The sequence below is a fragment of the Bradyrhizobium sp. USDA 4353 genome, from assembly GCF_054063215.1.
Window position 1 is genome coordinate 4,177,501 of the sequence record NZ_JBSSGB010000001.1, and the last position, 57,671, is coordinate 4,235,171.

At 65.2% G+C, this 57,671-nt stretch carries 46 protein-coding genes and 2 rRNA genes (2 of these 48 only partly in view); 36 read left to right on the forward strand and 12 right to left on the reverse strand.

The window, feature by feature from the left end:
* From ACVILH_RS18725 to ACVILH_RS18735, 3 genes are all read left to right on the forward strand, one after another.
* Positions 1-168, forward strand: a 23S ribosomal RNA gene (locus ACVILH_RS18725); it begins 2,674 nt to the left of the window's first position.
* Between the two features lie 97 nt (positions 169-265).
* A 5S ribosomal RNA gene (gene rrf / locus ACVILH_RS18730) occupies positions 266-380 on the forward strand.
* Between the two features lie 287 nt (positions 381-667).
* On the forward strand, positions 668-1,090 hold the full coding sequence (locus ACVILH_RS18735) for a DOPA 4,5-dioxygenase family protein (RefSeq protein WP_456714198.1): 423 nt from the start codon (positions 668-670) through the stop codon (positions 1,088-1,090).
* 191 nt (positions 1,091-1,281) lie between these two features.
* Here ACVILH_RS18735 and ACVILH_RS18740 read toward each other — a convergent pair whose 3' ends face one another.
* Positions 1,282-2,457 carry a polysaccharide biosynthesis/export family protein gene (locus ACVILH_RS18740; protein WP_456714199.1) on the reverse strand — a complete coding sequence of 392 codons (1,176 nt, stop codon included), beginning with the start codon at positions 2,455-2,457 and terminating at the stop codon, positions 1,282-1,284.
* A gap of 592 nt (positions 2,458-3,049) precedes the next feature.
* Between ACVILH_RS18740 and ACVILH_RS18745 the strand changes: the two genes are divergently transcribed.
* Both ACVILH_RS18745 and ACVILH_RS18750 read left to right on the forward strand, forming a co-directional pair.
* Positions 3,050-3,331 (forward strand): hypothetical protein, encoded by a 282-nt coding sequence (locus tag ACVILH_RS18745; protein ID WP_456714200.1) that lies wholly within the window; start codon positions 3,050-3,052, stop codon positions 3,329-3,331.
* A gap of 1,685 nt (positions 3,332-5,016) precedes the next feature.
* Entirely contained in the window at positions 5,017-5,400 is a 384-nt protein-coding gene (locus ACVILH_RS18750; RefSeq protein WP_456714201.1) for an H-NS histone family protein, read from the forward strand.
* Between the two features lie 157 nt (positions 5,401-5,557).
* Here the strand turns inward: ACVILH_RS18750 and ACVILH_RS18755 are convergent, their stop codons facing one another.
* Complete coding sequence (locus ACVILH_RS18755) at positions 5,558-7,033, reverse strand: undecaprenyl-phosphate glucose phosphotransferase (protein WP_456714202.1); 1,476 nt, start codon at positions 7,031-7,033, stop codon at positions 5,558-5,560.
* 471 nt (positions 7,034-7,504) lie between these two features.
* Between ACVILH_RS18755 and ACVILH_RS18760 the strand changes: the two genes are divergently transcribed.
* Both ACVILH_RS18760 and ACVILH_RS18765 read left to right on the forward strand, forming a co-directional pair.
* Complete coding sequence (locus ACVILH_RS18760) at positions 7,505-8,302, forward strand: sugar phosphate nucleotidyltransferase (RefSeq protein ID WP_456714203.1); 798 nt, start codon at positions 7,505-7,507, stop codon at positions 8,300-8,302.
* Positions 8,299-8,952, forward strand: a complete 654-nt coding sequence (locus tag ACVILH_RS18765) for a PIG-L deacetylase family protein (protein WP_456714204.1) — start codon at positions 8,299-8,301, stop codon at positions 8,950-8,952. The genes ACVILH_RS18760 and ACVILH_RS18765 overlap by 4 nt, the downstream gene beginning before the upstream one ends.
* 70 nt (positions 8,953-9,022) lie before the next feature.
* Here the strand turns inward: ACVILH_RS18765 and ACVILH_RS18770 are convergent, their stop codons facing one another.
* On the reverse strand, positions 9,023-10,123 hold the full coding sequence (locus ACVILH_RS18770) for a hypothetical protein (protein WP_456714205.1): 1,101 nt from the start codon (positions 10,121-10,123) through the stop codon (positions 9,023-9,025).
* A gap of 304 nt (positions 10,124-10,427) precedes the next feature.
* Here ACVILH_RS18770 and ACVILH_RS18775 point away from each other — a divergent pair, with 304 nt between their 5' ends.
* The 10 genes from ACVILH_RS18775 to asnB all read left to right on the forward strand — a co-directional run bounded on the left by ACVILH_RS18775 (position 10,428) and on the right by asnB (position 23,108).
* Positions 10,428-11,465, forward strand: coding sequence for an NAD-dependent epimerase/dehydratase family protein (locus ACVILH_RS18775; RefSeq protein WP_456714206.1), 1,038 nt, complete (start codon positions 10,428-10,430; stop codon positions 11,463-11,465).
* Positions 11,466-11,516: 51 nt separating this feature from the next.
* Positions 11,517-12,779, forward strand: a complete 1,263-nt coding sequence (locus tag ACVILH_RS18780; protein ID WP_456714207.1) for a methyltransferase domain-containing protein — start codon at positions 11,517-11,519, stop codon at positions 12,777-12,779.
* Between the two features lie 9 nt (positions 12,780-12,788).
* The gene (locus tag ACVILH_RS18785; protein ID WP_456714208.1) at positions 12,789-13,331 is read left to right on the forward strand and encodes a dTDP-4-dehydrorhamnose 3,5-epimerase family protein; all 543 of its coding nucleotides are present in this window, start codon (positions 12,789-12,791) and stop codon (positions 13,329-13,331) included.
* Positions 13,332-13,419: 88 nt separating this feature from the next.
* Entirely contained in the window at positions 13,420-14,748 is a 1,329-nt protein-coding gene (locus ACVILH_RS18790; protein ID WP_456714209.1) for a DUF4910 domain-containing protein, read from the forward strand.
* On the forward strand, positions 14,745-15,902 hold the full coding sequence (locus tag ACVILH_RS18795; RefSeq protein WP_456714210.1) for a glycosyltransferase family protein: 1,158 nt from the start codon (positions 14,745-14,747) through the stop codon (positions 15,900-15,902). The genes ACVILH_RS18790 and ACVILH_RS18795 overlap by 4 nt, the downstream gene beginning before the upstream one ends.
* 185 nt (positions 15,903-16,087) lie before the next feature.
* Positions 16,088-17,587: a lipopolysaccharide biosynthesis protein gene (locus ACVILH_RS18800; RefSeq protein ID WP_456714211.1), complete on the forward strand. Its 1,500-nt coding sequence runs from the start codon at positions 16,088-16,090 to the stop codon at positions 17,585-17,587.
* A gap of 102 nt (positions 17,588-17,689) precedes the next feature.
* Positions 17,690-19,015: a glycosyltransferase family 4 protein gene (locus tag ACVILH_RS18805; protein ID WP_456717023.1), complete on the forward strand. Its 1,326-nt coding sequence runs from the start codon at positions 17,690-17,692 to the stop codon at positions 19,013-19,015.
* Positions 19,015-20,073 carry a Gfo/Idh/MocA family protein gene (locus tag ACVILH_RS18810; protein WP_456714212.1) on the forward strand — a complete coding sequence of 353 codons (1,059 nt, stop codon included), beginning with the start codon at positions 19,015-19,017 and terminating at the stop codon, positions 20,071-20,073. Before ACVILH_RS18805 ends, ACVILH_RS18810 begins: the two co-directional genes overlap by 1 nt.
* Positions 20,070-21,113 carry an NAD-dependent epimerase/dehydratase family protein gene (locus tag ACVILH_RS18815; protein WP_456714213.1) on the forward strand — a complete coding sequence of 348 codons (1,044 nt, stop codon included), beginning with the start codon at positions 20,070-20,072 and terminating at the stop codon, positions 21,111-21,113. Before ACVILH_RS18810 ends, ACVILH_RS18815 begins: the two co-directional genes overlap by 4 nt.
* A gap of 54 nt (positions 21,114-21,167) precedes the next feature.
* Positions 21,168-23,108, forward strand: a complete 1,941-nt coding sequence (asnB, locus tag ACVILH_RS18820) for an asparagine synthase (glutamine-hydrolyzing) (protein WP_456714214.1) — start codon at positions 21,168-21,170, stop codon at positions 23,106-23,108.
* A gap of 12 nt (positions 23,109-23,120) precedes the next feature.
* Here asnB and ACVILH_RS18825 read toward each other — a convergent pair whose 3' ends face one another.
* Together ACVILH_RS18825 and ACVILH_RS18830 are read right to left on the reverse strand one after the other, a co-directional pair.
* Complete coding sequence (locus ACVILH_RS18825; protein ID WP_456714215.1) at positions 23,121-24,263, reverse strand: acyltransferase family protein; 1,143 nt, start codon at positions 24,261-24,263, stop codon at positions 23,121-23,123.
* A gap of 170 nt (positions 24,264-24,433) precedes the next feature.
* Positions 24,434-25,384: a glycosyltransferase family 2 protein gene (locus ACVILH_RS18830; RefSeq protein WP_456714216.1), complete on the reverse strand. Its 951-nt coding sequence runs from the start codon at positions 25,382-25,384 to the stop codon at positions 24,434-24,436.
* 173 nt (positions 25,385-25,557) lie between these two features.
* On the opposite strand from ACVILH_RS18830, the gene ACVILH_RS18835 reads away from it, so the two are divergent.
* The gene (locus ACVILH_RS18835) at positions 25,558-27,540 is read left to right on the forward strand and encodes a pectate lyase (protein WP_456714217.1); all 1,983 of its coding nucleotides are present in this window, start codon (positions 25,558-25,560) and stop codon (positions 27,538-27,540) included.
* 14 nt (positions 27,541-27,554) lie between these two features.
* On the opposite strand, the gene ACVILH_RS18840 is transcribed toward ACVILH_RS18835, so the two are convergent.
* Positions 27,555-28,949 carry an O-antigen ligase family protein gene (locus tag ACVILH_RS18840; RefSeq protein ID WP_456714218.1) on the reverse strand — a complete coding sequence of 465 codons (1,395 nt, stop codon included), beginning with the start codon at positions 28,947-28,949 and terminating at the stop codon, positions 27,555-27,557.
* A 195-nt stretch (positions 28,950-29,144) separates the two neighbouring features.
* Here ACVILH_RS18840 and ACVILH_RS18845 point away from each other — a divergent pair, with 195 nt between their 5' ends.
* From ACVILH_RS18845 to ACVILH_RS18855, 3 genes are all read left to right on the forward strand, one after another.
* On the forward strand, positions 29,145-30,449 hold the full coding sequence (locus tag ACVILH_RS18845; RefSeq protein ID WP_456714219.1) for a WecB/TagA/CpsF family glycosyltransferase: 1,305 nt from the start codon (positions 29,145-29,147) through the stop codon (positions 30,447-30,449).
* Positions 30,450-30,515: 66 nt separating this feature from the next.
* Positions 30,516-31,547, forward strand: coding sequence for an OpgC domain-containing protein (gene opgC, locus ACVILH_RS18850; protein WP_456714220.1), 1,032 nt, complete (start codon positions 30,516-30,518; stop codon positions 31,545-31,547).
* A 118-nt stretch (positions 31,548-31,665) separates the two neighbouring features.
* Positions 31,666-31,926 carry a hypothetical protein gene (locus tag ACVILH_RS18855; RefSeq protein WP_456714221.1) on the forward strand — a complete coding sequence of 87 codons (261 nt, stop codon included), beginning with the start codon at positions 31,666-31,668 and terminating at the stop codon, positions 31,924-31,926.
* A 40-nt stretch (positions 31,927-31,966) separates the two neighbouring features.
* On the opposite strand, the gene ACVILH_RS18860 is transcribed toward ACVILH_RS18855, so the two are convergent.
* The 4 genes from ACVILH_RS18860 to ACVILH_RS18875 all read right to left on the reverse strand — a co-directional run bounded on the left by ACVILH_RS18860 (position 31,967) and on the right by ACVILH_RS18875 (position 38,457).
* Positions 31,967-34,324, reverse strand: a complete 2,358-nt coding sequence (locus ACVILH_RS18860) for a polysaccharide biosynthesis tyrosine autokinase (RefSeq protein WP_456714222.1) — start codon at positions 34,322-34,324, stop codon at positions 31,967-31,969.
* Positions 34,325-35,278: 954 nt separating this feature from the next.
* Entirely contained in the window at positions 35,279-36,304 is a 1,026-nt protein-coding gene (locus ACVILH_RS18865; protein WP_456714223.1) for a class II aldolase/adducin family protein, read from the reverse strand.
* A 12-nt stretch (positions 36,305-36,316) separates the two neighbouring features.
* Positions 36,317-37,186 (reverse strand): TIGR01459 family HAD-type hydrolase, encoded by an 870-nt coding sequence (locus ACVILH_RS18870; RefSeq protein WP_456714224.1) that lies wholly within the window; start codon positions 37,184-37,186, stop codon positions 36,317-36,319.
* Positions 37,183-38,457: an FGGY-family carbohydrate kinase gene (locus tag ACVILH_RS18875; protein ID WP_456714225.1), complete on the reverse strand. Its 1,275-nt coding sequence runs from the start codon at positions 38,455-38,457 to the stop codon at positions 37,183-37,185. The genes ACVILH_RS18870 and ACVILH_RS18875 overlap by 4 nt, the downstream gene beginning before the upstream one ends.
* Positions 38,458-38,638: 181 nt before the next feature.
* Here ACVILH_RS18875 and ACVILH_RS18880 point away from each other — a divergent pair, with 181 nt between their 5' ends.
* The 10 genes from ACVILH_RS18880 to ACVILH_RS18925 all read left to right on the forward strand — a co-directional run bounded on the left by ACVILH_RS18880 (position 38,639) and on the right by ACVILH_RS18925 (position 50,180).
* On the forward strand, positions 38,639-39,628 hold the full coding sequence (locus ACVILH_RS18880; RefSeq protein ID WP_456714226.1) for a sugar-binding transcriptional regulator: 990 nt from the start codon (positions 38,639-38,641) through the stop codon (positions 39,626-39,628).
* Positions 39,629-39,664: 36 nt separating this feature from the next.
* On the forward strand, positions 39,665-41,104 hold the full coding sequence (locus ACVILH_RS18885; protein WP_456714227.1) for an extracellular solute-binding protein: 1,440 nt from the start codon (positions 39,665-39,667) through the stop codon (positions 41,102-41,104).
* 98 nt (positions 41,105-41,202) lie between these two features.
* Positions 41,203-42,135 carry a carbohydrate ABC transporter permease gene (locus tag ACVILH_RS18890; RefSeq protein ID WP_374940875.1) on the forward strand — a complete coding sequence of 311 codons (933 nt, stop codon included), beginning with the start codon at positions 41,203-41,205 and terminating at the stop codon, positions 42,133-42,135.
* 12 nt (positions 42,136-42,147) lie between these two features.
* Positions 42,148-43,005: a carbohydrate ABC transporter permease gene (locus ACVILH_RS18895; RefSeq protein WP_456714228.1), complete on the forward strand. Its 858-nt coding sequence runs from the start codon at positions 42,148-42,150 to the stop codon at positions 43,003-43,005.
* 6 nt (positions 43,006-43,011) lie between these two features.
* Positions 43,012-44,115 carry an ABC transporter ATP-binding protein gene (locus ACVILH_RS18900; protein WP_456714229.1) on the forward strand — a complete coding sequence of 368 codons (1,104 nt, stop codon included), beginning with the start codon at positions 43,012-43,014 and terminating at the stop codon, positions 44,113-44,115.
* A gap of 30 nt (positions 44,116-44,145) precedes the next feature.
* On the forward strand, positions 44,146-45,255 hold the full coding sequence (locus ACVILH_RS18905; RefSeq protein ID WP_456717024.1) for an ABC transporter ATP-binding protein: 1,110 nt from the start codon (positions 44,146-44,148) through the stop codon (positions 45,253-45,255).
* A 2-nt stretch (positions 45,256-45,257) separates the two neighbouring features.
* Positions 45,258-46,838, forward strand: a complete 1,581-nt coding sequence (locus ACVILH_RS18910) for an FGGY family carbohydrate kinase (RefSeq protein WP_456714230.1) — start codon at positions 45,258-45,260, stop codon at positions 46,836-46,838.
* Positions 46,831-47,871 carry a 2-hydroxyacid dehydrogenase gene (locus ACVILH_RS18915; protein WP_456714231.1) on the forward strand — a complete coding sequence of 347 codons (1,041 nt, stop codon included), beginning with the start codon at positions 46,831-46,833 and terminating at the stop codon, positions 47,869-47,871. Before ACVILH_RS18910 ends, ACVILH_RS18915 begins: the two co-directional genes overlap by 8 nt.
* A 15-nt stretch (positions 47,872-47,886) precedes the next feature.
* A complete protein-coding gene (locus ACVILH_RS18920; RefSeq protein WP_456714232.1) occupies positions 47,887-48,675 on the forward strand; it encodes a class II aldolase/adducin family protein in 789 nt (262 codons plus the stop codon).
* Positions 48,672-50,180 carry a glycerol-3-phosphate dehydrogenase gene (locus ACVILH_RS18925; RefSeq protein ID WP_456714233.1) on the forward strand — a complete coding sequence of 503 codons (1,509 nt, stop codon included), beginning with the start codon at positions 48,672-48,674 and terminating at the stop codon, positions 50,178-50,180. The genes ACVILH_RS18920 and ACVILH_RS18925 overlap by 4 nt, the downstream gene beginning before the upstream one ends.
* Before the next feature lie 48 nt (positions 50,181-50,228).
* On the opposite strand, the gene ACVILH_RS18930 is transcribed toward ACVILH_RS18925, so the two are convergent.
* Together ACVILH_RS18930 and ACVILH_RS18935 are read right to left on the reverse strand one after the other, a co-directional pair.
* The gene (locus ACVILH_RS18930; RefSeq protein WP_456714234.1) at positions 50,229-51,503 is read right to left on the reverse strand and encodes an NAD(P)/FAD-dependent oxidoreductase; all 1,275 of its coding nucleotides are present in this window, start codon (positions 51,501-51,503) and stop codon (positions 50,229-50,231) included.
* A 14-nt stretch (positions 51,504-51,517) separates the two neighbouring features.
* Complete coding sequence (locus ACVILH_RS18935; RefSeq protein ID WP_456714235.1) at positions 51,518-52,186, reverse strand: haloacid dehalogenase type II; 669 nt, start codon at positions 52,184-52,186, stop codon at positions 51,518-51,520.
* A 167-nt stretch (positions 52,187-52,353) separates the two neighbouring features.
* Between ACVILH_RS18935 and ACVILH_RS18940 the strand changes: the two genes are divergently transcribed.
* The 5 genes from ACVILH_RS18940 to ACVILH_RS18960 all read left to right on the forward strand — a co-directional run.
* Positions 52,354-53,220, forward strand: coding sequence for a GNAT family N-acetyltransferase (locus ACVILH_RS18940; RefSeq protein WP_456714236.1), 867 nt, complete (start codon positions 52,354-52,356; stop codon positions 53,218-53,220).
* Positions 53,221-53,233: 13 nt separating this feature from the next.
* Positions 53,234-54,610, forward strand: coding sequence for an aminotransferase class III-fold pyridoxal phosphate-dependent enzyme (locus ACVILH_RS18945; RefSeq protein ID WP_456714237.1), 1,377 nt, complete (start codon positions 53,234-53,236; stop codon positions 54,608-54,610).
* Between the two features lie 169 nt (positions 54,611-54,779).
* The gene (locus ACVILH_RS18950) at positions 54,780-55,499 is read left to right on the forward strand and encodes an HAD-IA family hydrolase (protein WP_456714238.1); all 720 of its coding nucleotides are present in this window, start codon (positions 54,780-54,782) and stop codon (positions 55,497-55,499) included.
* A 50-nt stretch (positions 55,500-55,549) separates the two neighbouring features.
* Entirely contained in the window at positions 55,550-57,157 is a 1,608-nt protein-coding gene (locus ACVILH_RS18955) for an ABC transporter substrate-binding protein (RefSeq protein ID WP_456714239.1), read from the forward strand.
* Between the two features lie 115 nt (positions 57,158-57,272).
* Positions 57,273-57,671: the beginning of an ABC transporter permease gene (locus tag ACVILH_RS18960; RefSeq protein ID WP_456714240.1), read on the forward strand. Its footprint extends 525 nt past the window's final position; only the first 399 of its 924 coding nucleotides appear in the window; it begins with the start codon at positions 57,273-57,275; its stop codon lies off the right edge, out of view.

Genomic DNA, 57,671 nt, shown 5'->3' on the forward strand with positions numbered 1-57,671 from the left:
TAGCTATGTACGGACGGGATAACCGCTGAAGGCATCTAAGCGGGAAACCCACCTCAAAACGAGCATTCCCTTGAGAACCGTGGAAGACGACCACGTTGATAGGCCGGGTGTGGAAGTGCAGCAATGCATGCAGCTTACCGGTACTAATCGTTCGATCGGCTTGATTGCTCTCATTTTCAGTGTCCATCACTGCAAATGATGACGAATAGACCTCACGAAGGCGACAGCCTTCGGCTTGCTTCTTATCCTCGATGTCCTTCGCCGGCCTGGTGGTCTTAGCGAGGAGCCTGAACCCGATCCCATCCCGAACTCGGCCGTTAAACTCCTCAGCGCCAATGGTACTATGGCTCAAGCCCTGGGAGAGTAGGTCGCTGCCAGGCCTGCAAAGGACATCATCTCTTCACACCCCCAAACGACAACGCCGCGCTGATATCCTCAGCGCGGCGTTGTCGTTTGGGGCGATGCTCCTGCACGCGTTTCGGCGCGCTGCGATTCGGCGCCCTCAGGTTGCCCTCTGATCCGCTAACCTGGCTTGTCGCTTCGGTGTCCATCGTCAGACGTCTAGCGGTGGCAAGAGCTCGCGCGTGCTGCTCGGCGACATCAACGGCATTGTGGTGCTATGCTTGGATCTGCTGCCGTCGCAAATCGCCAGAACAAAGGATGGAGCATGGGAGAGCCCGTTACGAGATCGGAGCCGCAACGTCTCGGCGAGATCGCGAGTTTCCACGCTCACATCTACTATGATCCGGAGACGCGCGCCGAGGCGGAGCGGCTCCGGCTTTGGATCGGCGAGCGCTTCGTCGTGACGCTCGGGCGTTGGCATGATGCGCTGGTCGGGCCGCATGAGCGCTCGATGTATCAGGTCGCATTCGCGATCGATGTGTTTCCGACGCTGGTGCCGTGGCTGATGCTCAATCACGGCCGGCTCAGCGTGCTGGTTCATCCGAACACCACGCAGCCGCTTGCCGATCATACGGAACATGCGTTGTGGCTCGGTCCGCCGCTCGGGATTCGTGGTGAGACGCTGCCGGAGACCGCCGAGGCCGAGCTGCCGCTCACGCCGAACACCACCCCGAGCCTCCCGGCCTGAGTTCGAGGCTGGCTGTCTGGGCCAAAGCCAGCGCGACATCGAACAGCATCAACGCCAAGGGAGCAGCAGGCGACCCGCGACGTGCCTTTGCCGCATCCGACGTGGCGCGGGCGCTCAGGTCCCTGTGTTGCCCGAGCCGTGATCAGACCGGCGCGTAAGCGAGCCGCATCCGAAAGCCGGGTCCGGGGCCGTCACCACCTCGTCTTCGTCGCCGTATTGACGTTGGTCACCGCTGCGGCCGTGTTGGACGTCGTCGCCGCCGTGTTGTTGATCAGGGTCAGCAGCTTGTAGTAGTCGACGACCTTGGCGTTCGCGACATACATCACGTCCTTGCTGCGCATCTGGAAGCCGGAGGCCAGCAGCATGCCGGAGGGATCGCGCAGGTTGATGTGATAGATGGTCGGGATGCGGTCATAGACGAAGCGGCTGGTGTCGACGCCGAGCTTCTGCAGCAGCGGCCGCTCCTCATAGCGATACAGGAAGACCTCGGCCGGATCGGATTGCTGGTCGTTCAGGCCACCGGCCTTGCCGATCGCCTGGGCCAAGGTCAGCGTTTCCGTGTCGAAGGAGATCTCCGAATTGAAGCCGAAGACGTTCTGATTGAGCGCGCCCAGCGCCGTGAAGGTCGGGGATTCCCTTGTGATATAGATGACGTCGTTCGGGCGGATGAAGATGTTCTCGCGCGGATCCTGCACGACGCGAGCGAGCAGCACGCGGACACGCCGGCCATCCCGCTGCAGGGTCACATAGCTCTCGATCGCCTCGTGCTTCGGCCCGCCGGCACGCGCGATCACGGCCAGCAGCCGCTCGCCGACGCTGTTCAGGGGCAGCACGCCGGGCGTGTTGACGTCGCCGAGAACGCTGGCCACGCTCGAATGCTGCTGGTTCAGGCTGACGACGACCTGCGGCTCGAGCGCGCGCTTCTGCAGGCGGAAGACGATCTCCTGCTCGATCTGGGGCAGGGTGCGGCCGGCCGCGGCGATCTCGCCGGCGTAGGGGACGCGGATGTTGCCCTGCTGATCGACGGCCTGCGCCGGCAGATCGACGAAATTGCCCGGACGGGCGCCGGCGGCGGTCGGCGGCGTGAATAATCCGCCGGGGGCTGCCTCGAAAATCGACACGTTCAGGACGTCGCCGACACCCGCGACCTGGACCGGCTTGGGACGCTTGTCCGGAAAGACGCCCTGGAACGTGACCAGGTTCGGCTGTGACAGGAAGCCGATCGTCTCCGAGCTGACATCGACCAGGGCATAGGGAAGGGCCGTTGTCGATCGGACGCTGGCAGTGGCGTTATCGCTGACCGCGTCGCTCGTCGGACCCGTTCCGGGGAGCCAGGAGCAGGCCGGCAGAAGCGCCAGACATGCCATCGCCGCTAAAACGTGGGAGCCGCTGCGCAGGCGGCGAAACCGACCCGGCGCCGCTGGTCCGGGGCGAACAAGGGATTCGGCGCCGCCGGTCGATCCGAACGACCCGAGCGAATGGATGAAGCTCGTCAAACGCATTTTCGGATACGACAAAAAATCACGTTGCCCCACGCCACTCCCTCCCCCAAGGAGGAAGATCGCCGTCCCTCTTGGTTCCAAACCTACCCGGCGCCCACCCCCGGCGAAAGCGCGCCACCGTTCGTCCCCACCCGCTTTTGCCGGATCGTGCTAATTAGGTCACAGTCTGCCCTCACCGGATTACCGTCGTCCCCCGCGCGCACCCCGGCCGTTCGGCCGCAGGGGAGGCCACTCCCGAGACCTCACCAAACCCATAGAAAATCTTGGCAGAAAGCCGTTGAGCAACGGTTATCTGAGTCGCTCGCGATCACTCAGGGGCATGTACGCAGCCCTGTCCGATCGAACGGCACGCAGAGCCCTGCCTCTCCCGCAGTCCGGTTGTCGATAGCCCTCATCCAAGTCTATTCTCAACACATCCATGATGAACTGCCCGCTATCGATCCACCTCTGAGGGAGCATGCCGTTGTCGAACGTGATCCGGGGGGCCGCCGCGCTCGCGCTCATCTTCGTTGCGATGTCGGGCCCGGCGTCCGCGCGCGGGCTTTATCCGCTCACCGAGTGCGGCCCCGATCTCAGCCGCCTGTGCCGGCTCCGCGGCGCGTTCGAGGCCACGCCCTTTCACTACAATCTCGCGATCTATCCCGGCTGTATCAGGCGCGTCGCCGTGGAGACGCCCCATGGTTGGCAGCATCGGCGCGTCCTGGTCTGCGGAGCGCCGGAGCGGACGATGGTGAGGTGAGGCGGACAGCTTGCGGCGGACCGGACAGACTGGGGGCGCTCGGCGGCAGCGCGTCAGCGCGGGCGGCGGTGCTGACACATTAAATTCACCGGTTGTGTAACCTGTTGTCGACAATCTGAAATTAAATGTTTTCTCTCGCCATTCGACACGGCGCGACACGAAAAGGCGCGCTCCGAACAAACTAAAGCTTCAATTGTCACCGACCAAGTGTAGTTAATAAGTACTTTCGGGTGTGCGGTAATTTTGTACTCCAGGCCGCTTCCTCCCGGACGCATTTAATGTCTTGTCTTGCAGATGGTAAATTAACTTGTCGCGAGTGGTTAATTTAATTCCGGTCGTCGGAGCCGATCGTCGTCGCGATTGCATTTCGCCGGCGTGCGATAAAAATCTCTCAAATCTCGCCAACGAGTGGGGTCCGTCCTTGTGTGACGAGCTTGGTACAGCGTTGAGTGACGATGAGTTGGACGTTGGAAGCAGGGGCGCCCTCCAGGCCGTCCTGACATCATTGAACAAGATCCGGAGCGCGAAATCGCGCTTGCGACTGCGCTCGTCGGACAATTCGACGCCAGCCGCCCTGATGGCGCAAATCGAGCTCTGCAACACGCTCCTCGACGAAATCCAATCCATCAGCTGCAGCCTCGATAAGCGCGTCGAGCGCAGTAGCGCTGCTCCCTGCCGCCGTCCGGTGGCCGCCAGACGAAATCGCGGCACGGCTCACCTGATCGTGCCACGTCCCGCCGCGCCGGGCCGGACCAAGCAACAGCGATAAGCCTCGCGGGCCGTCCGCAGTGGTCATCAGGTTGCCTGAGCCGGCTCGCTGGGCCCGAGCGATTTTGCGGGCAAGCTGGGCAGCGGCGCCGTGCCCGCCGATTGGCGGGCCAAGCGCGGCGGGCTCGACATCTGTGCGGTGTCATCCTTTCGCAAACGCCGGTCGCCGGTGAGCCCGGCGGCGCCGGTCGTCTCCAGACAGCCGAAGAGGCGCTGCTGATGTCGTGCGGAACGTCGCGCAGCAGACGAGCCGACGATCAGCCGATATCGCGAGTCGTACCTTCTTGAATCCGTAACCGCCGGTTCCGATGGCTACCCGCGGCATCGTCGCGCCAGAGACGGGCTCAAGCGCTCCGCCGGTGAAGGAGGCTCCTCGTTCCCGATCACCGCCGTGCCGCTTCGGCGAATCGTTCAGTCGGTCCAGATGAATGGATCTCGACCGCTTTGCGGCATATTCCTGGTGCCGTGCGTAATTAAACCCCTATCTGGCATTTTGTGCAGATGCATAAATATCCCGATCCGGGTTATCGGTGAGGCCGCGCGAATAGGTTGTGCACCTCATCGGGCGTTGGCGGAAAATGCTCGCGCGCAAATGGTCCCAGGAACATTCCGCGTCGCGATGAGCGCGTCATTCCGGCGCGCTTCTGCCATAAAACGTGAAAATCCCTTGCCGATCGTGTCGATTTGGCGTTTTTTCACGTGGGGAATTCAAAGCACGCGATGTCGTCCGAATCGTGCGACACATTTATCGGAGTAGGGTTGCGGGTTGCTATTTTATCGAGCTACAACCAAATCGGATGCCGGAACGGATATACTCAAATATTCAGTTTTTCCGACAGCGAGCCACTTGCGGATCGAAATACCGAATTATATGACATTAATCCGGCAGGATAGAGATCACAGATAAAGGTCGCTGCATGTCCACCAAGAAGATCGATTTCGAGGCGATGTCTTTCGATGACCTCTGGTCTCTCCATGAGCAGATCAGCCAGATCCTCGCTGAAAGGATCACATCGGAAAAGCGCGAGCTCGAACGTCGTCTGGCGGTCCTGAATCGCAGCCGCGGTGTAATCGAAGGGACGAATGGCGAGGGCGCTCCGTCCTACAACGGCAATGGCAAAGCGCGTCGCAAATATCCGCGGGTCCTGCCGAAATACCGCAATCCGCAGACGTCCGAGACCTGGTCCGGCCGCGGCAAGCAGCCGCGCTGGCTGGTCGCTGCGATCAAGACGGGACGCCGGATCGAGGAGTTCGCGATCAACGGCAGCGGTGCGCCCAAAGGCCGTCGGCAGCGCGCCTGATTCGTTCGAGGCCTTCTTCTCCTCACGAGCATAGCTGTCGGGCTTTGAGGCTGCGCGCGCTGCTGCGGTTCGCATCAGTGCCTCGGCGTAAGCGCCCGATGCTGCCAATTGCCTAGGCTGGAGTTTAGGCCGGTCCGACGTCAGCTTTGGGTGTCCGCTAATAAGCGTTGTTTCCGCGGATCAGCTCGAGCGGCGTCCTCAGCAGGATCGCGATGTCCAGCGACAGGCTCCAATTGTCAATGTACCACAGATCGAACTCGACGCGCTGCTCGATGGATGCGCGCGTCGGTGTCGGTCCCCTGCAGCCATGCACCTGCGCCCATCCGGTCAGCCCGGGCTTGACGCGGCGCCGGAACGCGTAGTTGCGCACGAGCTTGTCGAACTCATTGTCATGGGCCAATGCGTGCGGCCGCGGCCCGACGAGGGACATGCTCCCGTTGAGCACGTTGAGCAGTTGCGGCAGCTCATCGATGCTGGTGCGGCGCAGCCACGCTCCGATGCGTGTGAACCTGCTGTCGCCCAGCCTGGCCTGAACGACCGAAGGGCCGTCCTCGAGCACGGACATCGTGCGGAACTTGAAGATCTGGAACGCCCGGCCGTTGAAGCCGCAGCGCTGCTGCCGGAACAGAACCGGCCCAGGCGAGTCGAGCCGGATGGCGATAGCGACCAGCAGCAGCAGCGGCGAGAGCAGTGTCAGCGCCAGTCCCGCCAGCAGCACGTCCATGAGCCGCTTGGTCGCGTGCTCGACCGGACTCATCAACCCCCGGTGCAGCTCGATGCAGACGGCGCTGCCGAGCTCGCGGCGTGGACGCTTGAACATCTCAGACGCGGTTCCGACCGGCACGAAGCTGACCGGGAAGGGAAGCACCCGCAATTCGGCGCCGAGCGTACGCAGATCCGACCAGGGATCAGGGTTGGCGCCGACCACGATCTCCTCGATGTCGGAGCCGCGAACAGAATCGATCACGCTGGCGACGATCCGTTGGCGCTGATCTGCACCGGCGCCGGGCTCGGGCAGCAGGAAGTGCCGCTTGACGCGGAACCCGGTGTCCGTGAGCACCTGGATCAGGCCGGCATTGTCCTTGCTCGCCTCGTCGGTGATCAGCACGATGTTTCGTCCTGAGAACCGTTTCTCTGCGAGCCCCTTCACCAGCAGATATTCCGTGATCCGGCGGTTGAGGATCAGCGCCGACAGCCCAAGCATCGCGAACACGATGCTCGTGCCGCGCGAGAACTCGCTGCCGATCTTCAACGCAAACAGGGCGCCGGCCAGCACGAGGAAGGCCGTGATCCAGGTCAGGCAGGTCGCTCGGATCTGGCGCGGCAGGACCAGCAGCTCGGCCGGGCGATACATGCCGCGGATCTTCATCAGCGATACGAACAGGGCCGAGACCAGGATCGCCAGCCCGACCGATTTGCTGACGTCGTTGGCGTCTGCGGCATCCTGCAAGTGATACAGAAAGCCCGAGAGCACGCTGGAGAGCGTGATCGTCGCAATGTCCGCGGCGATCGCGAAGGGCTCGACGGCGGCGTAATGCACCGGCCATTTGCGCTCCTGGACTTGCCGCTCCGCCAGGATGGCGGCCGGCAGGCCGTTGCGGTCGAGAGTCTCGGGCTGATCCACGTAATGCATGGGATAGGGTGTTCGAAACTCGGTTTAAATAGCGGTCTGGGCAGATTATATAATCGAATATTTAATTTAACAAATAAAATCCGCTGGCGCATTAATTCTTGGCGCCGAATGGTCTCGAAATACCGGAATGAGACGCGGAGTTGTCGCGACGACGATTTGGGCCCGGATTTTAGGGCCTGCAATGGTGTGCGCCGGAGCAGCGGCGACCACATCATGCGTGTGGCCGATTAATGTCCGTCGCGCGGATATTTCAATGCTGGGTCCAAAAAATGTCATTTAAAACTGAATTTAATAGAGGTATTAATTTTGGGGTGAAGGACGGCTTTATTGCATGCGGTTGATTTCATCGATCGGCCCATCGGGCATCGCTTCGATTGCGACGAGGCCACGCGTGGTCGCGCAAGCCGGCCCGCGAGGTCGAGGGATCGCGATGCTCATTTCCAGGATTATGCATCTGAAGGATGTCGAGCCATGAAGGTCGTATTGTTCTGCGGAGGACTCGGAACGCGGATCAGGGAATATTCCGAGAGCGTTCCGAAGCCGATGATTCCGATCGGCCATCAGCCGATCCTCTGGCATGTGATGCAGTATTACAGCCAGTATGGACACCGCGACTTCGTCCTGTGCCTCGGCTACAAGGCGAATGTGGTGAAGGATTATTTCCTGAACTACAACCAGGCTGCGACGACCGACTGCACGATCTCGCAGTTCGGCAAGAAGATCGAGCTGCTGGGCGAGCGCCCGGCGGATTGGCGGGTCTCGCTGGTCGACACCGGCATCTGGCGCAATATCGGCCAGCGTCTGCGGGCTGTCCGGCACCTGGTCGAGGGCGAGGAGATTTTCCTGGCCAATTACAGCGACGGCCTCACCGATGCGCCGCTGCCGGACATGATCGACCGCTTCAAGCGCAGCGGCATGATCGGCTGCTTCATCGCTATCCATCCGCCGATCAGTTTTCACCTCGCCGAGTTTGATGCCGACGGCAAGGTCGGCCGTATGGCGGCGAGCAACGATTCCGACATCTGGATCAACGGCGGCTATTTCATCTTCCGCAAGGAGATCTTCGACTATATCGAGGAAGGCGATGAACTCGTCGTGCAGCCGTTCAAGCGGTTGATCGATCGCGGTCTCCTGATGGCCTACCGCTACGAAGGGTTCTGGCGGGCGATGGACACGCTCAGGGATCGCCAAGTGCTCGAGGAGATGATCGAGCGCGGCGACACGCCCTGGCATCTCGGCGCCAACCTGCCGGCCGTGGTGAACGGATGAGGGCGCTGCAGCTCGCCGGTCGCGGGGACCGTCTGTCGGTGCTCTGCCTGGGCGCCCACTCCGACGACATCGAGATCGGTGCAGGGGGGACGCTGCTGACCTGGCTCGACCAGGGCGTGCGCCTCGACGTGCATTGGTGCGTGCTGAGCGGCAATGGCGAGCGAGAGGACGAGGCGAGGGCATCTGCAAATGATTTTCTCGCCGAGGCGGCCGGCCGTACAATCGAGATCAAGAATTTCCGCGACGGCTTCTTTCCGGAGCAGGGGGAAGCGATCAAGGCCTGGTTCGAGGAATTGAAGGGACGCATCGAGCCCGACATCATCCTCGCGCACCGGCGCGACGATGCGCATCAGGATCACCGCCAGGTCAACCGGCTGGTCTGGAATACATTCCGCGATCATCTCGTCCTCGAATACGAGATCCCGAAATGGGACGGCGATCTCGGGCGCCCGAACATCTACATGCCTGTCTCCGAGCGGGTGATGAAGCGGAAGGTCGCGCTGCTGATGTCGCATTTCGGCAGCCAGCGCTCAAAGCAGTGGTTCGACCCGGAGATTTTCATGGGTCTGGCCCGGCTCCGCGGCATGGAATGCCGCGCGGCCGAGCGCTATGCGGAGGCGTTCGTGGTCCGCAAGCTGGCCTTGGGCTGATCAGCGCAAAACGATCGACTGCGACGTCCGCGCGCCGCCGCCTCTTGTTCGAGACATAGGCGCGCGGCCGTCAGCCGGCGGCGCGCCTCGGGAGCTCGACCGTTTCCTCGGCCGGCGGGCGCTCGATGGCCGACGCCGGCACCTTCTCCAGCCAGACCTCACGCCACCAGGCAAAGATGCCGCGCGGACAGAACAAGCGATTCTCGCTGTAGCGTGATTGGCAGTAGACGCCGTCGAGGATCACCGCGGGCGTCTTCATTCTGCGGATGTAGCCGGTGCGCTCGTCGATGAATTTTTCCACCCGTGTGCGGACCCGAAAGACCTTGCCGCAATAGGGCACCATCTCGGCATCGAAGCCCATGCCGCGGTTGTTGGTCTGCTTGTCGATGGTCGCGAGGATCTCGTTGTGCGGCCGGACGCGGACGAGATCGCCCGGCTGCAGGCCGAGATGCGCGATCGGCGCGTCCTTGTCGGTCGCGAGGTCACCGCGCTTGCGCGGAAACGGCACGCCGCCCCACAGCGATTGGATGCGGTCGTAGATCCAGCGGGCCGGCCGGCCGAGCCGTGGACGGCGGGCCATGGTGGCGCCGACATAGGCGAAGTAGAGGAAGCCGCGGAACATCTTGCCCGCGGACACATTGCCGGACGCGATGTCCTCGGCATATTGCCGGGCGTCCCACCATTTCAGCGGCTGGGTGTAGTTCGGCAGCTCGGTGGCCTGGCAGGAATATCGGGGGCCTTTGCCGGCCACCTGATCGGGCGACTTGGTTGCGTCCCACACGGCGCGGGCGCTGCATCCGCCGGACGGCTCGAGAGCCGCGGTATGCGCCTGGTTGGACGCCATGGCCTGGGCCGGATCGACCGGAGACAGCCATGCCTCCTTCCAGAAGATCAGGCACGCGGCCTGGCAGCCGCCATAGGCTTCGCCGTCGCAACGCAAATCGAGATGCACTGCGTTGGGCAGGCGACGTCCGAGCCATTCGCCGGTGTTGTATCCGGTCACCGTATCGCAGGTTTTGTGGGCGCGCTTGTAGACCTGGAAGCGCTGGCCGCACCATTTGAACATCTGCGGCATGAACGGCAGGCCCTCGAGCCGCCCATTCGCATCGAGCGTGGCCAGGATCTCTTCCTTGCTGCGAATCTCGACCCAGTCGCCGGCGGATAGCGTCATGCCTTGTCTCTCAAATCTTCAACCAAAACGTCCGAATGAAACCTGCCGAGGTTTGCGGTTCTCGTTTGGCCGATTCATGGCATTTATTTAATTTGGTGCAACATAATTAAATCGCGCCGGTCCGTTCTGTCATCCGCCTTATGTCGCGAAACCGCTTTGTTCGACGGCTTTGCTGTGCTTTGGCATGACTTCGGGAGCCCGCAATGAAACGGGTGACGGATTTGCTGGACGCGGCGCGATATTATAATTTATAATTCGTCCGGTTATTTAAATCGTGCTTTGTTCGCGTAAAGGGGTAGCGGCTTTGCGAGTGCTCATCACCGGAAACATGGGCTATGTCGGTCCCGTGGTCGCCAGGCATCTGCGGACCCAGCGGCCGGAGGCCACGCTGCACGGCTTCGACAATGCCTATTTCGCGCACTGCCTGACCGGGGCGCCGGTTCTTCCCGAGCGATATCTCGACGAGCAGATCCATGGCGACGTCCGCGACATGTCGCTCGATCTGCGCGGCTACGATGCCGTGGTGCAGCTGGCCGCGATCTCGAATGATCCGATGGGCAACCGCTTCCAGGACGTCACGCTCGACATCAACCAGAACACCACCATCTCGCTCGCCAGGGCGGCCGCCGCTGCCGGCGTGAAGAACTTCGTGTTCGCCTCGAGCTGCAGCGTCTACGGCATTGCCGATGGCCCGCCGCGCAAGGAGAGCGATCCGCTCAACCCGATCACCGCCTACGCCAAGTCGAAGATCGGATCGGAGCAGGCGCTGGCATCGATCGACACCGGCATGACCATCACCTGCCTGCGCTTTGCCACCGCCTGCGGCATGTCGGATCGGCTGCGGCTCGACCTCGTGCTCAACGATTTCGTCGCCTGTGCACTGACGCGCCGGCAGATCAGCGTGCTGTCCGACGGCACCCCCTGGCGTCCGCTGATCGACGTCGCCGACATGGCGCGGGCGATCGATTGGGCGATCGACCGGCCGGCCGACAATGGCGGCCGCTTCCTCACCGTCAATGCCGGCTCTGATGACCGCAACTATCAGGTCAAGGATCTCGCCGACGCGGTGGCCTCGCGCGTGCCGGGCACGGCGGTGTCCATCAACACCTCCGCACCCGTCGACAGCCGCTCCTACAAGGTGGATTTCGGCCTTTACCGCTCGCTCGCGCCGGATCACCAGCCGCGGGTGACGCTGGATCAGTCGATCACCAATCTGGTCGACGGCCTGAAGCGGATGAATTTCAAGGATGCCGAATTTCGCTCGTCCGATCTGATCCGTCTCAAGGTCCTGCAGGACCACATGGAGACCGCGAGGATCAACGACAGGCTGCAATGGACCTGACGTGGCTGCCCTCCGAGCTATCGCTTCGCCAGACAGGACAGTGGAGACACCATGGAACTGAGCCTTCCCACCGCCGTGGGCACAGCGCCGAAATGCCGGCATTGCGGCGATGATCTCACCCTCAAGCTGATCGACCTCGGCGCTTCGCCGGTCGCGAACGACTATGTGGATCCCGCCAATTACATGCGGGCCGAGCCGTTCTATCCCCTCGAGACGTTCGTCTGCCGCGAGTGCCGCCTGGCACAGACCCGCGACCTGCTGGCGGCCTCGGACATCTTCCGCGCCGACTACGCCTATTTCTCCTCGCACTCGACCTCCTGGCTCGAGCACGCCCGCAGCTATGTCGAGGCCATGGTCGGGCGCTTCGGTCTTGGTCCGGCGTCGCGCCACGTCGAGATCGCGTCGAACGACGGCTACCTGCTGCAATACTCGCTCCAGAAGGGGATCAACTGCCTGGGAGTCGAGCCCTGCGAGAGCGTGGCGAAGGCCGCGCGTGCCAAGGGCATTGCGACGCGGATCGAATTCTTCGGCCGCGATTGCGCGACGGTTCTGCGGGAGGAGGGCTGGTCCGCCGATCTTCTGACGGCGAACAACGTGCTTGCCCATGTTCCCGATATCAACGATTTCGTTGGCGGCGTGAAGATCCTGCTGGCTCCCGAGGGCGTCGCGACCTTCGAGGTGCAGCACTTGCTGACGCTGATGCAGCGGCACCAGTTCGACACCATCTATCACGAGCACTTCTCGTATCTGTCCCTGATCGCCGGCCTGCGCATCTTTGCGCGTGCTGGTCTGCGCGTGTTCGATGTCGAGTTGCCTGAGACTCACGGCGGCTCGATCAGGTTCTTTGTCTGCCACGACGGCGCATCGCATGCGGAGAGCCCCAACGTGGCCGATGTGCTGGCGCGGGAGCGCGCCTATGGCTTGCACGACGACGCGATCTACGTGGCCTGGAACGAGCAGGTCAAGGAGACCAAGCGCGCTCTCCTCGAGCTGCTCACCGCGCTCAAGCGCGACAACCAGAAGATCGTCGCCTATGGTGCGCCGGCCAAGGGCGTCACGCTGCTGAACTACTGCGGCATCCGGACCGACTTTCTCGACTTCACCGTCGATCGCGCTCCCTCCAAGCAGGGCCGCTACATGCCGGGCGTCCGCATTCCGATCCTGCCGCCGGAAGCGATCTTCGAAGCGAAGCCGGACTACGTCCTGATCCTGCCCTGGAACATCAAGAACGAGATCAAGACACAGATGGCTGAGATCCGTCGGTGGGGCGGCCGCTTCATCGTGCCGGTGCCGAAGGCGACGATCGAGGACTAGGCGGACACGATGAGATTTGTCCAGCTGGGAGGATCGGATGCGCGCCTGATCGAGCTCACGGTTCGCGCCGACGAGCGTGGCAGCTTCACGCGGACCTGGTGCGCCAAGACCTTCGCGGACGCGGGCATCGCCTTCCAGCCGGTCCAGGGCAACAGCTCGGTCACGCGACTTCGCGGCAGCGTTCGCGGCATGCATTTCCAGCGCGCGCCGAAGCCCGACGCCAAGATCGTCCGCTGCACGGCAGGCCTGATCCACGACGTCATCGTCGACATCAGGCCGGACTCTCCGACGCGAGGCGAGGTCTATGCCTGCGAGCTCGGCCCGTCGACCGCGCGCATGCTCTACATTCCCGCCGGCTTCGCCCATGGGTTTCAGACGCTCACCGACGACGTGACGGTGGAGTACCTGATGGGCGTCGACTATGCGGAGGAGCTGTCAGACGGCTTTCGCCATGATGATCCGATGTTCGCCATCCGCTGGCCGCAACCGGTGACCGTGCTGTCGGCGAAGGATGCGTCCTGGCCGCCGATGGCGGAGCGGCGTCTGTGGTGAGCGTCATGAGACGGCATGTCGGACTGCGCAGACCGCGATGGTTGACCTGCTCGCCGACGTCGGTGCAACGGCCGGAAAGAGGCGCGTGATGCTGGAGAGGTTGACATCGCCGATGCCAGGGCGGACGCCGGAGATCGATCTCCACGATCTCGTGACGGAGCTGTTTCCGATCAACCGCAGCCTGACCGGCGCGGGCGTTCGCCAGACCCTCGAGATCGTCGGCCGGCATATCGATCTCACCGTCCACGACGTCGCCACCGGGACTCCGGTTCTCGATTGGCACGTGCCAGCGGAATGGACGATCCGCGGGGCGACCATTCGAACCATGGACGGCCGATGTCTCGTCGACTTCGCCGACAACAATCTTCATGTCATGGGCTACAGCAAGCCGGTACGCGCCGTGCTGAGCCGCGCCGAATTGGCCAAGCACGTTCACACGCTGCCTGAGCAGCCCGAGCTGATCCCGTACCGGACCGGCTACTATGCCGATGATTGGGGCTTCTGCCTGCCGGATCGTCTGTGGCGGGAGATGACGGACGACAGCTATCGCGTCAAGATCGACAGTGATCTGGCGCCGGGATCCCTGACCTATGGCGAGCTCTTCGTCGCCGGGCAGACGGACAAGGAGGTGCTGATCACCTGCCATATCTGTCACCCGAGCCTCGCCAACGACAATCTCTCCGGCATCTCGGTGATGACGGCGCTGGCGATGCGGCAGGCGCGGCTGAAGCCGCGGCTCGGCTATCGGTTTCTGTTTCTGCCGGCGACGATCGGGGCGCTGGCTTGGCTCGACCGCAACGAGAGCCGCCTGGGCGAGGTGGAGCATGGCCTCGTCCTGACCTGCCTCGGCGATACCAGCAGCTTCCACTACAAGCAGAGCCGCAAGGGCGCACCGATCGACCGCGCCGTCGCGCATGTCCTCAAGCACTCCGGTCTCGCTTACGAGATCATGCCCTTCAGCCCGTATGGCTATGACGAGCGGCAGTTCTGCTCGCCGGGATTCGACCTGCCGGTCGGCTGCCTGATGCGCGGCGTGCATGGGACGTTTCCGGAATACCACACCTCGGCTGATAATCTCGACTTCGTCAAGCCGCATTGCCTCGATCAGTCCTACGCCGTGATCGCGGACGTGCTCGACCTGCTCGAGCGCGACGGGATCTACGAGCGCGTGGATGGGCGCGGCGAGCCGCAGCTCGGACGGCGCGGGCTCTACCGGGCGATTGCGGGCCAGCGCGAAGCGGGCGGGGCGACGCAGATGGATCTTCTGTGGGTGCTCAACCTCGCCGACGGCAAGCACAGCCTGCTGGACATGGCCATCCGCGCCGACGTCCCGTTTGCCCGCATGGAGGCGGCGGCACGGCTGGCATTGGACGCCGACCTCATCCGACCGTTGCAAGGGGCAAGTGAGGCACCATGAGCTCGCCATCGGACAAGTCCCGCGTCCTGGTTTTCTCGCTTCGGAACATCTTTGGCAAAGCGCTCAATCGCGGCCCGCATGTCGAGCTTGAGGACGTCATCTGCGAGATCGACTCTGCCGAACTGCTCGCGCCCACGCTGGATCCGTTGAGCCGGCGGGCCAGCTTTGCGACCCGGCTGGGCTATCATGCGCCGGTGCTGCTCAACCCGGGCCTGCCGCGCATTCCGGCCGACCGGCAATATGATGTCCTGTTCGCGATCTGCGGCTTTCCGCAGGACCTCATCATGTTCGACGTGATCGAGGATCTGCGTGGTGCTTGCCGGACATCCGTGTGTCTGCTCGACGAGATGTGGGTCAAGGAGATCGCCAAGCACCGCCATTTCCTGAAGGTGCTCGCCAAGTTCGACATCGTGATGCCGTTCCAGATCGGCACGGTGAAGCCGCTCAGCGAGGAGATCGGGCACGCCTGTACGCATCTGCCGCTCGCGATCGATGCGATCAAGTTCTGTCCCTATCCCGATCCGCCGGAGCGGGTCATCGATGTCTTCAGCATGGGGCGCCGATCCCGTGTGATCCATCAGAAGCTGCTCGCCACGGCCCGCGACAGCGGCCTGTTCTATCTTCACGACACGATCAGCGGCAGCCAGGCGATCGACCTCGGAGAGCATCGGGCCCAGGTCGCCAACCTCGCCAAACGCAGCAGATATTTCCTCGTCAATCCCGGCAAGTTCGACGAGCCGGGCGAGACAGGACGGCAGGTGGAGTTCGGCTACCGCTATTTCGAAGGCGCGGCCGCGGGCGCCATCATGCTGGGCGAGCGCCCCGACAACGAGCTGTTTCCGAGACTGTTCGACTGGCCCGATGTGATGGTCCACGTGCCTCACACCTCCGATGAGATCGATCGAGTGATCACGGAGCTGGATCGCGATCGGGAGCGCCAGGAGACGATGCGGCGGACCGGCATGGTGCAGACGCTGTTGCGTCACGACTGGGTCTATCGATGGGAAACCATCCTGGCGGCGACGGGCCTGCAGCCGCTCCCGGGCGTCGCGGCCCGGAAGGAACGGCTCAGGGCGCTGGCCGAGATGGTCGATGGCCGTGGTCCGTCCACGATTCCAGATTTAAATCGCGAGGCGGTATTATTGGCGAAATGAGGATTTAAATCCTTTTCTCCGCCACAATGGACCGTCATCGCTGCTCCTGTATTGCTGCGTCTCTCACGGACGCGATGATTTCGAGCGAACACCGTTTGCTGCGGGACGCTCTGTGCTGGCGACCCGCTCGACCGACGACAGCGCAGTCGTTGGCGATCCCAGATAATTGAAGGTGATGACCTCATATGTCGGAAGCCGTCGCCGCCTATTTCGAAGAGCACAGGGAATCGCACGATCTCGGGCGCCGGGCCTTGCGCGGCGGCATCGTGTCCATCGTCATGCAGTACGGCAATGCCGCGCTCCAGATCATTGCCGCGATCGTCCTGGCCCGGCTGCTGGCGCCGGAGGATTTTGGGCTCGTCGCCATCGTCACGGTGCTGACGAGCTTCGCGCCGCTGCTGATCGACTTCGGCCTGCTCGACGCGACCGCGCAGCGGAGCCGGGTGACGCCCGCCCAGGTGAGCGGATTGTTCTGGGTCAGCGCCGGCATCGGCCTGGCGGTCGCGGTGATCGTCGCGGCATGTAGCCCGCTGATCGCCTGGATCTACGATGATCCACGGCTGCTGCCGATCTCGCTCTGCATCGCCGTCACCTTCGTGCTGGCGGGGCTGACCAATCAGCACATGGCGCTGCTGCGGCGGACGATGCAGTTCGGCCGCATCGGTCGGATTCAGCTGTTCAGCACCTTCGTCGGAACGATCGCAGCCATCGCGGCCGCGATGGCAGGCTACGGCTATTGGGCGCTGGTGCTGCGTCCCGTAACGAGCGCGATCTGCGTCGTGATCGGCACGTGGTCGGCCTGTCCATGGCGTCCGGGGACGCCCGTGTTTGACGACGAAGTGAAGTCGATGGTGCGGTTCGGGCTGCACGTCGTCGGCTTCACCGTCGCCTATACGCTGTCGCGCGCCGTGGACCGCATCGCGCTCGGTCTGCTCTACCGGCCGGATCAGGTCGGCTACTACCAGAACGCCATGAACCTGTACGACAATTCGATCTATGCGGCGCTCAATCAGACGCATGCGGTCGGAAGCTCGGCGCTGAGCAAGCTGCAGGCGAACCCCGCCGCGCTCCGCCAGAAATACGAGGCGGCGCTGTCGATCCTCGCATTCTTCCTGATGCCGTCGGCGGCGATCCTGTCCGTCACGGCCGAGGACCTGACCGTCGTCCTGCTCGGACAGAAATGGCGGGCGGCCGGTGCGCTGCTGAGCATCATCGCGCTCCGCGGCATCTCGCATGTCGTCGAAGGCTCGCAAGGCTGGCTGCATCTGTCGCTCGGACGGGCGGACCGCTGGCAGACCTGGGGGATCATTTCTCTTGTGGCGCAGGTCGTGGCGGTGCTGGCGGGGCTGCCCTTCGGGCCGGCCGGCGTCGCCTGGGGCGTCGTCATCGGCTATTCGGTCATCGCCTTGCCGTCGGTGATGTATGCCGGCCGGCCGATCGATATCGGCGCGGCGCTGGTGATCCGCGCGGTGGGTCCGCAGACGATCGGCGCCGTCGTAACCGTTGCTGCCGGCTGGTGGCTGCAGGCGACGCTGCTCGCCGGCGTCCCGTCACTCATGCGCATGGTGCTGTCGGGCTGCTTCTGCGTCTGTGTTGATCTGGTGATCGTCGTCGGTGTGTTCCGCCACGTCGAGCCGTTGCGGATCGCAGGTACGATCATCCAGGATCTGAAGAGGAAACGGTGACGGCCGGCCGAAGCGACGGCACAGGTGAGCGGCCCAAGATAATGGTCGCCTCGCATTAAATAAGATATATAATATAGCCGTGATTAAATATTTTAAATGATGATGGCCAGCGATACCCCAGCCCCGGACGTATTGGACCCCGCGCCGCCGGCGCGGGGCAATGGCCGACGTCCCCGGTCGGGAGTCGTGAACCCGCGGCGTCTCAACATCCTCAGCGTCTCACACATGCCCGCAAGCCCGCCGCGGTTCGGCGCGCAGGCGCGCATGCACGGGCTGATGACGCAGCTGGCGCGCCGCCACGATCTCACAGCCGTGACCTTGGTGGACGACGCGTTCGACATCGATGAATGTCAGCGCGCGATGCAGGCCTATTGCCGCGACGTCGTGCTGGTGCGCAACCCGCTTGGCCGTGACGGTCTGTCCAAGCGCCTGCTGCAATTGCGCTCGCTGGTGTCGCCATCGAGCTTCGACCGCCTGCGTGTCGCGCTGCCGGAGTTGCAGCGCGTGCTGAACAAGGTGCTGCATGCGACGCGGTTCGACATCGTCAATCTCGAGTTTCCCTATCTCGGCCACTGCCTGTTCCGGCAGGCGCCGGCGGGCGAGATGCCGCCGCGGCTGATCGTGGATTCGCATGAGATCGCCTACGATCTGGCCCGCCAGTTCGCGGCAACCGGGGCCAGTCTCGGCCGCCGGCTCTATGCCGGTGCGAACTGGCGCAAGCTCAGGTGCGAGGAGCTCGCAATCTACGGGCAGGCCGACGGCGTCTATCTCTGCAGCACCGACGACGAGGCGCGCCTGCGTCAGGATCTCCCGCAAATTCGCACCGCGGTGATCCCCAACGCCGCCGATATCGATTTCTATCAGCCGCGCAGCACGGACCCAAAGCCCGATGGACGCACCGTGGTGTATTTCGGGCTGCTGGCGACGGTGCCGAACATCGACGCCGTCACGCATTTCATCCAGGACGTCTGGCCTCTGATTGCTGCGAGACATCCCGACGCGCGCTGCAAAATCATCGGTGGCCGGCCGCCGCCATCGCTGCTCGCGCTTGCCGGCGCGCGGATCGCGTTCACCGGCTTCGTGCCGGATCTCCGGCCGCATCTCTCTGAGGCCGCGGCGGTGGTCGTGCCGCTGCGGCTCGGCGGCGGCACGCGGCTGAAGATCGTGGAAGCCATGGCGATGGGCAAGGCGATCGTTTCGACCAGCCTCGGCGCGGAGGGGATCGAGGCGGTCCCCGGCCGCGACATCCTGATCGAGAACGAGCCTGTCGCCTTCGCCGGCGCCGTGAGCCGGTTGCTCGCCGAGCCAGGGCTCGCGGCGCGCATTGGTCATGCGGCGCGGCAGGTGGCCGTTGAGAAATACGCCTGGAGCGCGGCGGCGCGCGCGCTGGAAGAGTTCTATCTCGAGATCCTGGAGACCACTGCGTGATGAAGGCCGCGCTCATCGGGGCCGGGCAGATTGCCCGCCAGCATCTTGCCTGTCTCAACACGCTCCCCGGCGTCCAGCTTGCTGCCATCTGCGATCTGTCGCCGGCGACGGCCGAGGCCGCGGCCGAGCGCTACGCCATTCCGTCCTGGTTCACCGATCACCGTACGATGCTGGAGACGGTGCGACCCGATGTCGTGCATGTCACGACGCCGCCGACCTCGCACTTCCGGCTGGCGATCGATGCGCTCCAAGCCGGCGCACATGTGATCGTCGAGAAGCCGGCGACCTCGACCTTCGAGGAGCTTCAGACCCTGGCGCTGCGGGCGAGGCAGGTCGGCCGCCACGTCGTCGAGGACTACAACTACCTCTTCAATAGTGCGCCGCAGGAGATCCTGCGCCGCATCGAGACCGGTGCGTTCGGAGCCGTCACCCATGTCGACGTTCTGATCTGTCTCGACATCCTCGGCCCCGATGGCTTTGCTGATCCAAATGCGCCACATCCGGCGCTCAATCTGGCCGGCGGCGCGATCGCCGATTTCCTGCCGCATCTCGCCTCGCTGGCGCACGCCTTTGTCGGCCCGCATCGCAGCGCGCAGACCGTCTGGAGCAAGCGCAAGCCGTCGCCGCTGCCGTTCGACGAGTTTCGCTGCGTGGTCGAGGCCGAACGCGGCACCGCGACGCTCGGCTTCAGCGCCAGCGCGCAACCGGATGCGTTCTGGCTGCGGGTCTATGGCGAGCGGATGCAGGCGACCGCCAATCTGTTCGAGACCCGGCTCACCTTCGACGGCCCGCGCAACGTGCCGAAGCCGCTGCGCCCGTTCTTCAGCGGGCTGGAGGAGGGCAGCGACATCCGCCGTGCCGCGCTGTCGACCCTGCTGCGCAAGTTCAAGGGGCCCGGCGCCTATGAGGGCCTGTGGGAGTTTCTCGCTCGCACCTATCAGGCGCTCGGCTCGCGGGCGCCGCTGCCGATCACCGCCGAGGACGTTCTCGCGGTCAATCGGATGGTTGAGGCGATGAAGCCCATAGAGCGGGTCGAGATGAAGGAGCTGGCGATATGAGGGCTCTCGTCACGGGCGCCAACGGCTTTCTCGGCCGTCACGTGGTGAACGCGCTGCTCGCGCGCGGCATCACGGTGCGCGCCATGGTGCGTCCCGCAACCCGTGTGGAGCCGCTGGGCTGGCCGGCCTCGGTCGATATCGTGAGGGCGGATCTCCGCACCTCGCGCGAGCTCGCCGGTGCCTTCGACAATGTCGACGTGCTGATTCATCTGGCCGCTGTGGTGTCCGGCGGAGAGGATGCCCAGTTCGCCGGCACGGTCGGCGGAACCGAGCGGCTGCTCGAGGCGATGGCGAGCAGTAGCTGTCGCCGGCTCGTGCTGTGCAGCAGCTTCTCCGTCTATGATTACACGGCAACGCGCGAGGTCCTCGATGAGACCGCGCCGTTGCAGCAGACGCCGGACGTCTACACGCGCGGCGGCTACACCGTCGCCAAATGGTGGCAGGAGCGGGTGACGCGCCGTCTTGCCGAGACGCATGGCTGGGACCTCACCGTGCTTCGCCCGGGCTTCATCTGGGGGCGGGATCACGGCTATCTCGCCGCGCTCGGCCAGCAGATCGGTCGGCATCACGTCGTGATCGGTCCGTTGACACGCATCCCGATGACCCATGTCGAGAATTGCGCCGATGTCTTCGCGCTGGCGGCGCTCGATCCGCGTGCGAAGGGGCAGACGCTGAATATCGTTGACGGCCCTGGCGAGCGCGTCTGGACCTATCTGTCCGACTACATCAGCGGCACTGGCACGCGCGGCTTTCGGCTGCCGATACCGCATTGGCTTGCCAGCGCGGCGGTGCGGCTGGCGTTCGCCACGGTGTTCAGGCGCGCAACGAAGGTGCCCGCGATCCTCACGCCCAAGAAGTTCGATGCGATGCTCAAGCCGCTGCGCTTCGACAATCGCAAGCTGAGGGAGACGCTCGGCTGGACGCCGCCGCTCGACTACCAGCAATGTCTCGCGCGTACCTATGGTCCTGCGCCGGTGCCGGCCGAGGCGCTGGCGTCGTGGTCGTCAGGCACCGCGGCTTCGACCTCAGCGCAGCGATGATCGTGCAAGCCGACAATCGTTCGTAACCTCGCATATGGCAGGTGGATTGCTCTGATGTGTGGCATTGCCGGGATCATCGGCCGCGTCGATGACGACAATCGCGCAGCGCTGCAGCGGATGAACGACGCCATGCTCCACCGCGGCCCGGATGCAGGGGGAACGTGGACCTCGGAGCCGGACGAGCGCGGCTGGGGCGCGCTGCTGGCGCACCGCCGGCTTGCGATCCTCGATCTGTCGCCCGCCGGCGTGCAGCCGATGACGGACTCCGTCACCGGTCACGTCATCGTCTTCAATGGCGAGATCTACAATTATGCTGATCTGCGGCAGCGGCTGATCGGAGAGGGGCAGCACTTCAGCTCGACCGGTGACACCGCGGTGATGTTGCGTGCGCTCGGCCTGCACGGGCCGGAGGCGGTGAGCTGGCTGCGCGGCATGTTCGCGTTCGCCTGCTGGGACCCCAATGCGCGCCAACTGCTGCTCGCCCGCGATCCCCTCGGCATCAAGCCGCTCTATGTGGCGCGTCCGGACACTCCGAATGCCGGCTGGTCGCTGGCTTTCGCCTCCGAGCTGCGCGCGTTGCTGGCCTCGGGCCTTCTCGGCAAGCCGCAGCTCGATCCGCAGGCGGTGGCGAGCGCTGTCTGGAACGGCTTTGTCGCCGGTCCCGGCACCGCCGTGAAGGGTGTCGCGCTGTTGTCGCCCGGCCGTCTGACGGCGTTCGACGGCGCCGGCAATGTTTTGCGCGATGAGGATTATTGGGCGATCCGCGGCCATGCGCCGGATCAGGTGATGGAGGAGGACGAGCTCGCCGCCGTGCTGGAGGAGACGCTGCGGCTGCATCTCGCCAGCGACGTGCCGCTGGCGGTCTTTATGTCCGGCGGCATCGATTCGTCGGTCATGGCCAATCTGGCGCAGCGTGCCGCGACACAGCCGATCCATACCTTCACGCTCGCTTTCGAGGAGCAGGAGCTCAATGAGGGGCCGATCGCGCGGCGCATTGCGGACGCCGTCGGCACCGCGCATCACGAGGTGGTGCTGACCGAGCAGCATTTCGTTGACAATCTCGAGGCTGCACTCGACAGCCTGGATCAGCCCACCTTCGACGGCCTGAACGCTTACTACATGTCGCATGCCATTCGCGGCGCTGGCTTCACGGTGGCGCTGTCAGGGACCGGCGGTGACGAGCTGTTCGGCGGCTACACGTCGTTCCGCGATCTGCCGGTCATGCGGCAATGGTCACAGCGGACGGCGACGGTGCCGGGGGGCTTGAAGGTCGCTGCGGCATCGCTGGCTGCGCGGATGCTGTCGCCCTCGCGTGGCGCGGTTGCGCCGCAGACGCGCTGGGCCAAGCTTCCGGAGATGGTCCGCCGCGGCGATGATCTGCTGGCGCTGTATCAGATGGCCTACGCGCTGTTCCTTCCCGACTTCCAGCGCGAGCTGCTCGCGCCGGACCTGGTCGCGACGCTGAACGACGGCCTGTCGGCGCCGATGCGGGCGAAGATCACGGCGGAGACCCGCGGGCGCACGCCGCTGTCGGCGATCAGCGTCATGGAGCAGCGCCTGTTCCTCGGCGAGCGGCTGCTGCGCGACAATGACGTGGCCAGCATGGCAGCCTCGCTGGAGCAGCGCGTGCCGCTGGTCGATCAGGTGCTGTTCGAAACCGTGGACCGGCTGCCCGACGAGGTGCGCTATCAGCCCCTGCGCAGCAAGGCGATGCTGAGGCGCATCGGCTTGCGTGGTCTCGATCTCACATTGTTCGACCGGCCGAAGAGCGGCTTCGTGCTGCCGATGGATCGCTGGATCCGTCGCGGCTTGCAGGAGGCCATGGACCGGACGCTGCGTGATTCCCAGGCGATCGCGCCGGTCGGCCTGAACCCGGCCACTGTCGCGCGGCTCTGGCAAGCCTTCCTCAACGGCGCGCCCGGCATCTATTGGTCGCGCGTGTGGTCGATCTATGTGTTCGTCCGCTGGTGTCACCGTCACCGCGTTTTTCGGTGACGGACCAAGACCTCACGCTTTAGCTTCCGCGACATTGCCAGCCGATGCGGCCGAGGCTCTCCGTTCGCTCCCCGCGGGCGAAGTCCCGGCGGATGCCGGCCTCAACCTATGCCTGAGCTGTCTGAAATACGGCTCGACGAACCGCTCGATCGCTGCCGCATAGACGATGGAGATCAGCAGAGCGAGCGGAAAGAGCAGGTAGGGCTTTGCTGCAATGGCGGGGAAGTTCTTGTCGAGGACCCGGATGACGACGTTGTGGATCAGGTAGATCGCGTAGGAATATGTGCCCAGCGTCATCAACCCCGGGCGATTGAGAGGACGAAACAGCGGCGCATCGGCGAACCGGACTGCGAAGTAGAACAGCGGCATCAGGGCGAGGCCCTGCAGGCTGTAGCGCGCCGTCTCTCGAAACGTCGGATCACGGTAGATCAGCGACACCAGCAGCACGGCGACAGCGCCCAGCAGTAGCAGCCATTGCGTGGCTAACATCGCGACCGCAGGCGCACGCTGACGCGCGGGGTTGATGACCAATGCGAGAATGCAGCCAAAGGCGATCGAATCGATGCGGGTGTCCGAGGCGTAATAGGTCCGGTCGGAGAAGAAGCCGGGAGCATGGACGAGATGGATGCGCCAGGCGAGAACCGCAAGGCAGACGCCGCCGAGCAGCATGCCGATGGTCCGCGGTCGCAGCGACGCGCCGAGCAGCGCGGTCATCAGTAGCGGATAGAAGATATAGAAATGCTCCTCGACCGCGAGCGACCACAGAATGCCGGTGCCGTCGGGAACGGTGTTGCCCGGGTCGAAGAACAGGCCGTAGTAGTTGGCGAAGTACAGCAACTGGGCGGCCAATCCCTTCCAGGTGATCCCGCCGTCGAGCAGGCCAGCATAGGTGAGGCCATAGGCGATCGCCAAGGTGATCAGCAAAGGTGGCATCAGCCTGAACGCACGGCGCGCGTAGAATTTCGAGATCGCCAGCGTGCCGGTCCGCTGATGCTCTGACATCATGAGGGTCGTGATCAGGAAGCCGCTCAGGAAGAAGAACACGGTGACGCCGAACCCGCCCGGAATCTGCGCCTGGAGACCGGAATGGCCGAGGACGACAATCAGCACTGATAATGCGCGGATGCCATCCAGCGACGGGATCGTGACAGACATGCCGGCCTGCGCCGGCGTAACGGTGCGCGCATCGCTGCTCTCGCGGGGCGAGGCAGAGGAAGCGGCAAGAGGATTCAATTCGAGAATATCGGCCATGATATCCGGAAAAGTTTGAGAAGGATCTCAGCTTCGCAATCGTCCAGGCGACATCGGCGCGATCGTCCGTCTGATCACCTGGTCTCGGACAGGGGATGCGTGGCCTGCCACAGCGCAGCGCGCTCGGCATTGATCCGCGCCGTGGCGGCCCGCTTGCCAAGACGCAGGCAGGCGCGCTGATAGGCGCGCAGGAAATGCCGGAACTCGAGATCGTCGTAGCGCGGCAGACCCTTCAGCCAGCTGCGGAAGTAGCCCCACAGCATCGCCATGCTGCCGATCAGGGCGGGATAGGCAGGCAGGTGATAGACGGCAACTGCGACATGGTAGAGCGGCGATGTGCCCATGAAATACTGGCCGAAGCCCTTGCGCAGCCGGCCGGTCCAGATGCCCTTGTGACTGGCGCCCTGGGGCCGCAGATGGACGAAGCGCAGCGCCTCGCTGTCGATGCTCTCGGCGATCCAGCCGAGCATGCGGCAGCGGTGGCAGTCGATGCCGTCCCACATCACCTGGCGTACGAAGCCGCCGATCTCCTGGAAGCAGGCGACGCGATAGAATTTGGTCATGCCGACCGACATCTCGTCGCCGCAGACCTCCGGCTCCAGCGCGCCGGTCTGCGGATGGACGAACCACGGCTTGCCCGAGGTGGTTCCGACCCGCGGGTCCGCCTCCATCCGCTCCATCAGCAGCTCGAAATAGCGCGCGGGCAGATCGAGGTCCATGTCGAGCTTGCAGACATAGTCGAAATCCTCGAGCCGCACCGTGTCGAGCCCGGCATAGAAGGCTTCGATCACGCCCGGCCCGACCTTGCGTCCGCCGCGATCGGCGCGGCGCACGACGCGCAGACAGGGCAGGCGCTGCGCATATTCGTCGAGGATTTGCGGCGTGTCGTCGCTGGAACCGTCGTCGACGACGATCCACAGTGCGGGCGGCACGGATTGCGCCGCCACGCTGTCGAGCGTCCGGCGAAGATAGTCTGCCTCGTCCCGGCACGGCGAGATCAGCAGGTAGCGGCGCGATGGCGTCACGTCTCAATCCCTCCGTCGAAAGCCAATGGCGACCGGCCGGCTTTCAATAAATTAAATAACGACTTAATATTATGTCGCCGCGCGTGTCAAAATCATGGTGATTTTAAATCGGCGCGGCCTCGGCGGACCACGCTGAGCCTGCTGACGCGGAGGAGGCTGGTGGCATGGGCGTCATGAACAGAACAGCTCTCGGCGCGGCGTTTCTGGCAGCGCTGGCGCTGTTCCAGCCGGCCGGCTGCAGGGCCGAAGCCTCGGAGCCGGTGACGCCATTGGGGTCAGCAGGATCGGCCGCGACATTGTTGCCGGCAGATCGCGTGGCCGTTTGGACGCCGGGCCTGATGTCAGCAGGTGGGATTCCGAACCGCACCACCATCTATCGAGCATTGTCGCCCAGCGGGGCCGACGACACCCCCGCGATTCAGGCGGCGCTCTATGCCGCGCCGATCGGGCAGGTGGTGATGCTCGGACCAGGCACGTTCGTTCTGAACGAGCCGTTATTGATCAGTCGTCCGGTCACGCTCCGCGGCTCGGGTGCTGGTGTGACCAAGCTCGTCAAGCCCAACGGTGCGAGAGCGAGAACGTCCGCGGTCATCGCCGGCACCAAGGGCATTCTGACGCCGGTCGATCCGAGCTCGTATGCCTATGATCCTAAGCCCGTCATCATCGTCGGTCCATCCCGGTGGAATAACGGCCCCGACAGCACCGCTTCGCGGAGCCTCGTGGCCGATGGCAGCCAGGGGGCGACGAGCATTACGTTGGCCAATGCCGCGCCGTTGCGGGCCGGCGACATCGTCCTGCTGGACGAAGTCTCAGGCGCCTCATGGCAGGCAACGCCATCCGGCTTTCCGTCGAACGCCAGGGTTTGGCAGGGCGATCGCGTCGCCTGGAACATGCACAATCCGGTGCAGCCGGGCGACGACAATGGCGCGGCGAATGCCGCGGGCCCCTATGATCAGACGCCCGGTGTGCTGCCGAAATCGATGTCGTGGTTCGCGCGGGTCGACCGGGCGACCTCCGAGATCAAGGAGATCGCATCCGTTTCAGGAGCCACGGTGACGTTCACCTCGCCGCTGACGATCAGCTACCGCACCAGCCATGACGCCCAGCTCACTCCGTACAGCACCGATCCGAACAGCGGCAGCCACGCGGCCAACAACCGTGACATCCATGTCGCCCATGTAGGCGTCGAGGATCTCAGCATCATCGGCGGCGCGGACGGGGCGCTGAGGTTCGAGACCGCCGCCTATTCGTGGGCGAAGGCGATCGAAGTCACGCAGTGGCTCGGCGAGGGCGTGGCGATCAACAATTCATTCCGGGTCGAGTTGCGCGACTCCTATATTCACGCCGGCTCCTGGCCGCAGCCCGGCGGAGCCGGCTATGCGCTCAGCCTGGCCTGGGGCTCGTCGGAGGTCCTGATCGAGAACAACATCCTCGTCGACGTCTGCAAGACCATGGTGTTCCGCTCGTCCGGGGCCGGTAGCGTCGTCGGCTACAACTATGCCGACGATTCCTTCGATTTCGACAATCCCGGCTGGGTCGAGGTCGGGATCAACGCGTCGCACATGGCGGGCTCGCATCATGTCCTGTTCGAGGGGAACCTGTCCCATAACGCCGACAGCGACTTCACGCATGGCAACGCCATCTATCTCACCTTCTTCCGCAATCATCTGACGGGCCAGCGCCAGCGCTTCGTCGACCGTTCAGGCCTGCGGACGATTGGGCTCGCCTATGGATCATGGTGGGATTCGTTTGTCGGCAATGTGTTGGGCCAATCCGGGCGCATGAGGGGCTGGAGCTATGATGATCCGTCGATGGCTGCCAATGCGGCCCGCTGGGGGCAGGGGGGAATGGGGAACATCTGGATGCTCGGCTATGATCCGGAGCGATGGACGATGGGGCCGGATCCGAAGACGTTGGCGACTGTGATCCGCGGCGGCAATTTCGATTATCTCACCAACACGGTTGTCTGGACGGAGGGCCTGCAGGCCCGGCCTCTGCCGGCCTCGTTGTATCTCAACGCCAAGCCGGCCTTCTTCGGCGATCTCTCCTGGCCCTGGGTCGATCCGGCCGGTGATCCCAAGCTGCACACGTTGCCGGCCAAGGCACGGCTCGATGCCGGCACTCCGTTCGCGCCAGCGCCGGCGACGACACGATAATCCGACAGACACGCTCAAGAGCGGACACCGAGCCGCGGCTTCCACATCGGGCGTGGCCGAGCGAAACCGGCAGAGCGCCGGCTTGCGCTCTGTCGGCTCGGCATCGTGAGCGGCGACCGGCGCCAATAGCGCGCGGCTTCGACGGCCACGAGCACGAAGACGACCCAGGACACATCGAAGGCGCGCAGCCAGAGCGTCTCGAGAAAGTTGTAGAACATGACGAACAAGGCGACCGACAGCAGGATCCATGCGCGCTTGTGATCGTGAGTCATCACGCGGCCGATGACATGAACGGTGGTCGCGAGGAACGCCAGCAGAAGGGCGAGGCCCACATAGCCGAGCTCCAGCATGGTGTCGTAGTAGCCGTTGTGCGAGTTCGGCATGGCTTTCACCCAACCGGGCGCGTCCGTGATGCTCGGCGCATCGGCGCCGACCAGCCAGAAGCTCTGATAGCCCCAGCCCAGCAGCGGCCGCTTTGCGATCTCCATTTCCGAGAAGGCCCATATCGTTGTCCGGCCGGTGAAGCTTGAATCCCCGGTCAGCAGATAGGCGATGCGGCTCGTGGTGAAGCCGGCGAGCCCGCCGAACACGACATAGCCCAGCAGCAGCACCGCAAGGATCAGGACCGGCGCGAGCCGCAACGTCCTGGAGACCGAGAGCGTCAATAAAGCGAGGACGGGGGCCAGGAGGGCAAGGCCGAGCGCCGTCTTGGAGCTGGAGAGGAAGATCAGGACCACGGCCGCGATCGCCACGACGAGGCCGAGCGCACGCCGAAAGCCGGGGTACAGCAGCTCGTGAACCGCTAACAGAAAGGCGATCGCGGCAAATTCGCCCAGCAGGTTCTTGTCTGAGAAATAGCCCTGGTAGCCGATATCGACCAGCGCGGAGCCATATTGCGCGTAGGTCGCATAGCCGCCGGGGATCAGCATGACATTGAGGATCACGCCGGTCGCCATGCAGAGGAAAACGCCGCGCAGGATGTCGGCGCGTGGATTCGACAACAGGGCAGGCAGCACGACGGCCGTGAGCACCATCGCCTCCTGCACGAAGCGGACGAAGGCGAATTCCGGCTTGAAGGCCCAGGCGATGCTGGCGCCGGCGAAAGCGAAATAGGCGCAGAGGCTGACGATGTTCGGCGGTGCGGTGAGACGGCCGCCGCGCGCCAACCGATGGGCCGCAACGATGATGGCGATGGCGGCAAGAGCCGGCCAGAAGATCCGGTTTTCGACGCGGCTTTCCAGCAGGCCTTGCAGCCCGGGCGACGGCGGAAAGCTGAAATAGATCAGCGGCTGAATGAGCGCGGAGTAGGAAAAGGCCAGGACCGGGAGCAGAGCGCAGGGATCGAAGCTCTTCCCGTGAGCGCGCGCGGCGGTGGCCGCCGTGAAGGTCATCGCTTGAACTCTGGGCATTCGCGCTCTGCTCAAAACTCGAAAACGGGCACGCCGCCGAACGGTGGCAGAATAATCATGATCTGGATCCCGAATTAAATAAAGACATTTCACATGGCCGGGCGCGTATTGCTGCGGATCTGCCGGGAATCTGCTCTGTCATTCACAATTAAACCATATTAAATGTATCGGATCATTTAAAATTAAATGATGTTTTTGGGCCACCGCCTTCTTCAAGCGAGGCGAGGGCTCCGCGACGATCCCGCCAACGCGGCATCCTCGTGCAGCAAGGCGATTGACGGAGAGCGGTGGATGCTGACCACGCACGAACTGCAGGAGGCCGGGCGCTCCTCCTACCGCGTGGACCGTGCCGGCGCGGGCCTCGGCTGGTCCGAGACGCCGACGGCCGAGTCTGTCGTTCCTGACGATCTGGCGCGCGATGTCTACTGCGTCCTCGGCGTGCCGGTCGACGCCATCGGCATGCGCGGTGTCCTGCGTCGCATCCGCGACGCTGCCCGTCGCAAGACCCGCCTTCTCATTTCCACGCCCAATCTCAATTTCCTGGTGGCCAGCCAGTCCGACAGGAGCTTCAGGGAGTCGCTCATCCTGAGCGACCTCTGCACCGTCGACGGCATGCCGGTGGTCTGGATCGCCCGCCTGATTGGCATTCCGATCAAGAGCCGGACGGCCGGTGCCGATATTTTCGATGCGCTGAAGACGGACGAAGGTCCGGCGAGCGCGCTGAAGCTGTTTCTGTTCGGAGGCCCGCAAGGGGCCGCCGAGCTGGCGGCGCGGCGGCTGAACAGTCAGGCCAGTGGCCTGCGATGCGTCGGCTGGTCGAACCCCGGCTATTGCTCGGCCGAGGAAATGAGCCGGGACGACATCATCAATGAGATCAATGCTAGCGGCGCGGATTTTCTGGTTGCGTCGCTGAGCAGCCAGAAGGGGCAGTCCTGGCTCCAACGTAATCATGAGCGGCTCGAGATTCCGGTCCGCGCCCATCTCGGAGCAGCGCTGAACTTCCAGGCCGGCACGGTGGCGCGGGCGCCGGAGATCCTGCGCCGGTTTGGCCTGGAGTGGCTGTGGCGCATCAAGGAGGAGCCGTATCTCTGGCGACGCTACTGGCACGACGGGACGGCGATGCTGCGCCTCGTGTTCACCCACGTGCTGCCCTTCGTGTTCTGGACCTGGTGGATGCGGCGGACGCATGAGCGCGGAGAGGCGCTGACGATCACTCAGGACTACGGTGCGCGGGCGGTCACGCTGAGCCTGTCGGGCGCCGCGGATGCGCGGCATGTCGACCGCGCCATTCCGGTCTTCCGGGCCGCGGCCGCTTTGCGCAAGCCGGTGACGCTCGATTTTTCCAATGTCTGCGCCATCGATGCGCGCTTTCTCGGGCTGCTGCTCATGCTCCGGAAGCAGCTGGACGCGAACGGGTGCGAGGCGGCTTTCGTCGGCGTCTCGCCGCTGCTGGCGAGGATCTTCCATTTCGGCGGCCTGGAGCTCCATGACCGTCCTTGAAACATCCCGCCAGACCGCGCTTGGCTTGACGCCGTCGTGCCGCGACGGCCGTATCGGAGACGAACAGTGAGTGCGGCGGGACAGACACGGCGCGAGGTGCTGATCGATTTCTATCGAAGCTGCTCGATGCTGTTCGTGTTCTATCACCACACCGCAAACGTGTTTCCCGACTCCGTCGATCTGTTCACGAAGTTCAATCCCTTTGCCGAGCTGTTCGTCGTGATCTCGGGCTTCATGGTCGGCTACGTCTACCTGCACAAGGATCACTACGGAGAGCTCGTCAGCCGCGGGCTGAAGGTTCTCGCCGCCTACTTCGTCATCTCGGTTCCGGTGGCCATCGGCATGGCCGTTCTCGGCAAGAAGCGCGAGCCGGTCGGGCAGGCGATCTTCGACGTGCTCACGTTTCAGTCCGAGCCGACCGGCATCACCATCCTCAAATTCTACGGGCTGACGTTCCTGCTGCTGCCCATGATCCTGCCGCTGTTCAAGCGCAACCGGGTGCTGGTGCTTACAGTGTCGGCAGCGATCTTCGCGGTCTGTACCTGGTTCGCGAATACCGAGGCCGGAGGGCTGGAGAATCCCGCCGCGATCCTGCTGCTGTTCTCGCTGCAGATGCAGCTCTTCCTGATGATCGGCACCTGGCTCGGAGACCTCCACCGCCGCGGCCGCCTGATCGGCCGGCCGTTCTACGTGGCAATGGCGGCGATCTTCGTCTTCGGGCTGTTGCTTGACGGGTGGCTGGGCTTTCCGAGCAATGGCGAGAAGTATCCGTACCGGTTCGACAAGCTCGTCAACCTGCTGTGGAGCCTGCCGCTGCTGCTCGCAGTGCTGTGGGCCGTGTTCGCGCGCACCAGGCAGTCGCCGGCCGTGGCGCTGGTGCTCAATGTCGGCCAGAACTCGCTGATCGCGTTTCTGGGGTCGGAGGTCGTTCGCCAATCGGTCAAGCTGGCGCTCCTGATTGGGGGCATTCACCCGCAGGTGCTTGGACAGACCCTGGTGGGCCTCGTCGACGTCATCGTGGTCACGGTCGTGCTCTGGCTCTACAGCACGCATTGGCAGCATCGGCCTCCGTTGCTGCAACCGCAGGGTGGCCGGTAGCGGTTTTCCGCGGTGCGGTGTTGCTCCCATGCGCTTGTTCGAATCTCCTGCAGCGGCTTAGCTCATCGCTAACCAATCGTCGCTAGCCTCTCGCCACGCCGAGGAGGCCTGAACATTGATGTGGGTGATCGCGCTTCATTTTGCAGCGGGAGCAGTGGCCGGAGCGATCTTCAAGGTTCGCACGCTGCTGGCGCTCGTCGCGATCAGCTTTGCGGAGTGCATCGCCGTTGCGGTCCTGGGCGGCCTGTCCGCGGCGCTGCCCTGGGTCGGCGGTCTCGTCGCCCTCCAGGTCGGCTATCTCCTGGGCGTCTATCTACGCAGCGTGCTGGAGCGTGCCGGCCTCGCGCATCCCGCCATCCGCCCCGAGCATCAGCGCTGAGCCTCGCGGCGGACGCCGCGCGGCGCGCCTCACCCGCCATCTACTCCGCCATGACGCTCCCGTAGCGGGCATAGTATTTGTGATTGTAGTAGTCGCCGAAGTGATTGGCGTAACGCTTCAGCGCCTTCATGTCGGTCTTGTTGAGCACCACGCCGAGCAGCGCGTCGTAGACGTTCGGCGCCGTGTTCAGCGCATGCTCGACCACATCGGCCGGCGTCCGTCCCCATTCCACTACGAGGACGAAGCTGTCGAGCAGCCCGGATATGGCGCGGGCGTCGACCACGGGCGCAAGCGGCGGCAGATCGACAATGACGTAGTCGTAGGCGTCCCGCAGCTGCTCGAACAGCCTGCGCATCTGCTCGTTGGCGAGAATGTCGCTGCTGCCGCTCGCTGCGCCCTTGGCCGGAAGGAACTGCAACCGCGTCACCGGATCGGTCCACAGCGCGTCCTCGAGCGGACGCGCGCCGGTCACGACGTCGACGATGCCGGTGCAGGCATTGGGGGCCAGCATGGCGGACAATGAGGGATTCCTGAGGTCGCAATCGACGACGATGACCCGCTTGCCCGAGCTGGCGAACAATTGGGCGAGCGAGGCGGCAATCACGGACTTGCCCTCGTCGGGCAGCGCCGAGGTGAGGCCGAAGACCTTGCGCGAGCTGCGGCTCGGATCCTGCTCGATGGCGACCTTCAGCGAGCGGATCGATTCCGCGAAGCGCGAGGACGGCATGGCAGAGGCCGCCCAGCAGGTCCCCGGACCGCGCGCCACCAGTCGCTGGCCGTCCTCCGCCGGCGTCGTATCCGGCAGCTTGAGAGCCGCTTCTCTGGTGACCCTGTCGACGTCAGCAAGGTTGAGCAGAGGCACGACCGAAAGACAGGGCAGGCGCAGCCGATCTTCGACCTGATTGGTCGTGCGGAAGCTGCGATCCCTGAACTCCCGCAGCAGCCCGAGGCCGCCGCCGAAAGCGAGGCCGCCGAGCAGACCGATGCCCAGCAGCACGATCGACTTCGGCTTGCTCTTCTTCTTGGGCGGCGTCGCGGCCGAAATGACCCGCGCCTTGGTGATCGGAAACGAGCCCTGCTGGACCGAGCCCATGTAGCGCTGCAGGAAGGTGTCGTAGAGGGCGCGATATCCCTTGGCGCTGGTCTCGAGCTCCCGGATGCTGACCTCGGCCGCCTGGGTGTCCTGCGAGCGTGCCACGGCCTGCGCGAGCTGCTTTTCGATCTCCTGCTGCTGCTGCTTGGCCTCCGCATAATCGTGCCTGGCAACGTCGGCGAGGCGCCGCACCTCGTCGTGGATCGCCTGGCGGATGCTCTTCATCGTGGCGCGGATGTTGATGACGGCCTGATGATCATTGCCGAACTTGGCGGCGTACTCGTATTCCCGCTTCGCATTGTCGAGATATTGCTGACGCAGGCTGTTGATGATCTGCGTGCTGTTCGAATTGCTGAGCGACAGGCCGTCGGGCGGATTGAGATTGCCGCTCAGCTCGGCCGGAGAGAAGTCCGAGACCGAAGCAAAGCTGTCGATCGGCTTGTCGGAATTGCTGGCCGCCAGCATCTCGTCGAACCGGTTGAGCCTGGTCATCAGCGAGGCTGCGTGCGTCCGGGCCGCGACCAGGCGATTGGTCAGCTCGGTGACCTGCTGCTGGTCGATGAAGCGGCCGTCGGCCGAGATGATGTTGTGCCGGCTCTTCAGCTCGTTCACGGCGCGTTCGGCCGCGGTGGCGTCGTTGCCGAGATCCTGCAGGCGCTCGTGCAGCCAGGCGGTGACGGTCCGGTGCTCGTTCGCCTCCGCCTTCAGCTGCTGGTCGAAATACTCCTTGACGATGGCGTTGGCGATCATCGCGGCGCGCTGCGGATCGCTCGCGCTGTAGTCGACCTCGACGACGGTGCTGGTGCCGATCCTGAATGCGTTCATGCGGCGCTGGAATTCGTCGAGCAGATCGTCCATCGACGGCGTGGCCGGCTCCGGCGCCGCGCCGGACAGCCGGCGAATGGCATCCACGGCGCCATGCAGCGGGCTCGCCCTGCCGCTGTAGTCGGGATCATCGGCGAGGTTCAGCTTGGTGATGACGGCGGTTGCGATCGACTTCGATTTCAGGATCTCGATCTGGGATTCCATGTCGAGCGGCGGCTCGTCCTGCGCCGGCTGCGGCTGCAGGACCGGCGGCTTGGCGCTGCCGAGCATGATCTTCACATCCGCCGAAAAGGTCGGCGGGATCATTTTCAGGACGGCGAAGCTGGCGGCGAGCGACGCCGCGGCGGTGATCGCGATCACCAGATAGCGCCGGCGCAGGAAGCCCAGCGCGAGGTCGAACGGGCCGGGACCGGCGCGCTCCCAGCCCTGGTCCTGCTGGGATGTGAAGGCCACCGTGCTTGCGTTAGGGTTGTGCAGCATGTTCGTGAAGCTTCATCAGTTGCGCTTCGGAGGTCGGAGCCGTCCGGGGGCCTGCCAAAACAAGGATTTGATTGTCTGAGACTTTAAATGATCGGTCGGGCGCGTGATTTAATTTATATTAAATCCAATTTTGCCCAGCAAGTGGCGTTTTAAAATTAAATAACGTGTGTGACGGGAGCGTGAGGCGCGGGCTGATGCGGGTTGGGCCGCACTGGCGGGCGTTCATCGGGGTGCGCCGGACCATCCGGCCGGCTAAGCAAATTGATCCGTCTGATCTCGTGATTGCTCCGCTGAGCCCGGGCAGGGCATGCGCTGCGGACGCGTTGCGCCGGCGACACGAGACTGCGGTCTCGCGGCGCCGTTGCGTCCGAGCTGTCCAGGTCGTTCCGCCCTTTAAGTAGAGGGCGCAGGGAATGCCGGGCGCTGGCCGCACCCATGGCCCGCCTGCAGAAAGAAAAGCAGGCGGCAGTCACCACAGGTTCAGCCGAGACATCCCGGCATTCCCCGCGCGATGGTTTAGCGGCTTATACGTCGTCTCCCCGGGGACCGGCTGTCTTGCCCCCGTCACCCGCGCAACGCGAAAGCGTTGTCGCGAACTTGGCCTCGGCGTCGGGAGACCGGGACCCTACGATTTCGCCGGCGCGCCAAGCTCGTTCGTCCGCATGACTCATCGTCACGCTGCGAGCCGACACGCCCACCGCATCCCACCCCGCGCGTCGTGACGATCGCGATGCGCCCTCTTGGCGAGGCGGGACGAAGGCATACAAGCATGATTTCCGAAAAAAGGAAATAGGATAATTTTTCGCAGATGGACTGGACAGTGGTGATGTCGTTGAGACGACGGTGGAAATAAGCTCGTCCGCGCAGCCGATTTATCCTCGGTGGCCTCTGTAATTGCGGCGCCTGCGGCCATTTCGGCTCGTCAGAGCGCGCTGCGAACGATGCCGCACGGCGCTATTGGCGGCTCGCAGTCAATTGCTGCCGGTAGCGCTCGGCGTCCCAGTTCAGCAGCATCTGTTCGTGCTGCGAGGAGAGATAGCTGATCTCGGCCGAGAGCGGCAGGCGGCTGGTGACGAGCGCAAGGCAGCTCAGCATCGCCTCGGCCCCAGGGCTGGCGTCGCTGCGGATGATCGCGCCGAGGCCCGGCACGAGCGCTGCGACCGGGGCGGGCAGCTGGCTTGCCTGTGTTCGCGCGAGCAGGGTGGCGAGGCCGTCGGCGCCCTCGATCGTCGGCAGGCCGGGGCCGAGGAAGACGACGTGATCCGGATACAGCGAGCCGCCGGTCGCGAGGGCGCGGCTGTAGGGATCGGTGGCGATGCCGTGGCTGTCGGCATCCTGCGGCAGCCGATAATCGGTGCAGCTGCAGAGACGGCGCAATGCCTCTTCGTCAGCCGCGGGCGTGGTGCGCACCGGCAGTGCCAGCCTGGTCTCCACGTCGTGCACCAGCGCCTCGGCCTGGTCGCAAGTGTCGGCGCCGACGACGAGGCCATGATTGCCGAGGATCAGCACGTCGACGCGCGCTTGCGCCACGATCGCGCTGACCGCGCGCGCCAGCGGCAGGCCGGGATGACAATAGTCGAGATGCCGCCAGGCGCGGCCGTCGAGCCGTTCCGCGAATTCGTCGCGCGCATCCCGGCGCGCGGCCCAGGCGATGGTGTTGACGGCATGGACATGCAGCACGACCCGGTGCGGCAGCAGCGCATGCAGCGAGGTCTCGATCGAGGCGCGCAACGGACCCGGCGCGGCGAGCGGGATGCGCTCGTCATCGCCGGCGAGCGCCGCGCGCGCGGCCGGCAGCAGCACCGGGACGAAGATGTCCTTGTCATCGGCATCCGACAGCCAGGTGCCGGACGCCTTCACCCATAGGACATCGTCGTGCTTGATCGAGGAGTTGCCGCCGGCGCCCTGCACCAGCAGCATGTTGCGGCCGACGCGCGCCGACATCCGGCGCAGCGCACTGAGCTCATCGGCTTCGCGCATCGTCCGTCTCCTTCACCAGCTTAGCTGTTGCATCGTCCAATTCGGCATGCGGCTCGTGGACGCCGCGAGCTTTCGCGTGGCCGCGGCCAGGTCAGGTGCTCCAGCAAGCGCGGTGCGATGCACGCCATCGGCGAGCAGCAGGCTCTGCAGGCCCATGGCGCGCGCGCCGGCGACGTCATGATCGAGCGAGTCGCCGATCATCAGCACGCGCCGTGGATCGGGATGGCCGAGCTGCTCCAGCGCCGCCTCGAAGATCGGGGCATGCGGCTTGCCGACGAAGGTCACCGCGCCGCCGAGCCATTCATAAGCGCGCGCCAGCGTGCCGGGGGCAGGGACGAGGCCGCTCGCACCGAACATCATCAAATCTGGATTGGCGCAGATCATCGGCAGGCCGCGCGCGGCCGCCTGCGCGAAGGGCTCCCGCCAGAGATCGGGCTCGGCCAGATCGTCATCGAGGCCGCCGAGCAGGATGAAATCGGCTTCTCTGACGTCGTCGACCGTCACGATGTCGAGGTCCTCGATCAAGGAGCGGTCGCCGCCGCGGCTGATCAGGAAGCAGGTGTCGCCGCAATCCGTGAACGGCGCGCGCGTCCGGTCGCGCAGTCCGGCCCAGGTGACCTCGCCCGAGGTGAGAATGCCGTCATAGGCGGCGCGGGAAATCCCGAGGCGCGTCAGCCGCTCGGCATTCGCGCGTGCCCGCTTGCCGGAGTTCGACAGCACCAGGATCGGCTTGCGAGCCCGCTTCAATTTGGCGAGGCAGTCCAGCGCTGCGGGGAACACCGTGCGGCCATCATGCAAGGTGCCCCATTGGTCGAGCAGCACGTGATCGAACCGGTCGGCGATGGCGGACAGGCCGCTGATCTCGCATGCGGCGGCGGTCATCGCGGCGGCCCCTGCAAGGCGAGCAGCGCGGTGCCGTAGCTCGCTTCGGTCTGCGTGGCGACGCTGACGGGCACGCCGATGATCCGCTCGCGGATCCTGCTCCAGGACGCGTTTTTCGCGCCGCCGCCGATGCTGATCACCCGCCGCAGGGAAGGGGCGCCGAGCGCCTGAAGTCGCTGATAGGCCAGCGCCTCGACGCCGGTGATGCCTTCGAGCAGCGCCTGGAAGAAGCGGTGATCCTCAGCCGGCCGCGGTGTCACGCGTGGCGCGAGAGTGGGATCGGCGATCGGGAAACGCTCGCCAGGCTTCGGCAATGGATAGTAGTCGAGGCCGGTCGGCTCGTCGGGGCGCAGCAGCGGGGTCATGCGATCCATGTCGTCGGTCGAGAAATGCGCCAGCAGCGCGCCGCCGCCGGAATTCGAGGCGCCGCCGGCGAGCCATTTGTCGCCGAGCCGGTGCGAATACACGCCCTGGTCGGCGGCGAAGATCGGCTGCGTCGCGACCACCTTCAGCACCAGCGTGGTGCCGAGCGAGGTCACGGCATCGCCCGGCGTGTCGGCTCCGGTCGCGATGAAGGCGGCGACGCCGTCGGTGGTGCCGGCGACGATGCGCGCTGACGACGCGATGCCGAGCGCGCGCGCCATCGCGGGATCGATGTCCGCGAACTGTATGCCGGGCACAAGAACGGTCGGCAGCGCCTCGCGCGGCACGCCGAGCTGATCGAGCCAATCCGGCCAGCGGCGCTGCACCGGATCGTAGCCGAGCTTGAGCGCGTTGTTCTCGTCGCTGATGCCGTGACGGCCGGCGAGCCGCCCTGCGATCCAGTCGGCCTGATGCGCGACGCGGACCGCGCCTGAGGTCGACGCCAAGAGATGCATCAGCTTGGCAAGCGGGCTGCTGGTGCCATGCGCCCCGCTTTCGGGCGGCGCGACCGCGGCGATCCGCTTGGCCTCATCAGTCGCGCGTGCATCGTTGTACATCAGACCAAGCGAGCAGGGGCGTCCATCGGCATCGATCAGCAGCAGCGTGCCCGACGTGCCGTCGACGGCGATGCGGGCCACGCTGTGGAGATCCACCAGCGCGCCGAGCCTGCCCAGGGCCGCGACCGTCGCCTGCCACCACAATTCGGCATCCTGCTCGATGCCCGCGCCAATCTGACGCGGCGGCGGCAGCGGCACCGCAGCCGCGCCATGGACCGTGCCGCAATGATCGATGGCGCAGGCGCGCACGCCGCTCGTTCCGACGTCGATGCCGACAAACAACTCCCTCATGCGACCTCTTCTCGTTGTGACCAGGCGAGCATGCCGAGGCTCGCCTGAGCCGTCGCGCCCTGACGCACCGCAGCACGTTTTCGGGATTGACGGCCGGATCGGCGTCTGCAATTTTTTGCAAGACGTGAAGAAATTTGCAAGCAGGCAATCGCGCGTGACGACAGCTTCCGACAGAGCGCCCATGGTGGACGGCGAGGCCTCGCTGGCGACGCGCGCCGCGTGGCTGTATTTCGCGGCCGGGCTGACGCAGTCGGAGGTCGCCGACCGGCTCAACATCCAGAGCACCAAGGCGCATCGGCTGATCGCGCGCGCCAGCCGCGAGGGCATGATCCGCGTCTTCGTCGAGGGCCCGGTCGCCGAATGCGTCGCGCTGGAGAATGCGCTCGCAGATCGCTATGGCCTCGACTTCTGCCGCGTCGCGCCTGACCTCGGCGAGGGCGACCTGCCGCTGAAGGCGCTGGCGCTGGAGGGCGCGAGCTTCCTGCGCCAGGTGCTGGAGCGCGGCGACGACAAGATCATCGGCGTCGGCCATGGCCGCACGCTCGCGGCCGTGGTGGCGCAATTGCCGCAGACGCCGGCGCGTGACGTGCAGTTCGTCTCGCTGCTCGGCGGCCTGACGCGCAAATTTGCTGCCAATCCGTTCGACGTCATCCATCGGCTCGCCGAGCGCACCGGCGCGGAAGCTTATCTCTTGCCGGTGCCGGTGTTCGCCAACTCCGTCGCCGACCGGCGCGTGCTGATGCAGCAGTTCGGCATCGCCGATGTGTTCGCGCTGGCGCAGCAGGCCTCGCTGCTGTTCGTCGGCATCGGGCAGATCCACGCCGACGGATTCCTGGTGTCGAGCGGCATGATCAAGCCGGACGAGGTCGTCGAGCTGAAGCGCGCCGGCGCCTGCGCCGATCTGCTCGGCCACTTCTTCAATGCCCAGGGCGAGCTGCTCGATCTCGATCTCTCCGCGCGGGCCACCTCGATGGCGGCTGATGATTTGAAGAAGCACCGCATCGTCGCCATCGGCGGCGGCGAGGCGAAGATCACGGCCCTGCGCGCGGTGCTGCGCAGCGGCTTCCTGAACGGCCTCATCATCGATGAGGTGACCGCTCAGGCACTATCTACCGACAAGCCGGAGAAAACATCCGGTGTTCTTAAAAACAAAAGTCGGAAGGGCAGGTAACGCAACTACGTTTTACAAAAACAAAGGGAGGGTTGAATGTACGATCGTGAGAAGAATCTCTTTGCGTCCTATGCCGGCAAGCGCATCAGCCGGCGTGATCTGCTCGACGGTGCCGCCAAGCTCGGCATCGCCGGCGCCGCCGCCAATGCCGGCTTTGCGTCGGCGATGTCGCAGGCGATGGCCGCGGACTTCAACTGGAAGGCCCAGAGCGGCAAGACCGTCAAGCTGCTGCTCAACAAGCATCCTTACGTCGATGCGATGATCGGCGACATCGAGGCGTTCAAGAGCCTCACCGGCATGAACGTCACCTACGACATCTTCCCGGAGGACGTCTATTTCGACAAGGTCACGGCGGCGCTGTCGTCGAAGTCGGATCAGTACGACGCGTTCATGACCGGCGCCTACATGACCTGGACCTATGGTCCGGCCGGCTGGATCGAGGACCTCAACACCTACATCAAGGACCCCGCCAAGACCAACCCGGCCTTCGCCTGGGACGACGTGCTGCCCGGCCTGCGCTCCTCGACCGCCTGGGACGGCGTCGCCGGCTCCGAGCTCGGCTCCGGCAAGGCCAAGCAGTGGTGCATTCCGTGGGGCTACGAGCTCAACAACATCACCTATAACCGCAACATCTTCAGCAAGGTCGGCGTCAAGCCGCCGACCAATCTCGATGAGATGCTGGAGGTCGCGGCCAAGATCACCAAGGATGCCGGCGGTCCCTACGGAGTCGGCGTGCGCGGCTCGCGCTCCTGGGCCACGATCCATCCGGGCTTCCTCTCGGCCTACGCGAATTTCGGCCAGAAGGATTTTGTGATGGAGGGCGGCAAGCTCAAGGCCGCGATGAACACCAAGGCCTCGAAGGACTTCCACGAGAAATGGGTCAAGATGATCCAGGGCTCGGGTCCGAAGAACTGGTCGACCTATACGTGGTATCAGGTCGGCACCGATCTCGGTGCCGGCGCCTCCGGCATGATCTTCGACGCCGACATTCTCGGCTACTTCATGAACGGCGGCGAGAACAAGGAGCGCGGCAATCTCGGCTACGCGCCGTTCGCGGCCAATCCGGCCGCCAAGGCGCCGACGCCGAACGTCTGGATCTGGTCGCTGGCGATGTCGAGCTTCTCCAAGCAGAAGGACGCCGCCTGGCTGTTCATGCAGTGGGCAGCCTCGGTCGAGCACGATCTGTTCGGCGCGCGCAAGATGGACTTCGTCAATCCCGTCCGCACCTCCGTGTGGAAGGACAGCGAGTTCCGCGACCGCATCGCCAAATCCTATCCGGGCTATCTCGAGCAGCACGACCTCTCGGCGCCCGGCGCGAAGATCTACTTCACGGCGCAGCCGCTGTTCTTCGACCTCACCACGGAGTGGGCGGCGTCGCTGCAGAAGATGGTGGCCAAGGAGATCAGCGTTGACGAGGGCCTCGACAAGTTGGCCGAGAGCATCAACCGTCAGCTGAAGCAGGCCGGCCTCGGCTGAGGTCGCGCTGCATCTCCTATGACCACCCGTCGGTCCGGACGCTCCCCACAAGCGTCCGGACCGGCCCCATCCTCCGCGACGATGTGATCACGCCTGTCATGAGCATGGCCCAACTAGTCGAGACCGAGGCGGCGCCGCGCCGCGCGAAACGCTGGAGCGGGCGGCTGCTGCCGTATCTCCTGAGCCTGCCGGCGCTGCTGGTGTGCATCGCCATCCTGGTGCCGTTCGTCACCGCCGCGGTCTATTCGCTGCAGCGCTACCGGCTCAATCTGCCGTATCTGCGCGGCTTCATCGGCGTCGACAACTACATCGATTTCCTGTCTGATCCCGCGTTCTGGAACACGCTGCGGATCTCGCTGGTCTATACCGCGGTGACTGTCATCGCCGAGCTGCTGCTCGGTCTCGGCATCGCGCTGTTGCTGCGGCGGCCGACGCGTTTCCATAATGCGGTCTCGATCATGCTGCTGCTGCCGCTGATGACGGCGCCGGCGATCGCCGCCTTGATGTGGAAGCTGATGACCAATCCGAGCTTCGGCATCCTGTCCTATCTGGTCGGCCTGCTCGGCGCGCCCGACTTCAAATGGGCCTCCGATCCGTCGACCGCGCTGTTCACGGTCGTGCTGGTCGACGTCTGGGTCTACACGCCCTTCATCATGATCCTGCTGCTGGCGGGGCTGCGCTCGCTGCCGCGGCAGCCGTTCGAGGCGGCGGCGCTCGACGGCGTGCCGGCGAGCTTCGTGTTCTTCCGCATCACCCTGCCGATGCTCGCGCCCTACATCATCACCGCGTCGCTGTTCCGGCTGCTCGACTCCATTCAGCAGTTCGACATCGTTTATGCGATGACGCAAGGCGGGCCCGGCGACCGGCTGATGGTGTTCCAGGTGCAGGCCTATCTGGAGTTCTTCCAGTACACCAATGTCGGACGCTCGGCGGCGTTGCTGATGATCCTGTGGCTGATCACCAACATCCTGTCGAACATCTTCATCAAGAACTGGCTGCGGCTGCGCGAACGCGCCCACGGCCACGCCTGAAGGAGGCTGCTGATGGATCACTCCAGTCTCACGGGGCGCATCTTCCGCGGCATCGCGCTGGCGCTCGTGCTCGTGTTCTTCATGTTTCCGATCGTCTGGATCCTCCTGATGTCGTTCCAGACCAACGAGCAGATCCTGCGCATTCCGCCGCGCATCCTGTTCGAGCCGACGCTTGCCAATTACGAGGCGCTGATCTCGGGCCAGCTCAAGACCGCCGCCGGCAACCTGCAGATATCGTTCATGCGCAACCTCATGAACAGCTTCGTGCTGTCGAGCGCGTCCGTGATCCTGGCGTTGCTGCTCGGCGTGCCCGCAGCCTATGCCTTCGCGCGGTTCAAGTTCCGGCTCGGCGAGACCATCGCCTTCACGCTGCTGTCGTTCCGCTTCGCGCCGCCGCTTCTGGTCCTGCTGCCGCTGTCGCTCTACTACCAGCAGCTCGGCCTCAACGACACCTATTTCGGCATCGTCTGGGTCTATCAGCTGATCGCGCTGCCGCTGATCCTGTGGATCGTGCGCGGCTATTTCGAGGACATCAGCCCGGATATCGAGCACGCCTACCGGCTGGCGGGGCATTCCTGGCGCGAGGCGTTCACGCGCATCGCCGTGCCGCTCGCCGGTCCCGGCATTGCGGCGGCAGGCCTGCTGTCCTTCATCTTCTGCTGGAACAATTTCGTCTTTGCGCTGATCCTGGCGTCGGCCGACAAGCAGCCGGTGACGGTCGGTGCGCTCGCCTTCGTCACCGCGTCCGGCATCCAATACGGCCAGATCGCCGCGGCGATCGTGCTGTCGGTGACGCCGACCCTGCTGCTCGCGCTCTACGCGCAGCGCTATCTGGTCGAAGGCCTCTCGCTCGGTGCAGTCAAGGGTTGAAGAAGCATGGCGCGTCTCGAACTCAAATCCGTCGACAAGGGCTTTGGCGCCGCGACCTGCGCCAAGGGCGTGTCGCTCGCGGTCGAGCCCGGCGAGATCGTGGCTGTGTTCGGCCCGTCCGGCAGCGGCAAGACCGTGCTGCTGCGGATGATCGCCGGCATGTTCGAGCCTGACGCGGGCGACATCCTGGTCGGCGGGCGGTCGATCGTCGATGCGCCGCCGGAGCAGCGCGGCATCGGCATGGCGTTCCAGAACTTTGCGCTGTTCCCGCACATGACCGCGCGCGACAACATCGCCAGCGGCCTGCGCGCGAGCGGAGCTGCCGACGTGACGGCGAAGGTGGCGGCGATGAGCCGGCTCTTGAAGATCGAGCACGTGCTCGGCCACAAGCCGCGCGAATTGTCGAACGGGCAGAAGCAGCGCACGGCGCTGGCGCGGGCGCTGATCGGCAATCCCGAGGTGCTGCTGCTCGACGATCCCCTGCGCAACGTCGACGCCAAGCTGCGCTATGAGATGCGGCTGGAGTTGCCGAGCCTGCTGCGGCGCGGCTCGGCCGCGGTGCTGTATGTGACGCAGGACTACCGCGAGGCGATGGCGATCGCCGATCGCATCGCCGTGCTGATCAATGGCCGTCTGGTGCAGGTGGCGCGGCCGGAGGACATCTATGCGCGGCCAGCCTCGGTCGCGGTGGCCCGGCTGTTCGGCGATCCCAGCATCAATCTGTCGGAGGTCACGCCGGTGGCCGGGCAGGGCGGCCTGATGGCCGCCGTTGCCGGCACGCAGGTCCAGCTCGATGCCGATGAGCTGCCATCCGACGCGCGCGAGCGCTGCTGGCTCGGCGTACGGCCCGACGACATCGTGGTGACGCGCCAGGGCGGCGAGAACGCGATCCCCGCCCGGATCGTCGCGGTGACGCCGCTGCATGAGCGTGCGGTGGTGCTGCTGCGTTTCGCCGACGGCGGTGAATGGCTGGCAGCGCTGGCTCCGGAGGCGCTGCAGGCTGAAGCCGACGAGGATGTGTACGTGCGGTTCGCGCCTGATGCGGCGCTGCTGTTCGATCACGCGACGGGCGAGCGCATCGGCCTGCCGTCGCGACGGCAGGCGGCGTGAGGATCTGAACCTTAAGAGTTTGACATGGGCATGCTCGAAATCCGCAACGTCGACAAGGTCTATCACACCAGGGGCAAGCCTGAGGTCCATGCCGTGCGCGCGCTCGACATGGACATCCGGTCGGGCGAGATCGTCGCGCTGCTCGGCTCCTCCGGCTGCGGCAAGACCTCGACCTTGCGCATGATCGCCGGCTTCGAGAGCGTGAGCTCCGGCTCGATCGCGCTGGCGCAGCGGCCGATCCACGATCTGCCGCCGGCGAAGCGCCGCGTGGCGATGGCGTTCGAGGGCTACTCGCTGTATCCGCCGCTGACGGTGCGCGAGAACATCGCCTTCGCGCTGAAGGCGCAGCAATTGTCGCGGGCCGAGATCGCGCAGCGCGTCGACGACATCGCGCGCCTGGTCGAGATCGAGGACATCCTCGATCATCATCCGCGCGCGCTGTCCGGCGGCCAGCAGCAGCGCGTCTCGCTGGCGCGCGCGCTGGTGCGCGACGCCGATCTCTATCTGCTGGACGAGCCGATGGGCCAGCTCGAGCCGCAGCTCCGCGCGGTGCTGCGCGGCCGCATCAAGGGCCTGCTGGCGGAGCGCGGGATGACCGCGATCTTCGTGACCCATGATCAGACCGAGGCCAGCGCGCTCGCCGACCGCATCGCGGTCATGGAGGACGGCGTCTTGCAGCAATTCGCTGGGGAGCGCGAGCTGAAAAACCGTCCGGCCAATCTGTTCGTCGCGAGCTTCATCGGCGAGCCGCCGATGAATTTGCTGGAGACCACCGTGGCGCAGGAGGAGGGCGGCTTCCGTCTGTCTGCCGCCTCCGACGTCTCCTTCCACATCTCCCGACAGACGCTGGATGTTTCCGCGCAGCAGGCGCTTGTGCAGGCCGATCGCATCAAGGTCGGCATCCGGCCGCAGCGGATCGCAATCGGCAGCGGTGAGGCGCGGCTGCGCATCGTCTCCAACCAATGGCTCGGCGATCAGGCGCATATTGCAGGCGAGTGCGCCGGTCATCTGCTGGTCGCCGTCACCTCCAGCAAGGTGGCCGCGCGACCGGGCGATGTCGTGCCCTGCGCATTGGAGTCGCGCCATCTCCACATCTTCGGTCGCGACGGCGTCTGCGTCCGCCATGCGGAGGCGCGCTGAGCATGGCGTCATCGGCGACCCGCGATGTGATCATCGGCATCGACGCCGGCACGTCGGTGATCAAGGCAGTCGCGTTCGCGCGGAATGGTCGCCAGCTCGGCGACTTCGCGATTCCCAACAGCTATACGGCGCTGCCGGGCGGCCGCGTCGAGCAGGACCTGGATCGGACCTGGAGCGACACCGTCGCGGCCCTGCGCGGGCTCGGCGCCGCGCTGCCCGATCTGGCGAGCCGCGTCGCCGCGATCGCGGTGACCGGGCAGGGCGATGGCACGTGGCTGATCGATGCCGACGGCGAGCCGGTCGCGCCCGCTCTGCTGTGGCTCGACTCGCGTGCGGCGGGCTTCGTCGAGTCCTTTCGATCAGGTGAGCGCAACGCGGCGCATTATCAGCGGACGGGATCGGGGCTCAACGCCTGCCAGCAGGGCCCGCAGCTCGCCTGGCTGCAGGCGCATGCCGCCGCGATCCTGGACCGCGCCAGCACGGTGTTCCACTGCAAGGACTGGCTCTACTTCCAACTCACCGGGGCGCGCGCCACCGATCCGTCGGAGGCGGCGTTCTCCTGCGGCGATTTTCGCAGGCGCTGCTTCGACGGTGAGGCCGCCGATCTGATCGGCATTTCCGCGTCGGCGCGGCTGTTTCCTGATGTCGTCGACGGCGTCGTCACGACACATCCGCTGTCGCAGATGGCGGCGGCGGAGACGGGCCTGCCCGCGGGCGTGCCGGTGTCGCTCGGCTATGTCGACGTGATCTGCAACGCACTCGGCGGCGGGCTATATGATCCCAGCCCCGATGTCGGCTGCACCATCATCGGCTCGACCGGCATGCACATGCGGCTGGCGCGCTCGGCCGACGCGGTCAAGCTCAATGCCGAGGCCACCGGCTATACGATGCCGTTCCCGGTGCCGGGTCACTATGCGCAGATGCAGTCGACCATGGCCGCGACCTTGAACATCGACTGGCTGCTCGACGTCGCCCGCGGCGTGCTCGCGATGGAGGGCATCGCGCGGTCGCGCAACGACCTGATCCGGCGCCTGGATGAGCGCGTGCTCGCCGCGAAAGCGGGCGAGCTGCTGTACCATCCTTTCATTTCAGACGCGGGCGAGCGCGGTCCCTTCGTGTCGCACGAGGCGTCGGCGCAACTAATCGGCCTGCGCACGCGACATGGCTATTGGGATCTGATGCGCGCAGTGATGGAGGGGCTAGCCTTCGCCGCGCGCGACTGCTACGCGGCGATGGGACCGCTGCCGACCGAGATCCGTCTGACCGGCGGCGCGGCGCGGAGCCGCGCGCTCGGCGCCATCCTTGGTGCTGCGCTCGGCAGCACGATCAGGGTCTGCCGCCGCGAGGAGGCCGGCGCATCGGGCGCGGCCATGATCGCAGCGGTCGCGACCGGACTTTATTCCAACATGATGGACTGCGCGGAGGAGTGGGTGAGGCCCTATTTGGACGAGCCGCAAGCGCCTGACATGGCGCTGGCCGAACGCTATGAGCAGTTGTTTCCGGCCTATGTCGATGCGCGCCTCGCGGCGCGGCCGGTGTGGAAGCAGCTCGCACCCCAGCGCACGGGGGCCAATCATGTCTAGGTCCATCGCCATCATCGGCGACCGCTTCATGCTGCCGTCGGTGTTCGCCGAACGGATCACCGCGACCTGCGGCGACGGTCTCGACATCCGCACGCTCGAGCAGCCCTGGCCGGATGAGCCGATGGAGCACGGCTATGCCGGCTCCAAGCTCGATGGCCTGAAGGAGTTCATGGGTGATCCCGACGAGCTCGCGGCCTTCATCGGCGAGGCGCCGCTCTTGGTGACGCATCTCGCGCCGATCTCGCGGGCGATGCTGCAGCGGCTGCCCCGTCTGAAATTCATCGCGGTGTCGCGCGGCGGCCCGGTGAATGTCGACATGCAGGCGGCGCGTGATCACGGCGTGCTCGTGGTCAATACGCCGGGACGTAACGCCAGCGCGGTGGCCGAATTCACCATCGGCGCGATGCTTGCGGAGACGCGGCTGATCCGGAGCGGTCACGAGTCGCTGCGCGGCGGCGACTGGCGCGGCGATCTCTATCGCGCCGACCGGACGGGACGCGAGCTGGGCGAGATGACGGTGGGCATCGTCGGCTATGGTGCGATCGGCACCCGCGTGGTGAAGCTGCTCAAGGCGTTCGGCTGCAAGATCCTGGTCACCGACCCCTACGTGCAGCTCAGCGCCCAGGATCGCAATGACGGCGTCGAGCACGTCGCGCTCGGCGAGTTGCTGGCGCGCGCCGATGTGATCAGCCTGCATGCCCGCGTCACCGCGGAGACCACCGGCTTCATCGATCGCGACGCGCTGGAACAGATCAAGCCGGGCGCGATCTTGATCAACACGGCGCGCGGGCCGCTGGTCGACTATCAGGCGCTCTATGATGCGCTCAGCTCGCAACGGCTGGCCGGCGCAATGCTCGACACGTTTGCGGTCGAGCCGGTGCCGCCGGACTGGCCGCTGTTGCAGCTTCCCAATGTCACCCTGACGCCGCACATCGCCGGCGCCTCGGTGCGTACCGTCACCTTTGCCGCCGACCAGGCGGCCGAAGAGGTTCGCCGCTATCTTGCCGGCGAGCCGCCGCTCAATCCCTGCTGACGAAAGGTTTTTGCAATGAATCGCGAGGAACGACAGATCCGCGAGAACATCATCGCCAAGTGCCGGTGGATGAATGCGTCGGGTCTAAACCAGGGCACGTCGGGCAACATCTCCGCCCGCTATAAGGACCGCATGCTGATCACCCCGTCGGCGACGCCCTACGATTCGATGAAGCCGGAGATGATCGCCTCGATGCCGCTCGAGGGGGAGTACGGCTCGTGGGAGGGGCCGCTGAAGCCCTCGACCGAATGGCGCTTTCATCTGGACATCATGCGCGGACGCCCGGATGTCGGCGGCGTCGTGCACACGCATTCGACCTACGCGACAGTGCTGGCGATCGCGCGCAAGTCGATCCCGGCCTGCCACTACATGATGGCGGCGTTCGGCGGCATGGACATCCGCTGCGCCGGCTACGCGCGCTTCGGCACGGCTGAATTGTCCGAGCTGGCGCTGGAGGCGCTGGAGGGCCGCAATGGCTGCCTGCTGGCCAATCACGGCATGATCGCGGTCGGCGCCAATCTCGACAAGGCGATGTGGCTGGCGGTCGAGCTCGAGACCATCGCCAAGCAATATTATCTGTCGCTCGCGCTAGGCCAGCCGCACATCCTGGGTGACGCCGAGATCGCCGAGACCGCGCAGGGGTTCTCGACCTACGGTCTGCAGGACCCCAAGGCGAATATGAAGGCTAGCAAGAAGGCCAAGCCGGTCAAGAAGGCTGCAAAGACGCCGGCCAAGGCGGCAACCCGGACGCGCGCGGCAGCCGCCGGACGCAAGCTCGAGACGAAGCACAGCGGCAAGCGATGAACGCGCCGGTCTCACGCAGCGGATCCGATTACGGTGTGTTGGACCTCGCCGTGATCGGCGGCGGCATCAATGGCGCTGGTATCGCCCGTGATGCCGCCGGCCGCGGCCTGAAGGTGCTGCTGTGCGAGAAGGATGATTTCGCGCAAGGCACCTCATCGCGCTCGGGCAAGCTGATCCATGGCGGCCTGCGCTATCTCGAATACTACGAGTTTCGCCTGGTGCGCGAGGCACTGATCGAGCGTGAGGTGCTGCTGGCCTCGGCCCCGCACATCATCTGGCCGATGCGCTTCGTGCTGCCGCATTCGCCGGAGCAGCGCCCGGCCTGGCTGGTGCGCACTGGGCTGTTCCTCTACGATCATCTCGGCGGCCGCAAGCAATTGCCGGCGAGCCGCAATGTCGACCTCGCGCATGAGCCGGAAGGCGCGCCGTTGCGCCCGGAGTTTCGGCGCGGCTTCGAATATTCGGACTGCTGGGTGGACGATGCCCGGCTGGTGATCCTCAACCTCGTCGATGCCGCGCGCAAGGGCGCCGTCATTCTGCCGCGCACTCGCGCGGTGAGCGCGCGCCGCGAGGGCGATTGCTGGCGGCTGGAGATGCGCTCCGAGAGCGGCGAGTTGCGCACCGTTCGCGCCAAGGCGCTGGTGAATGCCGCAGGTCCCTGGGTGCAGGACGTCGTGCAGGGCGTCGCCGGCTTCAACTCGGCGCACAATGTGCGGCTGGTGAAGGGCAGCCACTTAGTGGTGCCGAAATTCTGGAGCGGATCGCAGGCCTATCTGCTGCAGAACACCGATCGGCGCGTCATCTTCGTCAACCCCTATGAGAATGATCTGGCGCTGATCGGCACCACCGACATCGTGCATGACGGTCGCGCCGAGGATGTCGCGATCGACGGCGGCGAGATCGACTATCTTCTGGCTGTGCTCGATCGCTACTTCCGCGCAGCACCGGGCAAGGCGGACATCCTCCACGCCTTCTCCGGCGTGCGGCCGCTCTACGACGACAACGCCGATAATCCCTCGGCCGTGACACGGGACTACGTGTTCGAGGTGCACGGCACGGCGGAGCAGCCGCCGCTGCTGTCGATCTTCGGCGGCAAGATCACGACCTTTCGCAAGCTCGCCGAGCACGCGCTGGAGCGGCTCGGTCCATGGTTTCCGCAGATGGGACCGGCCTGGACAGCCGGCGCCTGTCTGCCGGGCGGCGATCTCGGCGGTTCGTTCGAGCAGTTTCTCGACGATCTTGCCGCAGAGTATCAGGCCTTGCCGCGCGAGGCGGTGGCGCATTATGCGCGGCTCTATGGGAGCTGCGCGCGCGACCTGCTCGGGCCGGCGCGCACGCGCGACGATCTCGGCCGTCATTTCGGCGGCACGTTCTATGAGCGCGAGCTCGCTTACCTGCGCGAGCGGGAATGGGCACAGACGGCGGCCGACGTGCTGGACCGGCGCACCAAGCACGGGCTGCATCTCAGCCGCGCCGAGCGCGCGGCCTTCGAGGCGCAGCTCTGATTGCTTATAGACCGTGTGTTGGCTGAACGAGCGGCTCTCCGGGACGTCTCAGCGGATCCAGTCCAAGGTCTTGTAGTACGCGCCGACGAAGGGCAGGAACCAGGGTTTGCCGAAATGGCCGGGCACGACCGGCCAGCCGGCCTCCTTCATCGGATTGCGATCGGGCCGGCCGAGCATCGCATCGGCCATGATCATGCCGAGATGGGTCGAGAGCTGCGCGCCGTGTCCGGAATAGCCCATCGCATACCACACGCCGTCCTGGCGGCCGGCACGCGGATAGCGGTCGGCGGTCATGTCGACGAGCCCGCCCCAGCAATAGTCGATGTCGATGCCTTTGAGCTGCGGGAACATCCGCTCCATCGCGTCGCGCAGGATCGCGCCGCTCTTGGCGTCCGACTGCTGATCCGACGTTGCCGAGAAGCGCGCGCGGCCGCCGAAGATCAGGCGGTTGTCCGGTGACAGACGGAAGTAGTTGCCGATGTTCATCGAGTTGACGTAGGTGCGCTGGCCCGGCAGCACCGCAGCCGCCTCGGCCGCTGTCAGCGGGCGGGTCGCGATGATGAAGCTGCCGACGGCGATGATGCGGCGGCGGAAATAGCTGAAGCTCGCCGGCGTATAGGCGCCGGTTGCGAGCAGCACCTGATCGGCACGCACCGTGCCCTTGGCCGTGGTCAGGCGAAAGCCCTTGGCCTCGGGCACCTGCTCGGTGACCGCGGCGTGCTCGACGATGACGGCGCCGCGGCGGGTTGCAGCCGTGGCGAGGCCGGCTGCGAAGCGGCCCATATGCATCATCGCGCTCTTCTTGAACAGCATGCCGCCGTGGAAGGGCGCGCCGATCTCCGCCTGCAAATCTGCCGCCGAGAGCATCGCCGTGTCCGGATCGACCTCGCGGTTGATGGCCTCGAAATTCCGGGCGATCGCATTGAAATGGGCGGGCTTGGACGCCAGCTTGAGCTTGCCGGAGCGGCGGAAGTCGCAGGCGATGTTTTCCTCCGCAATCAGGCGCTCCAGCGTGTCGATCGAGTCGTCGAACGCCTTGTAGAGTGCGATCGCGCGCTCGGCGCCTAGCTCGGCCTTGGCGGCCGGATAGCTGTGCGCCAAGCCGTTGTTGAGATGCCCGCCATTGCGGCCCGATGCGCCCGAGCCGACGGCATCGGCTTCGAGCACGATGACCTTGGCGCCGGCTTTGGCGAGCTGGAGCGCGGCGCCGAGGCCGGTGAAGCCGCCGCCGATCACGGCGACGTCGTAATGCCCCTCCACGGGTCCGGTGTGACCGCCGGGAAAGGCGGCCGCAGTATCGCGCCAGTAGGAGACATATTTCATCGCGGGCACTCTGCTTAGAGACCGAACACGCCGGGCAGCTCGGAGACGTCCTTGATCTCGGTGTAGCCGTAATAGGGATTGGCCGGCTCATGGCCGCGGTTGACCCAGACCTTGCTCTTGATGCCGAGGTCGTGCGCGGTCATCAGGTCATAGCGGAACGAGGAGGAGCAGTGCGTGATATCCTCCGGGCCGCAGCCGAGCATGTCGAACATGTATTCGAAGCCGCGCATCCGCGGCTTGTAGGACTGCGCCTGCTCGGCGGTGAACACGGCATGGAAGGGGGCGCCGAGCTTGACGACGTTGGAGGGGATCTGCACGTTCATGGCGTTGGAGAGAATGACCAGCGGAATCTCCTTGGCCACCTTGGCGAGCCCCGCCGGCACGTCCGGATGCGGTCCCCAGGTCGGCACGCGCTGATAGACCATGTCGGCGTCCTCCGGCTTGAAAGGGATGCCGATCTTGCGGCAGCTGCGCGCCAGCGCATTGCTGACGACCTCGGCATAGGGCTTCCAGGCGCCGAGGACTTCGTCGAGACGGTAGGCCGAGAAGACCTTCACGAACTCGGTCATCGCCGGCTCGGGGAGCGTTGCGCTGTAGAGATCGCGCGCGGCCTCGGCCATCTGGAAATTGGTCAGCGTGCCGTAGCAGTCGAAGGTCACGTATTTCGGGCGAAAGCGGCTCATGGGTCCTCACGTGGGCGATGATCTCGACATCCGATGATAGGCCGGCACGCCAGCATAAGATGCGGCTTTATCCGGTTCTACGGCGGAAGATGTTGTCGGCATCAGCGCCTTCAGACGATTTGCCGGGGGGCGCTCCCCCAGACTCGCGATGCAATGGGAGTGCATGCATGATGTCCAACGCGACGAGCCTGATCGCTTTCAGCAGCGATCACCTGGATGCCGCGACGGGATTGTCGCGACAGGCCCGCTGGCCGCATCGCCGCGAGGACTGGCAGATGGCGCTTGCGCTTAGCCAAGGCTGTGTTGCCGTCAGCGCGGATGCGCGCGTGATCGGGACCGTGCTGATGACGCCCTATGGCCGCGACGCCGGCACGATCAACATGGTCATCGTCGACGAGGCCGAGCGGGGGCAGGGGCTCGGACGGCGCCTGATGCAACGGGCGATGACGCTCGCGGGCGACCGGCGCCTCCAGCTCGTCGCGACCGAGGACGGCCTGCCGCTCTATGAGAAGCTCGGCTTCCACCGGTCGGGCGAGATCGTCCAGCACCAGGGACATCTCGTGCAAGCGGTCGCGCCGTGCGAGGATTTGCGTGTTGCAACCGCGGCGGACGTCGCCGCGATCACCGTGCTGGATGCGGCGGCGTTTGGCGCGGACCGCAGCGCTCTGATTGCACATCTCGTTGTCGTCGGCGACCTCGCGATGCTTGAGCGAGAGGGGCGCTTGGCCGGCTTCGCGGCGCTGCGCCGCTTCGGCCGCGGCCTCGTGATCGGCCCCGTCGTCGCCTCCGGTCTCGACGACGCCAAGGCGCTCGTCGCGCATTTTTTGTCCGGGCGGCAAGGCGAATTCATCCGCGTCGACACCGGCGTCGAGAGCGGCCTTGCGCCGTGGCTGGCAAGCCTTGGCCTCGATCATGTCGGCGGCGGCATCGTGATGCACCGACCCGCTGCAACAGACGCGGCGCGGCCGTCCGCATCAACATTTGCCGCAACATTTGCCTCAACATTTGCCTTGGCCAGCCAGGCGTTCGGCTGAACTGGAGATCATCATGCTCAGCAACTCGCTCATCGAACTCGATCGCGCCCATCTGGTGCACCCCGTCGCATCCTATCGGGGACACGAGGCCTCGGGCGCGCGGGTCCTCGCGTCCGCCAAGGGCGCCGTCGTCACCGACGCCTCCGGCCACCAGCTAGTCGATGGTTTCGCCGGCCTGTGGTGCGTCAATGCCGGCTATGGCCATGACAGCATCGTCGAGGCTGCGGCGCGGCAGATGCGCGAGCTGCCTTATGCCACCGGCTATTTCAGCCTCGCCTCGGAGCCCGCCATTCGTCTTGCCGCAGCGCTGGCCGAGCGTGCGCCGGGCGATCTCAACCATGTCTACTTCACGCTCGGCGGCTCCGACGCCGTCGACAGCACGGTGCGCTTCATCCACTATTATTGGCATGCGAAGGGACAGCAGCAGCGCGACCAGTTCATCACCTTGCAGCAGGGCTATCACGGCTCCTCGACGGTCGGCGCCGGGCTGACCGCGTTGCCCGCCTTCCACGCCAATTTCGGCGTGCCGCTGAGCTGGCAGCACAAGATCCCGTCGCACTACGCGTATCGCAATCCGGCCGGCAGCCATCCAGAGGCGATCATTGCAGCGTCGCTCGCCGCGCTCGAGGCGAAGATCGCCGAGGTGGGCGGTCCGGAGCGGGTGGCGGCATTCTATGCCGAGCCGATCCAGGGCTCCGGCGGTGTGCTGGTGCCGCCCGAGGGTTGGATGAAGGCGATGCGCGAGCGCTGCCGGCAGCACGGCATCCTGTTCGTCGCCGACGAGGTGATCACCGGGTTCGGCCGCACCGGTCCCTTGTTTGCCTGCACTGATGACGACATCGTCCCCGACTTCATGACGGTGGCCAAGGGGCTGACGTCGGGCTATGTGCCGATGGGCGCGGTGCTGATGTCCGATCACGTCTATGGCGTGATCGCCGACGGGGCAGGGATGTCGGCGGTGGGGCACGGCTATACCTATTCGGCGCATCCGGTGAGCGCGGCCGTCGGCCTTGCGGTGCTCGATCTGTATGAAAACGGTTTGCTGGAGAACGGCCGGCGCGCCGGTGCGCGGCTGATGGCCGGTCTGCGTGCGCTGCAGGATCATCCGCTGGTCGGCGAGGTCCGCGGCCGTGGCCTGCTGGCGGCGGTCGAGCTCGTCGTCGACAAGGAGCGGAAGACGCCGCTGCCGGCCGGCGCCGAGCCGGCGCGCCGCATCTTCGACCGCGCCTGGGCGAATGGGCTGGTGATCCGCGCCTTCCCGACGGGGGTGCTCGGCTACGCCCCGCCGCTGTGCTGCACCGATGCCGATATCGATGCCATTATCGAGCGGACCGCGCGGACGCTCGACCAAACCCTGGCCGACCCGGACGTCCGCCAGGCCATGGCGTGAGAGGTCTGGCGTGAAAGCAGGCACGCGCCGCTCGCTGCTTATGCAGCAACGCCGATATGTCGGCGCTTGCTCCTATTCGCAATTTTCTGCCGTCGGGTCCCGGCAATTCGGAAGCTTTCGCCGGAACCCGGCTTCACACTAGGATCGACGACGCGGAAGGCCTCACAGAATGACCCAGCTCGATCTCGCTCAATTCAGGTATCTGACCTTCGACGTGGTCGGCACGTTGATCGACTTCGAAGGCGGAATCGTCTCGAGCCTCGCCGAGATCGCGGCCGATGCGAACCAGGCTGTCGACGGCGAGCAGGCGCTCAGCCTGTACCGCGCCGCACGCTATGCCGCCGATGCCGACCGCTTTCCCGATGATCTCGTCCGCGTCTATGACATCATTGCGCCGCAGCTCGGCCTGCCCCAGCAGACCGCGCTCGGCGAACGCTTCCGTGATTCAGCCGCGCGCTGGAAAGCCTTTCCGGACAGCGCCGCGGCGATGGCCCGTCTCGGCAAGCGCTACAAGCTGATCGCGATGACGAATGCGCGGCGCTGGGCCCTGGATCATTTCGAGCGCGAGCTCGGCTCGCCGTTCTATGCGACCTTCACGGTCGACGACACCGGGACTGAGAAGCCGGATCCTGCCTTCTTCGCCCAGGTGCTCGATTTCGTCGCACGCGACGGCGGCAGCAAGTCCGAGATCCTGCATGTCGCGCAGAGCCAGTATCACGACATCGGCGTCTCCCGTCAGCTCGGCATCACCAATTGCTGGATCGAGCGGCGTCACGACAAGCAGGGCTATGGTGGCACGATCGAGCCGGCCTCGTTCACCCAGCCGGATCTTCATTTCTGCTCGATGGCCGAGCTGGCCGACGCGGTGGACCACGTGTCCGCGACGTGATGCCCGACTGATAAATTCATTCTGCCGGATCGAAACAGGGGACGGATGCAATGAGCGACGAGATCACCAACTGGACTGCCGGGGATGATGGGCTGATCGAGGCGGCGATCCGGCGCGGCGCCTCGCGCCGCGATCTCCTGAAGATGATGCTTGCCAACGGCGTCGCGCTCGCCGCCGGCAGCACCATCCTCGGCCGCGCCGAGCGCGCCTTCGCGGCGAGCCCGAAGAAGGGCGGGGCCATCAAGGCGGCGGGCTGGTCGACCTCGACCGCCGATACGCTGGATCCGGCCAAGGCGTCGCTCTCGACCGACTACGTCCGCTGCTGCTCGTTCTACAACCGGCTCACCACGCTGGATAAGACCGGCGCGGCGCAGATGGAGCTGGCGGAGTCGATCGAGTCCCAGGATGCGCAGACCTGGACCGTGAAGCTGAAGAAGGGCGTCACCTTCCACGATGGCAAGCCGCTGACGGCCGACGACGTCGTGTTCTCGCTGAAGCGGCATCTCGACAAGGCGACTGGCTCCAAGGTGGCCAAGATCGCGGCGCAGATGACCGGCTTCAAGGCGGTCGACAAGACCACCGTCGAGCTCACCCTGGCGAGCGCCAATGCCGATCTGCCGATGATCCTGGCGCTGCATCACTTTATGATCGTCGCCGACGGCACCACCGACTTCTCCAAGGCGAACGGCACCGGCGCCTTCGTTCGCGAGGTCTTCGAGCCGGGCGTGCGCTCCGTCGGCGTGCGCAACAAGAACTATTTCAAGGACGGTCCCTATCTCGACCAGATCGAGTTCATCGCGATCACCGAGGAGAATGCGCGCGTTAATGCGCTGCTCTCCGGCGACATCCAGCTGGCCGCCAACATCAATCCGCGCTCGCTGCGGCTGATCGAGGGCAAGGAGGGGATCGCGCTGTCGAAGTCGACCAGCGGCAACTACACCGATCTCAACATCCGCCTCGACATGGCGCCGGGCAATAAGAAGGACTTCATCGATGGCATGAAGCACCTGGTGAACCGCGAGCAGATCGTCAAATCGGTGCTGCGCGGCTTCGGCGTCGTCGGCAACGACCAGCCGGTGTCGCCGGCCAACTTCTTCCATAATCCCGATCTGAAGCCCAAGCCGTTCGATCCGGACAAGGCGAAAGCGCTGTTCCAGAAGGCCGGCGTGCTCGGCACCTCGATTCCCGTCGTGACCTCGGAAGCCGCGAACGCGGCGATCGAGATGGCCATGGTGATCCAGGCCTCCGCGGCTTCGATCGGCCTCACGCTCGACGTGCAGCGCGTTCCCTCGGACGGCTATTGGGACAATTACTGGCTGAAGGCGCCGGTCCATTTCGGCAACATCAATCCGCGCCCGACGCCGGACATCCTGTTCTCGCTGCTCTACGCCTCCGAGGCGCCGTGGAACGAGAGCCGCTACAAGTCCGAGAAGTTCGACAAGATGATGCTCGAGGCGCGCGGCCTGCTCGACCAGGCCAAGCGCAAGCAGATGTATGCCGAGATGCAGGTGATGATCGCGGAGGAGGCGGGCACCATCATTCCGGCCTACATCTCCAGCATCGATGCTACCTCGTCGAAGCTGAAGGGCTTGGAGCCGAGCCCGCTCGGCGGCATGATGGGGTATGCCTTCGCCGAATATGTCTGGCTCGATTCGTGAATGCCGCGTGATGCGGGCGGCGCCGGTCCTTGAGACCGGCGCCGCGACAACGACCAACATCTTCTGACCAGGCTCACGGGCGTCTCGTTTGAAACATCGGATCGCATCACTCGTCATGTCCCGGCTGGCCATCGCGCTGGTCACCGCGGTCATTGTTTCCTTCGCCGTGTTCTTTGCCACCGCGATGCTGCCCGGGGACACCGCGACCATCCTGCTCGGCCAGGCCGCGACGCCGGAAGCCGTCGAGGGCTTGCGCAAGGCGATGCACCTCGACGACCCCGCGATCTTCCGTTTCCTGCGCTGGCTCGCGGGCGTCGTGCAGGGCGACCTCGGTGTCTCCTATGCCAACAACATGCCGGTGGCCAAGCTGATCGCCGGGCGCCTCGTCAACACGCTCAAGCTCGCCGGGCTCACCGCCGTCATCGCGGTGCCGCTGGCGCTGACGCTCGGCATCACCGCGGCGATGCTGCGCAACACGCTGTATGACCGCTGTCTCACCATCGCGATCATCGGC

Coding starts and splice junctions, on each gene's coding strand:
- ACVILH_RS18790 (WP_456714209.1), top strand. CDS start 13,420: ATGCTGGAGAGGTTGACATCGCCGATGCCAGGGCGGACGCCGGAGATC.
- ACVILH_RS18805 (WP_456717023.1), top strand. CDS start 17,690: ATGGCCAGCGATACCCCAGCCCCGGACGTATTGGACCCCGCGCCGCCG.
- ACVILH_RS18755 (WP_456714202.1), bottom strand. CDS start 7,033: ATGCATTACGTGGATCAGCCCGAGACTCTCGACCGCAACGGCCTGCCG.
- ACVILH_RS18865 (WP_456714223.1), bottom strand. CDS start 36,304: ATGCGCGAAGCCGATGAGCTCAGTGCGCTGCGCCGGATGTCGGCGCGC.
- ACVILH_RS18885 (WP_456714227.1), top strand. CDS start 39,665: ATGTACGATCGTGAGAAGAATCTCTTTGCGTCCTATGCCGGCAAGCGC.
- ACVILH_RS18955 (WP_456714239.1), top strand. CDS start 55,550: ATGAGCGACGAGATCACCAACTGGACTGCCGGGGATGATGGGCTGATC.
- ACVILH_RS18835 (WP_456714217.1), top strand. CDS start 25,558: ATGAACAGAACAGCTCTCGGCGCGGCGTTTCTGGCAGCGCTGGCGCTG.
- ACVILH_RS18935 (WP_456714235.1), bottom strand. CDS start 52,186: ATGAGCCGCTTTCGCCCGAAATACGTGACCTTCGACTGCTACGGCACG.
- ACVILH_RS18950 (WP_456714238.1), top strand. CDS start 54,780: ATGACCCAGCTCGATCTCGCTCAATTCAGGTATCTGACCTTCGACGTG.
- ACVILH_RS18825 (WP_456714215.1), bottom strand. CDS start 24,263: ATGTCTGTCACGATCCCGTCGCTGGATGGCATCCGCGCATTATCAGTG.
- ACVILH_RS18815 (WP_456714213.1), top strand. CDS start 20,070: ATGAGGGCTCTCGTCACGGGCGCCAACGGCTTTCTCGGCCGTCACGTG.
- ACVILH_RS18760 (WP_456714203.1), top strand. CDS start 7,505: ATGAAGGTCGTATTGTTCTGCGGAGGACTCGGAACGCGGATCAGGGAA.
- ACVILH_RS18905 (WP_456717024.1), top strand. CDS start 44,146: ATGCTCGAAATCCGCAACGTCGACAAGGTCTATCACACCAGGGGCAAG.
- ACVILH_RS18750 (WP_456714201.1), top strand. CDS start 5,017: ATGTCCACCAAGAAGATCGATTTCGAGGCGATGTCTTTCGATGACCTC.
- ACVILH_RS18890 (WP_374940875.1), top strand. CDS start 41,203: ATGAGCATGGCCCAACTAGTCGAGACCGAGGCGGCGCCGCGCCGCGCG.
- ACVILH_RS18735 (WP_456714198.1), top strand. CDS start 668: ATGGGAGAGCCCGTTACGAGATCGGAGCCGCAACGTCTCGGCGAGATC.
- ACVILH_RS18860 (WP_456714222.1), bottom strand. CDS start 34,324: ATGCTGCACAACCCTAACGCAAGCACGGTGGCCTTCACATCCCAGCAG.
- ACVILH_RS18810 (WP_456714212.1), top strand. CDS start 19,015: ATGAAGGCCGCGCTCATCGGGGCCGGGCAGATTGCCCGCCAGCATCTT.
- ACVILH_RS18875 (WP_456714225.1), bottom strand. CDS start 38,457: ATGAGGGAGTTGTTTGTCGGCATCGACGTCGGAACGAGCGGCGTGCGC.
- ACVILH_RS18930 (WP_456714234.1), bottom strand. CDS start 51,503: ATGAAATATGTCTCCTACTGGCGCGATACTGCGGCCGCCTTTCCCGGC.
- ACVILH_RS18920 (WP_456714232.1), top strand. CDS start 47,887: ATGAATCGCGAGGAACGACAGATCCGCGAGAACATCATCGCCAAGTGC.
- ACVILH_RS18745 (WP_456714200.1), top strand. CDS start 3,050: ATGCCGTTGTCGAACGTGATCCGGGGGGCCGCCGCGCTCGCGCTCATC.
- ACVILH_RS18940 (WP_456714236.1), top strand. CDS start 52,354: ATGATGTCCAACGCGACGAGCCTGATCGCTTTCAGCAGCGATCACCTG.
- ACVILH_RS18840 (WP_456714218.1), bottom strand. CDS start 28,949: ATGCCCAGAGTTCAAGCGATGACCTTCACGGCGGCCACCGCCGCGCGC.
- ACVILH_RS18855 (WP_456714221.1), top strand. CDS start 31,666: ATGTGGGTGATCGCGCTTCATTTTGCAGCGGGAGCAGTGGCCGGAGCG.
- ACVILH_RS18895 (WP_456714228.1), top strand. CDS start 42,148: ATGGATCACTCCAGTCTCACGGGGCGCATCTTCCGCGGCATCGCGCTG.
- asnB (WP_456714214.1), top strand. CDS start 21,168: ATGTGTGGCATTGCCGGGATCATCGGCCGCGTCGATGACGACAATCGC.
- ACVILH_RS18795 (WP_456714210.1), top strand. CDS start 14,745: ATGAGCTCGCCATCGGACAAGTCCCGCGTCCTGGTTTTCTCGCTTCGG.
- ACVILH_RS18770 (WP_456714205.1), bottom strand. CDS start 10,123: ATGACGCTATCCGCCGGCGACTGGGTCGAGATTCGCAGCAAGGAAGAG.
- ACVILH_RS18925 (WP_456714233.1), top strand. CDS start 48,672: ATGAACGCGCCGGTCTCACGCAGCGGATCCGATTACGGTGTGTTGGAC.
- ACVILH_RS18800 (WP_456714211.1), top strand. CDS start 16,088: ATGTCGGAAGCCGTCGCCGCCTATTTCGAAGAGCACAGGGAATCGCAC.
- ACVILH_RS18785 (WP_456714208.1), top strand. CDS start 12,789: ATGAGATTTGTCCAGCTGGGAGGATCGGATGCGCGCCTGATCGAGCTC.
- ACVILH_RS18915 (WP_456714231.1), top strand. CDS start 46,831: ATGTCTAGGTCCATCGCCATCATCGGCGACCGCTTCATGCTGCCGTCG.
- ACVILH_RS18910 (WP_456714230.1), top strand. CDS start 45,258: ATGGCGTCATCGGCGACCCGCGATGTGATCATCGGCATCGACGCCGGC.
- ACVILH_RS18945 (WP_456714237.1), top strand. CDS start 53,234: ATGCTCAGCAACTCGCTCATCGAACTCGATCGCGCCCATCTGGTGCAC.
- ACVILH_RS18900 (WP_456714229.1), top strand. CDS start 43,012: ATGGCGCGTCTCGAACTCAAATCCGTCGACAAGGGCTTTGGCGCCGCG.
- ACVILH_RS18870 (WP_456714224.1), bottom strand. CDS start 37,186: ATGACCGCCGCCGCATGCGAGATCAGCGGCCTGTCCGCCATCGCCGAC.
- ACVILH_RS18765 (WP_456714204.1), top strand. CDS start 8,299: ATGAGGGCGCTGCAGCTCGCCGGTCGCGGGGACCGTCTGTCGGTGCTC.
- ACVILH_RS18740 (WP_456714199.1), bottom strand. CDS start 2,457: ATGGCATGTCTGGCGCTTCTGCCGGCCTGCTCCTGGCTCCCCGGAACG.
- ACVILH_RS18780 (WP_456714207.1), top strand. CDS start 11,517: ATGGAACTGAGCCTTCCCACCGCCGTGGGCACAGCGCCGAAATGCCGG.
- ACVILH_RS18880 (WP_456714226.1), top strand. CDS start 38,639: ATGGTGGACGGCGAGGCCTCGCTGGCGACGCGCGCCGCGTGGCTGTAT.